This is a genomic window from Prosthecobacter sp. (assembly GCF_044232965.1).
In the GTDB taxonomy this organism is placed as follows: domain Bacteria; phylum Verrucomicrobiota; class Verrucomicrobiia; order Verrucomicrobiales; family Verrucomicrobiaceae; genus Prosthecobacter.
This window is the reverse complement of record NZ_JBIIKX010000003.1, coordinates 113,872-170,117: the sequence shown is the minus strand read 5'-3', so window position 1 is coordinate 170,117 and position 56,246 is coordinate 113,872. Positions and strand designations below refer to the sequence as shown.

54 protein-coding genes (2 of these 54 only partly in view) are annotated in these 56,246 nt (G+C 60.4%); 22 read left to right on the top strand and 32 right to left on the bottom strand.

The window, feature by feature from the left end; genetic code table 11:
- Positions 1-973 carry the 5' portion of a PVC-type heme-binding CxxCH protein gene (locus ACILSI_RS02555; protein ID WP_395720266.1) on the bottom strand. Its footprint begins 2,099 nt before the window's first position, so 973 of the gene's 3,072 nt are visible here — the first part of the coding sequence; its start codon is at positions 971-973; its stop codon lies beyond the left edge, outside the window.
- 51 nt (positions 974-1,024) lie between these two features.
- Between ACILSI_RS02555 and ACILSI_RS02550 the strand changes: the two genes are divergently transcribed.
- A complete protein-coding gene (locus tag ACILSI_RS02550) occupies positions 1,025-3,250 on the top strand; it encodes a trypsin-like peptidase domain-containing protein (protein WP_395720265.1) in 2,226 nt (741 codons plus the stop codon).
- 4 nt (positions 3,251-3,254) lie between these two features.
- On the opposite strand, the gene ACILSI_RS02545 is transcribed toward ACILSI_RS02550, so the two are convergent.
- A complete protein-coding gene (locus ACILSI_RS02545; RefSeq protein WP_395720264.1) occupies positions 3,255-4,127 on the bottom strand; it encodes a hypothetical protein in 873 nt (290 codons plus the stop codon).
- Between the two features lie 134 nt (positions 4,128-4,261).
- Here ACILSI_RS02545 and ACILSI_RS02540 point away from each other — a divergent pair, with 134 nt between their 5' ends.
- Positions 4,262-5,233 carry a L,D-transpeptidase family protein gene (locus ACILSI_RS02540; RefSeq protein ID WP_395720263.1) on the top strand — a complete coding sequence of 324 codons (972 nt, stop codon included), beginning with the start codon at positions 4,262-4,264 and terminating at the stop codon, positions 5,231-5,233.
- Between the two features lie 9 nt (positions 5,234-5,242).
- Complete coding sequence (locus tag ACILSI_RS02535) at positions 5,243-6,664, top strand: M81 family metallopeptidase (RefSeq protein ID WP_395720262.1); 1,422 nt, start codon at positions 5,243-5,245, stop codon at positions 6,662-6,664.
- A gap of 4 nt (positions 6,665-6,668) precedes the next feature.
- On the opposite strand, the gene ACILSI_RS02530 is transcribed toward ACILSI_RS02535, so the two are convergent.
- The 3 genes from ACILSI_RS02530 to thrH form a co-directional block, all read right to left on the bottom strand.
- Positions 6,669-7,778 (bottom strand): glycoside hydrolase family 3 N-terminal domain-containing protein, encoded by a 1,110-nt coding sequence (locus tag ACILSI_RS02530; protein ID WP_395720261.1) that lies wholly within the window; start codon positions 7,776-7,778, stop codon positions 6,669-6,671.
- A gap of 402 nt (positions 7,779-8,180) precedes the next feature.
- Positions 8,181-9,695: an anthranilate synthase component I gene (gene trpE, locus ACILSI_RS02525; RefSeq protein WP_395720260.1), complete on the bottom strand. Its 1,515-nt coding sequence runs from the start codon at positions 9,693-9,695 to the stop codon at positions 8,181-8,183.
- Positions 9,696-9,753: 58 nt separating this feature from the next.
- The gene (gene thrH, locus ACILSI_RS02520) at positions 9,754-10,362 is read right to left on the bottom strand and encodes a bifunctional phosphoserine phosphatase/homoserine phosphotransferase ThrH (RefSeq protein WP_395720259.1); all 609 of its coding nucleotides are present in this window, start codon (positions 10,360-10,362) and stop codon (positions 9,754-9,756) included.
- Positions 10,363-10,491: 129 nt separating this feature from the next.
- Between thrH and ACILSI_RS02515 the strand changes: the two genes are divergently transcribed.
- Positions 10,492-10,977, top strand: coding sequence for a pyridoxamine 5'-phosphate oxidase family protein (locus tag ACILSI_RS02515; protein ID WP_395720258.1), 486 nt, complete (start codon positions 10,492-10,494; stop codon positions 10,975-10,977).
- Here ACILSI_RS02515 and ACILSI_RS02510 read toward each other — a convergent pair.
- On the bottom strand, positions 10,968-11,330 hold the full coding sequence (locus tag ACILSI_RS02510) for a YkgJ family cysteine cluster protein (RefSeq protein WP_395720257.1): 363 nt from the start codon (positions 11,328-11,330) through the stop codon (positions 10,968-10,970). The two genes, ACILSI_RS02515 and ACILSI_RS02510, sit on opposite strands and share 10 nt — an antisense overlap.
- Positions 11,331-11,443: 113 nt before the next feature.
- On the opposite strand from ACILSI_RS02510, the gene ACILSI_RS02505 reads away from it, so the two are divergent.
- Complete coding sequence (locus tag ACILSI_RS02505) at positions 11,444-12,079, top strand: urease accessory UreF family protein (protein WP_395720256.1); 636 nt, start codon at positions 11,444-11,446, stop codon at positions 12,077-12,079.
- Here ACILSI_RS02505 and ACILSI_RS02500 read toward each other — a convergent pair.
- From ACILSI_RS02500 to ACILSI_RS02485, 4 genes are all read right to left on the bottom strand, one after another.
- On the bottom strand, positions 12,076-14,136 hold the full coding sequence (locus tag ACILSI_RS02500; protein ID WP_395720255.1) for a TonB-dependent receptor plug domain-containing protein: 2,061 nt from the start codon (positions 14,134-14,136) through the stop codon (positions 12,076-12,078). The two genes, ACILSI_RS02505 and ACILSI_RS02500, sit on opposite strands and share 4 nt — an antisense overlap.
- A 166-nt stretch (positions 14,137-14,302) precedes the next feature.
- Entirely contained in the window at positions 14,303-15,262 is a 960-nt protein-coding gene (locus ACILSI_RS02495) for an acetyl-CoA carboxylase carboxyltransferase subunit alpha (RefSeq protein WP_395720254.1), read from the bottom strand.
- 28 nt (positions 15,263-15,290) lie between these two features.
- On the bottom strand, positions 15,291-16,226 hold the full coding sequence (locus ACILSI_RS02490; RefSeq protein WP_395720253.1) for a LysM peptidoglycan-binding domain-containing protein: 936 nt from the start codon (positions 16,224-16,226) through the stop codon (positions 15,291-15,293).
- Between the two features lie 19 nt (positions 16,227-16,245).
- Positions 16,246-16,773: a hypothetical protein gene (locus ACILSI_RS02485; protein ID WP_395720252.1), complete on the bottom strand. Its 528-nt coding sequence runs from the start codon at positions 16,771-16,773 to the stop codon at positions 16,246-16,248.
- A gap of 116 nt (positions 16,774-16,889) precedes the next feature.
- Between ACILSI_RS02485 and ACILSI_RS02480 the strand changes: the two genes are divergently transcribed.
- From ACILSI_RS02480 to ACILSI_RS02470, 3 genes are all read left to right on the top strand, one after another.
- A complete protein-coding gene (locus ACILSI_RS02480; protein WP_395720251.1) occupies positions 16,890-17,747 on the top strand; it encodes an alpha/beta hydrolase in 858 nt (285 codons plus the stop codon).
- Between the two features lie 28 nt (positions 17,748-17,775).
- Positions 17,776-18,048, top strand: coding sequence for a hypothetical protein (locus ACILSI_RS02475; RefSeq protein WP_395720250.1), 273 nt, complete (start codon positions 17,776-17,778; stop codon positions 18,046-18,048).
- Between the two features lie 73 nt (positions 18,049-18,121).
- A complete protein-coding gene (locus ACILSI_RS02470; protein WP_395720249.1) occupies positions 18,122-19,219 on the top strand; it encodes a Gfo/Idh/MocA family protein in 1,098 nt (365 codons plus the stop codon).
- A gap of 32 nt (positions 19,220-19,251) precedes the next feature.
- Here the strand turns inward: ACILSI_RS02470 and ACILSI_RS02465 are convergent, their stop codons facing one another.
- Genes ACILSI_RS02465 through ACILSI_RS02455 form a run of 3 tightly spaced genes read right to left on the bottom strand, consistent with a single transcriptional unit; the run spans position 19,252 to position 21,687 of the window.
- Positions 19,252-19,803, bottom strand: coding sequence for an NUDIX hydrolase (locus ACILSI_RS02465; RefSeq protein WP_395720248.1), 552 nt, complete (start codon positions 19,801-19,803; stop codon positions 19,252-19,254).
- Positions 19,804-19,862: 59 nt separating this feature from the next.
- Positions 19,863-20,456, bottom strand: coding sequence for a hypothetical protein (locus tag ACILSI_RS02460; protein ID WP_395720247.1), 594 nt, complete (start codon positions 20,454-20,456; stop codon positions 19,863-19,865).
- Between the two features lie 22 nt (positions 20,457-20,478).
- Entirely contained in the window at positions 20,479-21,687 is a 1,209-nt protein-coding gene (locus tag ACILSI_RS02455; RefSeq protein WP_395720246.1) for a Tm-1-like ATP-binding domain-containing protein, read from the bottom strand.
- A 147-nt stretch (positions 21,688-21,834) separates the two neighbouring features.
- Between ACILSI_RS02455 and purL the strand changes: the two genes are divergently transcribed.
- The 4 genes from purL (at position 21,835) to ACILSI_RS02435 (ending at position 26,937) form a co-directional block, all read left to right on the top strand.
- A complete protein-coding gene (purL, locus tag ACILSI_RS02450) occupies positions 21,835-24,225 on the top strand; it encodes a phosphoribosylformylglycinamidine synthase subunit PurL (protein ID WP_395720245.1) in 2,391 nt (796 codons plus the stop codon).
- Between the two features lie 50 nt (positions 24,226-24,275).
- On the top strand, positions 24,276-24,866 hold the full coding sequence (locus tag ACILSI_RS02445) for a CC0125/CC1285 family lipoprotein (RefSeq protein ID WP_395720297.1): 591 nt from the start codon (positions 24,276-24,278) through the stop codon (positions 24,864-24,866).
- 20 nt (positions 24,867-24,886) lie between these two features.
- Entirely contained in the window at positions 24,887-25,432 is a 546-nt protein-coding gene (locus ACILSI_RS02440) for a hypothetical protein (protein ID WP_395720244.1), read from the top strand.
- A gap of 209 nt (positions 25,433-25,641) precedes the next feature.
- The gene (locus tag ACILSI_RS02435) at positions 25,642-26,937 is read left to right on the top strand and encodes a hypothetical protein (protein WP_395720243.1); all 1,296 of its coding nucleotides are present in this window, start codon (positions 25,642-25,644) and stop codon (positions 26,935-26,937) included.
- Positions 26,938-27,030: 93 nt separating this feature from the next.
- Here ACILSI_RS02435 and ACILSI_RS02430 read toward each other — a convergent pair whose 3' ends face one another.
- The 9 genes from ACILSI_RS02430 to ACILSI_RS02390 form a co-directional block, all read right to left on the bottom strand.
- On the bottom strand, positions 27,031-27,351 hold the full coding sequence (locus tag ACILSI_RS02430) for a hypothetical protein (protein WP_395720242.1): 321 nt from the start codon (positions 27,349-27,351) through the stop codon (positions 27,031-27,033).
- Positions 27,352-27,746: 395 nt separating this feature from the next.
- On the bottom strand, positions 27,747-29,723 hold the full coding sequence (locus ACILSI_RS02425; protein WP_395720241.1) for a tetratricopeptide repeat protein: 1,977 nt from the start codon (positions 29,721-29,723) through the stop codon (positions 27,747-27,749).
- 106 nt (positions 29,724-29,829) lie between these two features.
- Positions 29,830-30,147 carry a response regulator transcription factor gene (locus tag ACILSI_RS02420; protein ID WP_395720240.1) on the bottom strand — a complete coding sequence of 106 codons (318 nt, stop codon included), beginning with the start codon at positions 30,145-30,147 and terminating at the stop codon, positions 29,830-29,832.
- Between the two features lie 27 nt (positions 30,148-30,174).
- Positions 30,175-30,507 carry a response regulator transcription factor gene (locus ACILSI_RS02415; protein ID WP_395720239.1) on the bottom strand — a complete coding sequence of 111 codons (333 nt, stop codon included), beginning with the start codon at positions 30,505-30,507 and terminating at the stop codon, positions 30,175-30,177.
- Positions 30,508-30,515: 8 nt separating this feature from the next.
- Positions 30,516-31,604, bottom strand: a complete 1,089-nt coding sequence (locus ACILSI_RS02410; protein ID WP_395720238.1) for a sensor histidine kinase — start codon at positions 31,602-31,604, stop codon at positions 30,516-30,518.
- Positions 31,601-32,053: a sugar 3,4-ketoisomerase gene (locus ACILSI_RS02405; RefSeq protein ID WP_395720237.1), complete on the bottom strand. Its 453-nt coding sequence runs from the start codon at positions 32,051-32,053 to the stop codon at positions 31,601-31,603. The genes ACILSI_RS02410 and ACILSI_RS02405 overlap by 4 nt, the downstream gene beginning before the upstream one ends.
- Positions 32,050-32,970 carry a glycosyltransferase gene (locus tag ACILSI_RS02400; protein ID WP_395720236.1) on the bottom strand — a complete coding sequence of 307 codons (921 nt, stop codon included), beginning with the start codon at positions 32,968-32,970 and terminating at the stop codon, positions 32,050-32,052. Before ACILSI_RS02400 ends, ACILSI_RS02405 begins: the two co-directional genes overlap by 4 nt.
- Before the next feature lie 29 nt (positions 32,971-32,999).
- Positions 33,000-33,773, bottom strand: a complete 774-nt coding sequence (locus ACILSI_RS02395; RefSeq protein ID WP_395720235.1) for a class I SAM-dependent methyltransferase — start codon at positions 33,771-33,773, stop codon at positions 33,000-33,002.
- A complete protein-coding gene (locus ACILSI_RS02390; RefSeq protein ID WP_395720234.1) occupies positions 33,767-34,894 on the bottom strand; it encodes a DegT/DnrJ/EryC1/StrS family aminotransferase in 1,128 nt (375 codons plus the stop codon). Before ACILSI_RS02390 ends, ACILSI_RS02395 begins: the two co-directional genes overlap by 7 nt.
- 128 nt (positions 34,895-35,022) lie before the next feature.
- Here ACILSI_RS02390 and purD point away from each other — a divergent pair, with 128 nt between their 5' ends.
- On the top strand, positions 35,023-36,273 hold the full coding sequence (gene purD / locus ACILSI_RS02385) for a phosphoribosylamine--glycine ligase (protein ID WP_395720233.1): 1,251 nt from the start codon (positions 35,023-35,025) through the stop codon (positions 36,271-36,273).
- A gap of 4 nt (positions 36,274-36,277) precedes the next feature.
- On the opposite strand, the gene ACILSI_RS02380 is transcribed toward purD, so the two are convergent.
- The 3 genes from ACILSI_RS02380 to ACILSI_RS02370 form a co-directional block, all read right to left on the bottom strand.
- Positions 36,278-37,972: a cation:proton antiporter gene (locus ACILSI_RS02380; protein WP_395720232.1), complete on the bottom strand. Its 1,695-nt coding sequence runs from the start codon at positions 37,970-37,972 to the stop codon at positions 36,278-36,280.
- Between the two features lie 5 nt (positions 37,973-37,977).
- Complete coding sequence (locus tag ACILSI_RS02375; RefSeq protein WP_395720231.1) at positions 37,978-38,712, bottom strand: FkbM family methyltransferase; 735 nt, start codon at positions 38,710-38,712, stop codon at positions 37,978-37,980.
- Between the two features lie 98 nt (positions 38,713-38,810).
- Positions 38,811-39,785: a phytoene/squalene synthase family protein gene (locus ACILSI_RS02370; protein WP_395720230.1), complete on the bottom strand. Its 975-nt coding sequence runs from the start codon at positions 39,783-39,785 to the stop codon at positions 38,811-38,813.
- Positions 39,786-39,891: 106 nt separating this feature from the next.
- Here ACILSI_RS02370 and hemW point away from each other — a divergent pair, with 106 nt between their 5' ends.
- Positions 39,892-40,980 carry a radical SAM family heme chaperone HemW gene (gene hemW, locus ACILSI_RS02365; RefSeq protein WP_395720229.1) on the top strand — a complete coding sequence of 363 codons (1,089 nt, stop codon included), beginning with the start codon at positions 39,892-39,894 and terminating at the stop codon, positions 40,978-40,980.
- Here hemW and ACILSI_RS02360 read toward each other — a convergent pair.
- From ACILSI_RS02360 to ACILSI_RS02350, 3 genes are all read right to left on the bottom strand, one after another.
- Entirely contained in the window at positions 40,977-41,399 is a 423-nt protein-coding gene (locus tag ACILSI_RS02360; protein ID WP_395720228.1) for a CBS domain-containing protein, read from the bottom strand. The genes hemW and ACILSI_RS02360 overlap by 4 nt on opposite strands.
- Positions 41,400-41,486: 87 nt before the next feature.
- The gene (locus ACILSI_RS02355; RefSeq protein WP_395720227.1) at positions 41,487-42,323 is read right to left on the bottom strand and encodes a PP2C family protein-serine/threonine phosphatase; all 837 of its coding nucleotides are present in this window, start codon (positions 42,321-42,323) and stop codon (positions 41,487-41,489) included.
- Positions 42,320-42,757 (bottom strand): serine/threonine protein phosphatase, encoded by a 438-nt coding sequence (locus ACILSI_RS02350; RefSeq protein WP_395720226.1) that lies wholly within the window; start codon positions 42,755-42,757, stop codon positions 42,320-42,322. The genes ACILSI_RS02355 and ACILSI_RS02350 overlap by 4 nt, the downstream gene beginning before the upstream one ends.
- A 128-nt stretch (positions 42,758-42,885) precedes the next feature.
- On the opposite strand from ACILSI_RS02350, the gene ACILSI_RS02345 reads away from it, so the two are divergent.
- Both ACILSI_RS02345 and ACILSI_RS02340 read left to right on the top strand, forming a co-directional pair.
- Complete coding sequence (locus tag ACILSI_RS02345) at positions 42,886-43,902, top strand: glutamine synthetase beta-grasp domain-containing protein (protein ID WP_395720225.1); 1,017 nt, start codon at positions 42,886-42,888, stop codon at positions 43,900-43,902.
- 118 nt (positions 43,903-44,020) lie between these two features.
- Positions 44,021-45,058, top strand: a complete 1,038-nt coding sequence (locus ACILSI_RS02340; RefSeq protein ID WP_395720224.1) for a P-loop NTPase — start codon at positions 44,021-44,023, stop codon at positions 45,056-45,058.
- Between the two features lie 11 nt (positions 45,059-45,069).
- Here the strand turns inward: ACILSI_RS02340 and ACILSI_RS02335 are convergent, their stop codons facing one another.
- Positions 45,070-45,657: a sulfocyanin-like copper-binding protein gene (locus ACILSI_RS02335; RefSeq protein WP_395720223.1), complete on the bottom strand. Its 588-nt coding sequence runs from the start codon at positions 45,655-45,657 to the stop codon at positions 45,070-45,072.
- A gap of 67 nt (positions 45,658-45,724) precedes the next feature.
- Here ACILSI_RS02335 and ACILSI_RS02330 point away from each other — a divergent pair, with 67 nt between their 5' ends.
- The 3 genes from ACILSI_RS02330 (at position 45,725) to ACILSI_RS02320 (ending at position 49,489) form a co-directional block, all read left to right on the top strand.
- A complete protein-coding gene (locus tag ACILSI_RS02330) occupies positions 45,725-46,339 on the top strand; it encodes an RNA polymerase sigma factor (protein ID WP_395720222.1) in 615 nt (204 codons plus the stop codon).
- Between the two features lie 25 nt (positions 46,340-46,364).
- The gene (locus ACILSI_RS02325; RefSeq protein ID WP_395720221.1) at positions 46,365-48,995 is read left to right on the top strand and encodes a von Willebrand factor type A domain-containing protein; all 2,631 of its coding nucleotides are present in this window, start codon (positions 46,365-46,367) and stop codon (positions 48,993-48,995) included.
- A gap of 113 nt (positions 48,996-49,108) precedes the next feature.
- A complete protein-coding gene (locus ACILSI_RS02320; RefSeq protein WP_395720220.1) occupies positions 49,109-49,489 on the top strand; it encodes a RidA family protein in 381 nt (126 codons plus the stop codon).
- Positions 49,490-49,502: 13 nt separating this feature from the next.
- On the opposite strand, the gene ACILSI_RS02315 is transcribed toward ACILSI_RS02320, so the two are convergent.
- Positions 49,503-50,135 carry an NAD(P)H-dependent oxidoreductase gene (locus ACILSI_RS02315; protein ID WP_395720219.1) on the bottom strand — a complete coding sequence of 211 codons (633 nt, stop codon included), beginning with the start codon at positions 50,133-50,135 and terminating at the stop codon, positions 49,503-49,505.
- A 51-nt stretch (positions 50,136-50,186) separates the two neighbouring features.
- The gene (locus ACILSI_RS02310; protein WP_395720218.1) at positions 50,187-51,713 is read right to left on the bottom strand and encodes a hypothetical protein; all 1,527 of its coding nucleotides are present in this window, start codon (positions 51,711-51,713) and stop codon (positions 50,187-50,189) included.
- Positions 51,714-51,833: 120 nt separating this feature from the next.
- Here ACILSI_RS02310 and ACILSI_RS02305 point away from each other — a divergent pair, with 120 nt between their 5' ends.
- From ACILSI_RS02305 to ACILSI_RS02295, 3 genes are all read left to right on the top strand, one after another.
- Positions 51,834-52,406: a DUF4339 domain-containing protein gene (locus tag ACILSI_RS02305; RefSeq protein WP_395720217.1), complete on the top strand. Its 573-nt coding sequence runs from the start codon at positions 51,834-51,836 to the stop codon at positions 52,404-52,406.
- A gap of 121 nt (positions 52,407-52,527) precedes the next feature.
- Positions 52,528-54,687, top strand: coding sequence for a DUF1549 domain-containing protein (locus ACILSI_RS02300; RefSeq protein WP_395720216.1), 2,160 nt, complete (start codon positions 52,528-52,530; stop codon positions 54,685-54,687).
- Positions 54,688-54,729: 42 nt separating this feature from the next.
- Entirely contained in the window at positions 54,730-56,022 is a 1,293-nt protein-coding gene (locus tag ACILSI_RS02295) for a DUF1501 domain-containing protein (RefSeq protein WP_395720215.1), read from the top strand.
- Positions 56,023-56,032: 10 nt separating this feature from the next.
- On the opposite strand, the gene ACILSI_RS02290 is transcribed toward ACILSI_RS02295, so the two are convergent.
- Positions 56,033-56,246: the final stretch of a sulfatase gene (locus ACILSI_RS02290; protein WP_395720214.1), read on the bottom strand. The gene runs 1,214 nt beyond the window's last position; only the last 214 of its 1,428 coding nucleotides appear in the window; its start codon lies off the right edge, out of view; it ends in the stop codon at positions 56,033-56,035.

Here is a 56,246-nt window from a genome sequence, read left to right as displayed (position 1 = left end):
GATAGATGAGCATGCCGACGTGGGCGTGGCCGCCGCCGAGCGAGTCGGTCTTGCCGGTGACGCCGAGCTTGCGGATGTCGCTCCAGGTTTCCGCGCCGGCATCCCAGTGAAAGTGGTCGGCGGTTTGCTCGATGACTTCATAGACGTGCGGATTGAGGTGCGTGCCGAACATGCGGCGGTAGTAGGCGCCGGGAATGCCATGCCAGAGGTGGCCGATGACGGTGTTGATCCAGAAGAGCTCGCCTTCGGCATTCCAATCGTGGCCCCAGGAGTTCGTGCCGCCGTGGCAGACGACTTCAAAGACCTTCCGCGTGGGATGGTAGCGCCAGATGCCGCAGTTGATCTTCGTGCGCTTTTCCAACGGCGTGCCGGGTGCGCCGACGGCGGAGGTGTCGGTGATGCCGTGGCGGCCGTAAAGCCAGCCATCGGGGCCCCAGCGCAGGCCGTTGACGATGTTGTGGCCGATGGTCTTCACGTTGAAGCCATCGAGTAGCACCTCGGGCTCGCCATCGGGGGTATCGTCACCGTTTTTATCGGCGATGAAGCTGAGCGTGCCGTTGTGCAGCACCCACACGCCGCCGTAGCCGTTTTCCACGCTGGTGAGGTAGCTGCCGCCTTCCCAGAAGACCTTGCGGCCGTCGTGTTTGCCATCGCCGTCCTTGTCTTCGAGGATGATGACGCGGTCGCGCAGCTTCGTGTCCCAGCGGATGGGATTTTCGGCGTAGGTGTAGTTTTCCGCGACCCACAGCCGGCCTTTCGCATCCCACGCCATGGCGATGGGTTGGCGCACATCCGGCTCCGCGGCAAAGACGAGACACTTGAAGCCCGGCGGCAGTTCCATCGTGGCCGCGGCCTCCTCGGCGGACATGGGCGCGCCTTTTTCGGTGTCGTAGATCTTCGGAAAATCCTCCCCGAGGGCCGTCAGCGACGTAAAGGACAAGAATGACAGAAAGGCGGCTTGGCGTATGCTCATAAAGTGGACTCTCCCAAACGCCTGTCTCTCGCGCAATCTTCATTTCATCCCATGAAGCACTCCATCCTTCTTCTTTCCGTGTTTTCCGTGTGTTCTGTGGGCCATCTCTGCGCTGCGACAAAGTCGGCCACCAAGTCGCCGCCTCAGCCGAAGACCACCGCCGACCTCGCGGAGTCCATTGCTCCTTCGCTGGTCAAAATCACCCAACTGGGCCGCGAGGGCACGGATGGCATCGGTTCCGGCTTCATCGTGAGCACAGACGGCCTCATCGCGACGAACCTGCATGTCATCGGCGAGGCACGGCGGCTGCAGATCGAGATGCACGATGGCAAGACGTATGCGGTGACTTCCATCCACGCTTCGGACGCGCAGCGAGACCTCGCCTTGCTCAAAATTGACTCGAAAGACCTCAAGCCGCTGACGCTGGGCGATTCCTCCAAGGTGCGCCAGGGCGAGAACGTGGTGGCGATGGGAGCGCCCGAAGGTCTTGGCTTCAGCATCGTGCAGGGCGTGCTTTCCGCCACACGCGAGATCGACGGCAACGACATGCTGCAAGTCGCCATCCCCATCGAGAAAGGCAACAGCGGCGGCCCGCTGCTCGACATGCAGGGCAAGGTTCTCGGCATTCTGACGCTCAAGCACATCAAGACCGACAACCTCGGCTTCGCGATGCCGGTGAACGCGCTCAAGGAACTTGTCGAAAAGCCGAATCCGGTGCCGATGAGCCGCTGGCTAACCATCGGCGTGCTCAATCCGAAGTTGTGGAAGCTGCACCTCGGCTCGCAGTGGACGCAGCACGCGGGTGTGATTCATGCCGATCTGCCCGGCGATGGCTTCGGCGGTCGTGCGCTCTGCTTATCCTCTCAAAGCGTGCCGGAAGGCACCTTCGAGATCGCTACCACCGTGAAGCTAGATGACGAAAGTGGTGCCGCAGGCCTCGCCTTTTGCTCCGATGGCGGCGACAAGCATTACGGCTTTTATCCTTCCGGTGGCAAACTGCGCCTCACGCGTTTCGACGGACCGGATGTGTATTCGTGGACCATCCTCGCCGACGTGCCGAGCGAGGCTTACAAAGCAGGCGAGTGGAACACACTGCGGGTCCGTGTGGAGCCGGAAAAGATCACCTGCTTTGTGAATGGCAAACAAGTCATCGAGACTGACGACACCGGCCTGCGTGGCGGTGTGGCCGGTCTGTGCAAATTCCGCACCACCGTGGCCGACTTCCGCAGCTTCCGCATTGGCACCGATCTCACCGAGAAGCCGCTCAATGCCGAACTCGCTTCGAAATTCCGCAGCGAGATCGAAGCAAACCTCGCCCAGGCCTCCACCCGCGATCAAACGCTCGACAAACTTCTCGCCGACCCTGCCGCCGCCCGTCGCGTGATTAGCGAGCAGCGCAAGAAGCTCGAAGATGAGGCCACGAAGCTCCGTGAACTCGAACGTGAGCTGCACCGCCGCGCGATGACAAAGGACATCCTCGCCGAACTCGGGAAACCCGAGCCGGAGATCAATCTCCTGCGCTGCACGCTGCTGCTTTCCCGCCACGACAATCCCGAGATCGACGTGAACTCCTACCTCAACGCGTTCAAAGCGATGATCGCTGATTTGAAGGACGATCCCGAAATCAAGAAGGGCACCCTCCCGGCCGTGAAGCGCCTCAACCGCTATCTCTTTGAGGAAAACGGCTTCCACGGCAGCCGTGGCGACTATTCCAACCGCAGCAACAGCTACATGAACGAGGTGCTCGACGACCGCGAGGGCCTGCCGATCACGCTGAGCGTGCTGTATGTCGAACTCGCCTCCAAACTCGGCATCCAGGGCGTCTTCGGCGTGCCGCTGCCCGGCAAATTTATGGTCGGCTACCGCGATGGTCCCGAGGGCGAATTGCAGCTCGTGGATGTGTTTGAAAACGGCAAGCTGCTCACGGTCGAGCAGGCAGCCCTGGATCTCACGGACAGCGGCCAGTTTCCCGAAGGCTCGCTCGATCCCACCACGAAGCAGACCATCCTGCTGCGCATGCTGAGGAACCTGCTCGGCTCCAGCTTCGACGAAACCCGCTCCATTCGCGAATCAATGCCCTACCTCGATCTTGTGCTCGCGATTGATCCCACTGCGGCTGCTGAGCGCCTCACTCGTGCTCAGATGCGTCAGCGACTTGGCGAAAAAGCGGGGGCGCGTGAGGATGTGAACTGGCTCATCGAAAACTTCCCGGAAGACGGCCCGCCGGAGCTAATGCAGCAGTTGGACCGCTGGATGCAGTCGTTGCGGGAGGAGTAGGCCTTTATGGCACCGGCTCGCCTGATCCCGGATAAATCCAGCGCACGATTTTGCCCTCGCGCACCTGCGCCTGGGCTTCGGCGTCGATGGGGCCGCAGAAGGCCATGGTTTCGTAGAACACACTGACCGCCCAGGTGGGCTGGTTGTCGATGGTGCGCTGCTGCGCTGTGCCCCAGCGCTGGATTTTGTTGAGCTTGATGTCGGTGACCTGGCCGGATTTCATGCTGGCGAGCAGGAGATCGTAACTGCCGTCGGCATTGCGTTTCGGAGCGCCGGTGGGCTCCACGGCACCAGGCATGCTGACCATCGCGGCGCTGCTGGTGGGAGATGCCTGTCGTTTTTTCCAGGCTGCCTGCGCCATCTCGATGCGCCCGCGTCTCCAGCGTTCATACGATTCGCGTACCTGAACCGGCAGGTCGGTGTCATGCACGAAAATCTGGCCACGGGCCTGGGAAGACTGCGTGGGCGCGACGAGCAGGACATTCGACTGTGCGGACAAGGCGAAGGCGTCAGAGCCAGCGGGCAGCGTGGAGGTGCCTGCGGCCATGCGAAACTGCACCGGCTTGCTGAGCTTCACCTGGCGTGGAAAGGCCTGTGTCGGGATCAAGGTCCAGTTTTTCGTCAGCGTCTCCAAGGATTCGATCTGCGGCGGCACGAAGCCATCGCTGTTGGTGATCGTAGGCGTCGGGGGAGGTGAGTCCTGCGTCACTCGATGCGCAGGTGTTCTGTAAACGGACCGTGCTCCCGGTTCTGAGTCTTCCGGCAGTTCCAGGGGTGGATTTTCAAACACGACACGTTTGCCCACCGGTGTGGCGAAGCGGTCATAAAGGAGGAACGCAGTGGTGAAGATCAGGACGGTGAGAAACAGCGCTTTCATGGAGATGAGCGAGCTTGGTGAATGCCTGCCGTCCAATGGACCCCGGCAAGAGCCGCCAGATTACGCGGCGGATTCGTTTCAGGCAAGGATTCGCGACGCCTTGCTCATTGGGCGGGGTGCTCTAGCATGCGCCAATGCTGAAACACCTGCTTTTCATTGCCGCGCTTGCTTTGACGGCCCACGCCCAGGACACCGGACCAGCCAAGGACGATCCCTCGGTGCCGAAGGACCGCGACACCGTGCTGCGCATCCAAATTTTCCTCGACCGCAACCTGTTTGGCCCCGGCAAGATCGACGGAGCCATCGGCGAGTTCACTTACAAGGCGGTGGTGAACTACAATTACGCCCACGGACATCGTGACATCTACAACTGGGGCCATGCGCAGGAGGCTGCCGAGCGCGAGGTGCCGGTGCCTTACGCGGCCTACAAGATCAAAGCGGACCTGCTGGCCTATGTGAACCCGCATCTGCCGGAGGAGCCGGAGGAGCAGGCGAAGCTTCCCTTCATGGCCTATCGCAGCCTCGTGGAGCTGATCGCCGAGCGCTTTCACACGGACGAGACTTTTCTAGAACTCATCAATCCGCAGAAGAAAATGAACGCGCTGAAGGCTGGCGACATCGTGGTGGTGCCGAACGTACGCTCTTTCCGCATCGAGGAGGTGAAACCGATGCAGAGCTACAAGACCGACGCCGTGCTCAGTTCCCACACCATCGTGATCGACACCACGGAGCGCATGGCTGCCGTTTACAGCGCGAAGGAGATGATGCTGGCCGCGTTTCCGATCACACCCGGAAAGCCGCAGTTCATTCCGGTGGGCGAGTGGTCGGTGAAGACCATCATGAACACGCCCAGCTTCCGCTATGACAAGCAGTTCCTGGAAGAAGGCGTGCGTGGCGATGAAGCGCATCAGCTCCCCCCCGGCCCGAACAGCCCGGTGGGCATCATCTGGTGCGGATTGAGCAAGTCCGGCATCGGCCTGCACGGCACGGCCTTGCCTAGAACCATCGGACGCAGTCGCAGCGCCGGTTGTGTGCGCTTCGCGAATTGGGACGCCATTCGACTTCCGCAACTCATCCGGCCAGGATCGCGGGTCATTGTGCGTTAATCTCCGACCATGCCGCGCATCCTTCTCGCCAGCCTCTTCCACGAAACGCACACCTTCCTCGACGGCACCACCACGCTCGCGGATTTCCAGATTCGTCGCGGTGATGAGCTGTTCGCCTGCAAAGGCGACGCCTCCCCGCTCGGTGGAGTCATTGAGATCGCCGACGAGTTCGGCTGGCAGATCATCCCCACCGCCGACTACCGCGCCCAGCCTTCCGCGATGGTAGAGGATGAGGTCATCGAGCAATTCTGGAGCGACATCGCTCCGGCAGCCGCCAAGGCCGATTACGAGGCCATTTACCTCGTCCTGCATGGCGCGATGACCTCGCAGACCATTCTCGATGTCGAGGGCGAGATCCTCCGCCGTCTGCGCAGCATCACGCAGGTGCCGATTTTCGGTGTCTTCGATCTTCACGCCAATTTTTCGCCCGCCATGGCCGAACTGGCCGACTGCCTCGTCGCTTACCGGGAAAATCCGCACACGGATGCCCGCGAGGCCGGCCTGATCGCGGCACGGTTGCTGAATCGCTGCCTCACCACCGGCCAGAGGCCGCGCATGCAGCTCAAACAGCCCGGCCTCATCTGGCCGCCCACCGGGACTGGGACTGCGAGTGATCCGATGCTCTCGCTGGAGGCGATGGCGCGTCAGTTTGAGCGCGAGAACGACTCGCTTTGGTGCATGAGCATCGTCGCGGGCTTCAGTTTTGCCGACACGCCGGACACGGGCGTCAGTTTCGTCGTCTGCACCACGGACGATGCAGCCGCACAACTCGGATCACTGGCTCAACGAGCCCGTGAACTCACTCACCTCGGCCAGATCACTGATCCGCCTGCGGATGAGGTGCTCGCCGGCCTCAAACCGTTGCCTGAAGGTCTGACGGTGCTCGTCGAGCCCTCCGACAACATCGGCGGCGGCGCTCCGGGCGACTGCACGGGTTTGCTACGCGTCTTGATCCGCCATGGCGTTCAAAACGCCGCCATCTGCATCAACGATCCTCAAGCCGTCCGCGATTTGGAAGCGGGTATTCGTCGCATTCATCTCGGTGGCAAGGGCAGCCGACTGGATGCCGGCCCGCTTGAATTGGAGGTCGAATTGATCGCGCTTAATGACGGGCGCTTCGAGTTGGAAGACAAAAACAGCCACCTCGCCAGCATGTGCGGAGATGTGTTCGACATGGGCCGCTGCGCGGTCGTCCAACACGGTGGCCTCACGATTCTGATCTCCAGCGTGAAGACGCCGCCGTTTGACCTTGGCCAGTGGCACAGCCAGGGCATCGCGGTGGAAAAACTTTCCGTCGTTGCCGTCAAAGCCGCCGTGGCTCATCGACGCGCTTACGACAAAATCGCCGCCCGCATGCTGTGGGTGGACACGCCGGGGCCATGCAGCAGCAATCTCGCCGCATTGCCCTACCGTCACTGCCGTTTGGCCTGAGAGATCAGTACAATTCGACCGGGGAGCGTTTGCCGTCCTCGACGCTGAGGTTTTTGGCGGCTTCCTCGCCGAGCGTATCGACGCGGAGCTGCCAAATGTCGCGGTTGATGGCGGCGAAGCGGTCCAGATCGAACGTGTCCGGTGCCACGAGACGCTTTTTGGTTTTCTCGATGCGCACAAGAGCATCGTGCAAAGCGGGTTCTTCGACGCCTTCGAGATGCTGGCGAGCCAGCTCGACCATTTCGACGCGGTGGCAGATCATCACGAGGTCATTGCCAGCACGGACGGCTTCTTGAATGGCCTGCTCAAACGTCACCTCGTTCAAAATGGCCCCCATGTCGAGATCGTCGGTCATGGCGAGTCCGTCGAAGGCGTATTGATGGCGGAGCAGCTTGGTCACGATGTTGTGGCTGAGGCTGGCGGGCCAGCGGCCACGATCTGGGTCGTAGGCGGTGTAGTTGCTGTGGCAGGTCATCACGCTGTCGAGTTCTGGCAGCAGCGCGGAGTAGGGGAGCAGTTCGCTCTTTTCCATCTCCTCGCGGCTTTTGGTGATGACGGGCAGGAACTCATGCGGATCGCACTCGGCGGGGCCGTAGCCGGGGAAGTGCTTGCCACAGCTGAGGATGCCTTCCTTGCGCATGGCACGGTTGAAGATGCCCGCGTTGGTGATGACCTGCTGCGGATCTTTGCCGTAGGTGCGGCCTTTGAGCGAGTTGTCCGCCGCGTCGTCATAGCTGATGTCCAAAACCGGGCAGAGGTCGAGATTGAAACCGAAGTGACGCAGAATCTGGCCGGTGAGCTTGCCATGACGCTTGATCAACTCGGGATCGCCCTTGTCGCGCAGCGATTGCGCGTTCGGCGGCTCCTCGCCGATCAAACGCAGTCGCGAAACGCGGCCGCCTTCCTGGTCGATGGTAATGAAGGGCTCGATGTCAGAGATGTCGCGCAGGTCGTCGATGAGTTTGCGGAGCTGCTGCGGCGTCTGAATGTTCCGTCCGAACAAAATGAAACCGCCTGGCTGGAGTTTTTTGAGCCGGGCGGCGGTTTCCGGGGTGAGTTCCGGGCCGGGGACGCCCATGAGAAGAAGCTGGCCGAGGGGGGCTGAGGAGAGCATGAGATTAAGTGTTCGTAAGAATAGTAATCAAGTGAGCAGGCCGAGTGGATGACCGGAGGGGGTGTCAAGGGACGATTTGCTAAAAGTTTGAGAAAAATCGAGGTTTTAAGCTCTCAGGAATGAGACGCAGGCGTTTCTTTTTGGAAAAGAAGGGAGGGTTGGTTGACGGGGAGGGCAAAACTTTTTAACATGCTCGCGTCTGTGGGGCAACCCGCAGGCCACATTTGCAAGCTTCCTCAGCTCCGCATTTCGTGCCAATAGATCCTCCATCGTTGTTGGTTGCTGGATCGCAATGGAACCCTCCGGCTTCGCATGCCGGAGGGTTCTCTGTTTCTAGGGCGAAGCGTTGTGCCGACATTGTGAGCAACTATGTGATGAGTGTGTGAGCAACCTGCGAACAAATCACGACGCGCCGAGCTGACGCGCCCACTCAATCGCGCGCAGCATGCCGGTCGCTTTGTTGACGGTCTCCTGATACTCGCTGGCAGGAATCGAATCAGCCACCACTCCGGCGCCAGCTTGCACATAAGCTTTGCCGTCCTTCACCACGCAGGTGCGCAGTGCGATGCAGGAGTCGAGGTTGCCATCGAAGCCGAAATAGCCAACCGCGCCTGCATAAGCGCAGCGCTTGCTGTTCTCGCATTCGTTGATGATCTCCATCGCGCGCACCTTTGGCGATCCGCTGACCGTTCCAGCGGGAAAGGTGGCGCGCATCACATCGTAGGACGTTTTGTCGTCGCGCAAATGACCGTCCACGTTTGAGACGATGTGCATGACGTGGGAGTAACGCTCGATGATCATCAGGTCGCTGACTCGCACAGTGCCGTAGTCGGCCACACGTCCGACGTCATTCCGCGCGAGATCGACGAGCATGATGTGCTCGGCGCGTTCTTTGGGATCGTTGAGCAGATCTTGCGCCAGCGCGTCGTCCTCCTGCGGAGTTTTGCCTCTCCAGCGCGTGCCGGCGATGGGGCGGATGTCGATCCGGCCGTCCAGGCACTTCACATGCACCTCCGGCGAGCTGCCGACGAGCGCGAAGCCTTGCGGGAAGTCGAGGCAGAACATGTACGGGCTGGGATTCACATGCCGCAGCGCTCGGAACAGGTCCAGGGTGCTGCCGCTGTAGTCCGTCTCGAAGCGCTGGGAGGGCACGCCTTGGAAAATGTCCCCGGCGGCGATGTACTCCTTCATCTTGACCACCATGGCCTCGTATTCCTCGCGCGTGGTGTTGCTGACCGGCGCGGGAAGCGGGCTGCTGCCGGCCGGGGCGAAGGTTTGCAGTGGTTTCGCGGCCAGGGGCTGCTCCAGCTTGGAGATCACGCTCGCGATTTGCTCCCGCGCCCAATCGTAAGCCGCCTCCAAGGTGGCGTGCTCGTCGGTGTGGACGTTGGCAACGATGGACAGCCTGCGCGTGCGATGATCGAAGATCAGCACGGTGTCCGTGATCATGAAAACCATGTCCGGCAGGCCAAGCTCGTCCTTTTTCGGCGCGGGCAGCGTCGGTTCAAAGAAGCGCACCATGTCGTAGGCCAGATAGCCGACTGCTCCGCCGTGGAAGACCGGCAACGGCTGCGCTTCGAGCGGACGAAACGGTTTCATCAGCGTCTCCAGCTCGGTCAGTGGGTCTGACTTCGTGGTGAAGCTGCGCTTTTTACCGCGTTCCTCGATTTCGATTTCCTTGCCGCGTGCGGTGAAGATGATGCGCGGCGAACTGCCCAGCAGCGAGTAGCGGCCTGAGTGCTGCGTCAGCTCGGCGGACTCCAGCAGGAAGCCGCAGCGTCCGTCGTGGATCTTTTGGAAGGCTGAGAGCGGCGTTTCGTAGTCCGCGGCGAGTTCGGCCATCACCGGCACGAGATTGCCCTGCTGCGCGAGCGTTTGGAAGGTGGCGAAGTCGGGCTGAAGATGAAGTGGAGGCATGCGCGGCAGGAAACGAGCAGGTATTCTGGACGCGAATGCGTGCGGTGGCAACGGCGCTTCAAAGAGCGGCGCGGATGGCGCTCAGCAGCTCATTGTAGTCGTCGAAGGCTTTGAACTGCGGGAACTGGGCCTGAATGCTGTTGGGGGCGTGGAAGAAGAAACCGACATCGGCCTCGCCGAGCATGGTGGTGTCGTTGAAGGAGTCTCCAGCGGCGATGACGCGGTAGTTGAGCGCTTTGAAGGCGGCGACGGACTTCTGTTTCTGGTTCGGCTGGCGAAGCTTGTAGTCCGTGATGCGTCCATCGGCGGCGACTTCGAGCTGGTGGCAGAAAATCGTCGGCCACGCGAGCTGCCGCATCAATGGCTGCGCAAATTCAGCAAAGGTGTCGCTCAGGATGATGAGCTGCGTGGTTGAGCGCAGTTCGTCCAGAAAGGCCTTCGCTCCCTCCAGCGGCGCGAGGGTGCCGATGACCTGCTGGATGTCTGGCAGCTTCAAGCCGTGCTCATCGAGGATCTTCAGGCGGCCTTTCATGAGCACGTCGTAGTCCGGTTCGTCTCGCGTGGTGCGGCGCAGTTCGGGAATGCCGGTCTTTTCGGCAAAGGCGATCCAGATTTCAGGCACGAGCACGCCCTCAAGGTCGAGGGTGACGATGGTTTGGGGTTTCATTTCGTGGAGATGTCATGGCTTCAGCCTTTTGTCCAGCGGCACGACGACGCGGCATTGACCGTTTCAAATATGGTCACAGACTGGCAAGGAACGCGGAGCCCCGGCGTTTGAGCAAGCCTATCTACCTCTATGATCATCGACAACGAAATTTCCCGGACAGCGGCCCAGGTCGTCGCAGACTGCCGCAACGCGGTGCTGGCCACCGCAGATGCCAATGGAAGCCCTCATTCGGCCTGGATGACCGTCCAGGTTTCGACCGATCTCGGAGAGGTGATGTCGATCACCGCGCCTACCTCTCAAAAAATCGCCGAGTTGCGAAGCAACCCGCAGGCGGAATGGATGTTCGCCACGCCGAGCATGGAAACCATTGTGTATCTCTCTGGTCATACGCAGGTGATCGAGGGCGAGGCCGCCAAGCGCCACTGGGACCGCATGCCGGGCAAGGCGCAGGCTTATTACCGGAAATACTGCGAGACCGAGGACTACAACAAATTCACTGTCATCCGCACCGACGTGACCAAGGTGGTGCTCTGCAAGCCTTACGTTTACAAGAAGACCGTCCTGTTTGAGAAGACGACCATGACTGACACAGGAACGCGGCGGCTTCAGCCTTGAGGTGAAGAGGTGATCTCCACCGCCTCGCAGACATCCCGCCAGCCTGGGAAATTCCATGCATTGGGAAATCCCTCGCACTGCACGGGTTTCACCGGCTGGATACTGCAGACGTTCACGCCTTCGAGGAACAGGCATTCGCCGTTCGGCTTGTCGATGATGCTCAGACCGGTGCGGTTCGCGTTGAGGCGCGTGCATTGCTCGATGAACTCGATCCGGGGCATGTTCAGAAACGCGGCGATGCGGTCGGTCTCCTCTTCCGTCACGCGCACGTCGCCGGGCCAGCGGCAGCAGTTTCCACAGCGCTGGCAGGCGTAGCGTGTCGGCGGGGTGTCAAGCAGTGAGACTTCGGGCATGAAAAGTATTCTGTTCGCGCGATTCGGCGCGGGAGGCATAGTTCGTGCGATGAATCGTTTCCTGCAACGAAGGTTTGAAGTCCGCCGCCTCGAATGGCGGTGTTTGTCGTGACATGAAACTGCATCTGCTGCCATCCATCACCCTGCTACCACCGCCGCATGAAACGGCGGATGACGCGCAGATCATCGAGGACTGGGCGCGTGGCCTTGACTGGGTGAAGTGGCTGCTGGGCAGCGTGCGGGCGCGCACCGAGGTCTTGATGGTGGAAGGCGTTGCGTGGGATGAGTTTGCCGATGGCGTGCTGCGCGAGACGATTGGCCCCGCGTTGAAATCCGCCTGGCAGGCGGCACTGGCGGGTGATCTGGCGGGCCTGATCGCCGCCGATGAGCGTTTGTCAGCGCAACTGCCTCCTGAACTTGCTCAGCGCAGCATCCAGGCGGGCGCGGTGCTGCTCAAATCGACGCGGCATGCGCGTTATCAAGCGGTGCTGGGTCGTTTGCGCGAGGCGGTGGGGCAGGGGGACTGCGCCGGTCACATCGCCGTCGTCTGGGCGGCGGTGGGGCATTTTTTTCAGCTCAGTCTCACCAATGTCATCGCCGAGTACCTGCATCTGGAATGGGACATCGCCACGCGTGACTTGGAGCATCGTGAAAAACCCACCGGCAGACACAGCATCGCCGGACTCACGAGCCAGGTGATGCGCGGCACGCAGGCAGAGGAAGCGCTCAGCGTGGTGGCGCGTCGTTAAAACTTCACCGTGGCACCGAGGGTGGCTCCGAAGGCAGGCTCGTTGGAGCCGGAGCCGTGGTAGCGGTAGGTTTGGTTCAGAAGGTTGTCGAGGGAGGCGGTGAGGATGAGGTGGTCGTTCACCTTGCAGCCACCGCGCAGGCTAACCAACCAAAAGGACGGTGTGCCGTTGGGCGGAATGCGTGAAGTGTCGGCCTGGTCGGAAGTGTTCAGTCTCGCCGCCTCGCCATAAGTGAGGCAGACGAGTTCGGTCCAGAAGCGGCTGTCACGACTCTGCCAGCGCACGCCGCCAAAGGCGTTGAGCGGCGCGATTTTTCCCAGCGGCTCTCGGCGCGTCTGCGTGGTCAGGCCGATGAACTGGTCCGCCTCGCCTTCCACCCATGCGATCTGGCCGAAGACGCTCCAATTTGGATCAATCTGCCAGCGGGTGGCGAATTCGACACCCTGCATGTAGCCGTCCCCGCCGTTGGCCTTGGACACCTGGCCCGGCACGGTGGTGGTGCGACGCACGATCATGTCTTCAATCTGCGTAAAGAAGTAGGCGAAACTGGCGGTGAGGGACTCTGTCTGCGCTTTGAGGCCGACTTCGTAGGTGATGTAAGTTTCTGGATTGAGACCGGTGGCCGGGACTTCGGTGATGCCGGTGGCGGAGAAGTCATCGCGCGTCAGATCGGACAGGTTCGGCGCGCGGAAGCTTTGGGAGACGCCGCCGAAAAACTGGAAGCGGTCGCGCTCATCGAGATCGACGATGAAACGGGCGCTGGCGGAAACGTTCTGCCACTCATCGGCATAGGCGGCCACGGCACCACCCACGGGGTTGCGGAACTTGCCCGCATCCGCACGCACGTGCGTGTAACGACCGCCGAGGATGAGGTGGAAGCGGTCGCCCACGTCGATGGTGTCTTGGAGGAAGATGCCGAGCAGGTCGTAGCTGGAGTCATCGGCCACCGCGCCGGCGAAGTTGTTCGCGCCATCGGTTTCGAGCCAGTCGTGATAGTAGTCGATGCCATAGACCAGCCTGCCGACAGGTGAACTGCTCTCGAACTGAAGATCCACACCGAGTGTGGTGACATCCACATCGTTCCAACTGCGCACTCCGGCACCCGTGATGCGGTACTGATCTTCTCCGGCGGTTTGCAGGGAGATCGTGAGGCTGGCGTCATCAATGATGCCGTCGAGATCCTTGCCCGCCAGGCGCAGGTAGGAGAGACTGCGCTCCTGGTCGAACAAACGCAGGCGGTTGGTGCCGATGGTGGTGCCTTCAAACGACACACCATAGATCGTGTCATGGGTGCGCCACACGTCGTTCTGCCGTGCCTGCTGATGCACGGCGGTGAGCTGCCAGTTGTCATCGAGCGCGACATCCAGCCGCACATCGAAGGCCCACTGGTCATAGCCGGTATGGCGCTGGATGCCCTGCGGCGTGCGCACATCGGCGAACTGGCTCAAGGTGACGCCGACATGGAGACCCCAGCGTTGCCCCTGGCCGATGCTGGCCTCCATGTGCTCAATGTTGCTGCGCTCGGCGCTGGACCAGCGGTAATCCGCCTGGCCGTGGGCGAAGAAGCCGCCCTCGGCCTCGCGCAAAAAGCCGGAGTCTTTGGTGAAGGCGTTCACGGTGCCGCCGACGGCATCACTGCCATAAAGCGTGCCGCCTTGTGATGGCAGCACCTCGACGCGGTCGAGTGCGAAGGGGTCGATGGTGTTCCAGTATTGGTTCGGGCCCTCGCGGAAGGTGGAGTTGTTGAAGCGGATGCCGTCGATGAGCATCAGATTGCGAAATCCGGTGAAGCCACGGATGAAGGGCGATCCCTGGCCGTTGGAGGTCTTCTGGATCATGACGCCGGGCGTCTCTCGCAGCGCCTCGGGAAAGGTGCGCACGAGGCGCTCGGCCATCTGTTTCTTGTCGAGCGTCTTGACCACGGCGGGCACTCTGGCGGTCGAATTTTCGCTGCGTGTGGCGGTGATGACGACCTCCGGGATGTCCGCCGCCTTCTTTGGCTCGGCGGCCCAGGTGAACGTGGAAAGGAAAAGAAGCGGGAGAATGGCTAGGCGCATGGTTCGTGAGATCAAATCGTCACGAACCTAAGCAGGCAGGTTTTCCATCGTCATGTCTGGCGTGAGTGGAAGACCTCGTTTGGACAGGAAACCGCCTGCCCATGGCATTAGTGGTCAGAAAATGACCATTTTTCGAACGTGGGCACGCCACTTTTGATGAGCTGAATCAGCCTTCGGTGAACTGGCCCATGGCGCGGAATTTCTGGTAGCGCTGCTCCAGCAGTTTCGCGGTCGGGATCTGGCCCAGCTCGGCCAGTGCGGCGAGCACGGCATCTTTGAGGGACGCGGCGGCCGCGGCATGGTCGTTGTGCGCTCCGCCGAGAGGTTCGGGGATGATGCCGTCGATGATGCCGAGCTTAGATAAGTCCTGGGCGCTGAGTTTGAGCGCGGAGGCGGCTTCGGGGGCATGCTCGCGATGCTTCCAAAGAATCGCGGCGCAGCCTTCGGGGCTGATGACGGAGTAGTACGCGTTCTCCATCATGAGAACACGATCTGCGATGCCGATGCCGAGAGCCCCGCCGCTGCCGCCTTCGCCGATGACGATGGCGATGACCGGCGTGCGCAGCGTCATCATCTCACGCAGGTTGAAGGCGATGGCCTCGGCGATGTTGCGCTCCTCGGCGCCGATGCCAGGGAAGGCTCCGGGGGTGTCGATGAGGGTGACGATGGGTAGGTTGAACTTTTCCGCCATGCGCATGAGGCGGAGGGCTTTGCGGTAGCCTTCGGGATGGGCGCTGCCGAAGTTGCGCAGCAGGTTCTCCTTCGTGTCGCGGCCTTTTTGATGGCCCATGATGGCCACGCGCTGGCCGCCGATTGTGGCGAAACCGGCGGGCATGGCGTTGTCGTCGCCGATGTGGCGGTCGCCATGGATCTCGACGAACTCGTCACAGCAGTGCTTGATGTAGTCGAGCATGTAGGGCCGGGCGATGTGACGGGAGATTTGCACGCGCTGCCACGGGTTGAGATTGGAATGAGTGTCGCGCTGCAGCTTGTCGAGCTTGGCTTCCTGGTCGGCGATCTGGGCGGCGAGCTTGTCGCTGGGCTTGGCGGCGAGTTTTTTTTGCAGATCCTCGATTTCCTCGCGGAGTTTGACGATGGGCTTTTCGAATTCCAAAACTTGTTTCATGGCTGGGCGGGAAAGGGTTTGAGGGTGATCACCTCACAAGGCTCAACTTTGAGCCTTTGCGGACAAGCGCAAAGAGTTCTTCGATGTCTTCGCGGCTGAGAAAAATGCCGGTTTCAGCGGCGGCGGAGGGCGCGGGGGCTGGCATGGCGTCTGGGGAGGAGCCTTTGGCGACGGCGGCCTTGGGTTCTTCGACGGGAGTGGCTTTCGCGACCGGCGGCGTGCGAATGATGACGCCGGCCTTGGTGCCGGAGATCCATTTCTCCGCCGCAGCGTAGTTGGGATCGGTGGAAAGGATGGTTTTGCCTTCATGGGTGGCGTTTTTACCAGCCAGCTCCATTTCCACCGGCAGGCGGGTGCCCGGTGGCAGGCGGACATCCTTCGCGTCATACACTTTAAAGAGGTACTCCTTGTCGCCGACTTTGCGCAGCAGCATCACCTGTTTGCTGGAGACATCGACGCCGAGGTGAAAGTCCATCGGGATGAGCGTGAGATGATCTCCGGGCTGGAGCAGGGTGCTCATCAGGCCGTTCATGCGGATGATGGAGTCCACCGTGGTGTCGTTTTTCGTGGCGATGCCCATCAGCGTGTTGCCCGGCTGCACGATGTAATCTTTCTTGCCCGCCTTGTGATTGTGCGAGTAGAGCTGGTCCATATTGATCTCGCCGATGATGCGCATGGCCTCGGGGCAGGCGGCGGAGTCAGGGAACTGGAGACGCAGCTTGTAGAGCGCGTCACGTCCTTCGTCGATCTTGCCTTCACGGATCAAATCGACTGCGGCCTCGAAACGGCGCAGGCCGGGATCGATGCGCGGGCGGTCCTTGCCCTTCATGGCGGCGATGTCCTTCTCCACCTGGCTCTCCTTGAGCAGGACGTTCATGTAAAACCACCAGCCAACGGACAACGCGCCCGCCACCAGGCCGACGGTGATGAGGAAGACAAGGATTTTGAGCTGGGCCTTGGCCATCGCTGAAAAAGTGTCACGCTCAGCCAAGGAGGCCGCGGCGCTTGAAGTCAAAGAGGTTGATGTTCTGGGACTTTTCGATCATCTCGACGGTGAATTTGAGCAGGCAGATCTCCCAGGAATCGTCCACGCCCTGGATCACCGCTCGCATCGGGTTGCCAGAGACGCGGATGTCATCGAGAAGCTTGCCGCAGACATGGTCCATCGACTCATGGACGATCTGCTCGGTGATCTCACCCTGACGAAATTTGAAGCCGTATTTGAGGATCGCCAGCTTGTGGAGGTTTTCGCGCAGGAAGTCGCCGAAGGCCGAGGCACCGGGTCCGAATCCCTCAAAATCGAAGCTGCCGGGCAGCTCAGGCCTCAGGATGAGCGGCTTTTCCGCCTCGATGCGGCCCTCACGGACGCGCACGGCGCCCACGGTGTCCATCAGCTCGGTGACGATCTGGAACTCAAACTGCGTGCTGCCAAAGGTGTCGATTCGGCGGTCCGGCTCGTGCAGAACTTGGGTGTTCTCCAGGGCGTATTGGATGTCGAACTCTGTGGGCATGAATGATTTGGGGTCGGCGAGAGTAGGCCGGTTGGGCCGGGGGGCCAGTGATTTCTTGGGCGTGGCTGCTTGAGCGTTCTTGACGCTCGCGCCGCTCATCCTCAAGATGGCGCGCCATGACCAACCGCCTGATCCTCGCCCTTCTTTCCGCCTGCCTGCCCGCCCTGGCGGTGGATGACTACAAGCTGGGGCCGCTTTCTCAGGAAAAGCCGGACGTGCCGAAGGGAAAGGTCATCCAGATGCCCGAGCATGAGTCCAAGATCTACGCGGGCACCAAGCGCGACTGGTGGGTCTATGTGCCGACGCAATACAAACCGGAGCAACCGGCCAACCTGATGGTTTTCCAGGACGGGCATGATTATGTGGGAGTGAAAGGCGCGTGGCGTGTGCCGGTGGTGTTCGATAACCTCATTGCCAGCGGTGACATGCGACCCACGATCGCGATTTTCATCAATCCCGGCCACAGCGGCGACACGAAGCCGCCGAGCGCGTGGAAGAACAACAACCGTAGCAAGGAGTACAACACATTGGGAAGCACCTATGCCACCTTCCTGCTCGAAGAGATTATCCCGCAGGTGCGGAAGGATTACCAACTGACCGAAGATCCCGAAGGCTGGGCCATCGCTGGAACCAGCAGCGGGGCGATCTGCGCTTTCACCGTGGCCTGGGAGCGCCCCGATAAATTTCGCAAAGTCTTCTCCACCATCGGTAGTTACGTCGATCTGGCGGGCGGGCATGTGTATCCCTCCATCATCCGCCTGACGGAGCGCAAACCATTGCGCATCTACCTGCAAGACGGCAGCAGCGATCTGGACAATCCCTTCGGCAACTGGCCGCTGGCGAACCAGCAGATGGCCAGGGCGCTCGAATACCAAAAATACGACCACACCTTCGTCTTTGGCGACGGTGCGCATAACAGCAAACACGGCGCGAGCCTCTTCCCCGAGGCGATGAAATGGCTGTGGCGGAAGTGAAAAAAACCTCCGACCTGTTTCCTGGCATATGCAAAATCCTATTTCCGCCAGTTTATGGGTGAAAGCAGGGGTATTGTTTCTAGTGCCCGCTCTCTTTCTTCAGAATGTGACAGTGGCAAACCAGTCATACCGGGAAGTTCTTATTGCTGCGTTGATCCTGACGGCTGTTGCTGATGTTTGCTTTTTTCGAGCCCTTCTTCGTGGTGGAGTGGTGATGCAATGTTTCTGTGTCTTGCTTCTTCTGCCGACTTTGTTTGTTGTTGCCGACTTTATTCGCAGGGCACCGGGTGCTTTTCGTTGATGGAGCGGCTTTTTGCTGAGTTCGCAATCGACCCTTGCCTTGACGTTTATGCCTGCGCGGTGCTTCATCCCACATGACCACCAAACACTGTCGCTGGGGCATCCTGGGTGCCGCTTTCATCGCTCGAAAAAACTGGCAGGCGATTCGCGATGCTGGAAATGCTATCTTAGTTGCTGTGGCGAGCCGCGATGTGGCGCGGGCGCAGACATTCATTGATGAATGTCAGGCCAGCGCACCGCATGCGGTCGTGCCGGAGGCGATGGGCAGCTATGAGGCGCTGCTGGCGCGGCCAGACATCGACGCCGTTTACATTCCGCTGCCGACAGGCTTGCGGAAGGAGTGGGTGATCAAGGCCGCGCAGGCGGGCAAGCATGTGCTGGTGGAAAAACCGGTCGGCTGCACAGCCGACGATGTCGCGGAGATCATCGCCGTGTGTGACAAGCATCGTGTGCAGTTCATGGACGGAGTCATGTTCATGCACGGTCGGCGTTTGCAGCACCTGCGTGGTGTCGTTGACAACGAGGTCGGCCCGGTTCGCCACATCGCCACGCAGTTCAGCTTCATGAGCGATGATGAATTTCAGCGCAGCAACATCCGCGCGCATGGCAAGCTCGAACCCCTCGGCTGCCTCGGTGATCTGGGCTGGTACTGCTTGCGCTTCACCCTCTGGGCGATGAACGAAATCGCTCCCGTGCAGGTGACAGGGCGAATTCATTCCGAAACCCGGCAAACGGCCGATTCCCCGGCGGTTCCACTCGAATTCTCTGGAACACTGACCTTTGCGGACGGTGCTTCAGCGTCATTCTATTGCTCCTTCACCACCGCAAACGCGCAGTGGGCCATCGTCAGTGGGGCCAAAGCGCTGCTTCAAGTCTCTGACTTCGTTCTGCCTTTTTCCGGCACTCAGACTCAGTTCAGTCTCACACGTTCTGCGTTCAACCTCGAAGGGTGTCGTGCCGACATGCATGAGGGCTCAGAGACGGTGGTGCTCAATGAGCCGAGCAACAACGCGCCCGGTTCTCAGGAGTCAGGCTTGTTCCAGACTTTCTCCCAACTCGTGCTCTCCGGCCAGCCCGATCCTCGCTGGCCGCAGATCAGCCTGCTCACCCAGCGCGTGCTGGACGCCTGCCTGCTTTCAGCCAGGAAAGGCTCCGAAGTGGTGAGTGTGTAGTCGGCACGAAGCCACCCAAGCCAGATGGTGGCTCAAGCGGGCCGCCTGAACCTTTTTGCCAGCGCAAGAATGCCGATCACACTCAGCGCATCGTTGATTTCCTCGGCATAGACTCGGCTCTCTGCCTCATCAAAAGGCATCCACAGAAAGCGTTCGTTATCTGTGGTGTCAGCGTCTTCCAGATGATCGGCGCAAAAAATGAAGGTTAGGTTCTGATAGGTGTCCAGGTCGGGTTGAAAATTGATCACTGGCTGCGGGTTGAGGCAGCGGATGCCAGTTTCCTCGAAACATTCCCGCACAGCGGCATCTATGGGTCGCTCACCTTTTTCAACGGCACCACCGGGGATCTCTGTGGAAAGTCGATTGGCGAGGAAGCGATATTGCCGTGTGAGAAGAATCTGATCGCCTCTGATGGGAATAATCGCGGCACGTATGCCCCGCTCCATGCAATAGTATTCTTTGGTGAACCCATCGAAGTGCGCCAGTTGCCGCCGTATGACTGTGTAAGGGTCGCGGTAAACTTCCTTTGCGGGATCGATGCTGCTTGGGAAACACAAGGTTTCGTGATTGGTCTGAGGCTGCATTGGAAAATGGCGGTGAGGCAGGCGTTCTGGTGCGCTATTGCCCAGTTTGACGGCGGGCCTCAGCCGCGCGCCCGTTCAAGCAGGTTCATCATTAGGAAGGACAGCAGCAGGGCCAGTTGCTCGCCCTCTTCGGCCTGTCCTTGCTGGGTCAGTCCAAAGCGGCCCTCGAACAAGGCGGGCTGCTTGGTTAGACGCAGCACGGGAGCGTTTCCCACCACCCGGCTGGCGATGTAGCTCGGATGCAGCATGTATCCGGCAAACATGCCCACGACCGGAATCCCGCTCACCAGACCATCCAGCATTTTGACCCACGGATTTTCCTCCTGAATGGAAAAAGTCGGCGAATGCTCATGCTGCGCAAAGACATCGTAATGCGCCTTCCAAAGCGATTTCATGCCACGTCGGCCGATGGCACCGAGCACTTCGCCGGTGGGCGATTTGAAGGTGTAACGTGCCGACCAGTCGATGATGCGGTCGGCTTCAATCGTCGCCACGAGCTGCTGCATCGTGTCATCGGTGAACACCTCCACCTTCTCCCGAAAGCGAAACAGCTTCTGCTTCACATAACAGATCGTCTTGCCGGTGGCGTCCGTCACATAGATCTGCGGAGCGAGGGCGATGAGCTTGAAGCGAAACGTGATCGGGTAGTTCATGAGGCCGCCAAAGTGGCGGCAATCATCGCGCTGACAAGCTCTCAAGCAGCGCCTTCGCACACGCCGCCGCAAATTCCGGCGCGTTGATCTCGCAATCCATCTCGATGAGCGGAATGCCGGGACGCAGGTGATTCTTGATCGCGTCAAACAACGCCGTGTCTGCCGCAGCATCGTGAAACGGCTTTCCAACAGCGCTGATGATGCTGATGGCCTTCAAAGGCAGCAGCACGGTCGCAGGTCTGCTATAGGCATTCACCTTCTCCGCGAGGATGCGGCCGAGTTCGGCGCATTCGGCGGCGTTGGTGCGCATGAGCGTGACCTGCGGATTGTGGATGTAGAAGGTGCGGCCCTCGAACTTCGCCGGAACGGTGCCGCGTTCGCCGAAGTTGACCATGTCGAGGCAGCCGGGCGTCACGATGGCGGGAATGCCCGCCTTGCCTGCTGCATCGAGTCGCGTCGGTCCAGCCCCGAGGATGCCGCCGACGAGTTCATCGGCCCATTCCGTCGTCGTGACATCGAGAACGCCCGCGAACATGCCGCTTTCGATCAGCGACTCCATGATCTTGCCACCCGTGCCGGTGGCGTGGAAGACGAGCACTTCGTAACCGGCGTCTTCGAGAATCTTTTTCGCCATGTTCACGCATTCCGTCGTGTTGCCGAACATCGAGGCGGCAATGAGTGGCTTGTCATCCGCCGCAGGCACCGCCGTTTCTACCATGCCGCAGATCGCCCCTGCCGCACGGGCCAGCAGCACGCGGGAGATGCGGTTCATGCCGCTGACATCGACGATGCTCGGAAACATCACGATGTCCTTCGTGCCGACGTACGGAGCCACATTGCCCGCTGCTAGCGTGGAGACCATGACCTTCGGGAATCCGACCGGCAGGGCCCGCATCGCCGCCGTGCCAATCGCCGTGCCGCCGCCGCCTCCGAGCGAGATCACGCCCTGCACCTTGCCGCTTTCGGCCAAGGCCGACAAAAACGCCGCCGCCGCACCGGCCATCGCCGTCACCGCCTCGCCACGGTCTTTGCGGGCCATGATGCCCGCGAGATCGACATTCCCCGCCGCCGCGACCTGTTCCCGCGTCACATCCGGCTTCACCTGCGGCGCTTCACCGCTGCCGGTGTCGATGAGCAGCGTCTGATGCCCGCGTGCGCGGATGATTTCCGCCACGTAGGCGTGTTCGTGACCTTTGGTGTCGAGCGTGCCGAGAACTGCGATGGTTGCCATGGTGTCAGGATAAAAGCGGGCGCAGGAAGAACAGCAACCGTTTCACACCAGCTCCTATCCGCCGTCCACCCTCCACCGCCCATTTTCCTTCCCCTCCGGCGTTGACCGGCCCTCCCCGCTTTGCATAGACAAAGTGCCCCCACCACCATGTCCAAAGCCGTCTTCCGCTCCATCCCCCTCCGCGATCTCACCGCTGACCAGCTTCTCGACCTCTCGAAGCGCATGAAGCTTTCGCTTTCCAAGGCGGACATGCTCGCGGTGCAGAAGATTTACCAGGATGAGGGCCGCGAGCCGACGGATGTCGAGATGGAAGTCATCGCGCAGACCTGGAGCGAGCACTGCAAGCACCGCATCTTTGGCGCGAAGATTTATCACACGCTCAATGGCCAGCAGGAGGTCGTGGACGGCCTCTTCAAGACCTACATCCGCAATGTCACCGAGGAGATTTGCAAAACGAAGCCCGACTTCGTGCTCAGCGCCTTCGAGGACAACGCGGGCTTTGTGAAGCTCGACGACGACAAGGCCGTCTGCCTCAAAGTGGAGACGCACAACCACCCCAGCGCCATCGAGCCCTACGCCGGTGCCAACACCGGTCTCGGCGGCGTGATACGCGACATCCTCGGCGCGGGCAAGGGCGCGAAGCCCGTCGCCTCGCTCGATGTGTTCTGCTTTGGCCCGCCCGACATCGAGCAGGATCAAATCAAGGCCAAGGACGTCATCCATCCGCTCGGCGTCATGCGCGGCGTGGTGCGAGGCGTGCGTGACTACGGCAACCGCATGGGCATCCCCACCGTCAATGGTGCGATCCAGTTCGATGACACCTTCATCTACAACCCGCTCGTCTTCTGCGGCACCGCCGGCATCATCCCGATCAAGGACATCGCCAAGGAAGTGAAGCCCGGCCATTTGCTCATCGCCGCGGGTGGTCGCACCGGCAAAGATGGCCTCAAAGGCGCGACGTTCAGCTCCGCCGAGCTCACCACCGACTCGCATGAGGAAGACCAGACCGCCGTGCAGATCGGCAATCCCATCGAGGAGAAAAAAGTCGCCGATTGGGTGCTCGCAGCCCGTGAGAAGGACCTCATTCAATTCGTCACCGATTGCGGTGCGGGCGGTTTCAGCTCCGCCGCAGGCGAAATGCTCCGCGATACCGGCGGCGAGGTGTGGTTGGAGAATGCGCCGCTGAAAGCGCCCGATCTCGAAAGCTGGCAGGTCTTCATCAGCGAATCGCAGGAGCGCATGGTCATCGCCATCGACGAGAAAGATCTGCCCGAGCTGCAGAAGCTCGCCGACATTTATCAGACCGAGATCTTCGTCCTCGCGAAGGCCGATGGCTCGCAGCGTCTCAAAGTCATGCATCACGGCACCACCGTCTGCGATTTGCACGTCACCGCGCTGCACGAGGCCCCGCGCCGCGAGATGCGGGCGAAATGGCGCACGCCGGCCGATGTGCAGCCCGCCGTGCCCGTGCGTCCGGAATCCTGGACCGCCACGCTCAAGACCTTGCTCTCCGATTTCTCCATCGTCTCCCGCGAGCCAATCATCCGCGAATACGACCACGAAGTGCAGGGCAACACCGTCCTCAAACCGCTCGCCGGTGCCGCTGGCGATTGCCCGCAGGATGGCAGCGTCATCCGCGTCGATGGCAGCTCGCAGCTCGTCTCCCTCGCCTGCGCCTTGCTGCCGGAGTGGGGCAAGACCGACCCGCATCTCATGGGCCGCGCCGTCGTCGATGAGTGCGTGCGTCAGCTCGTCGCCATGGGATCGAATCCCGACCGCATCGCCATCCTCGACAACTTCTGCATGGGCAATCCCGACAACGAGCGCGAACTCGGCGCCCTCGTCGAATGCACCAAGGGCATGGCCAAGAGCGCCATCGCGTATGGTGCGCCCTTCGTCAGCGGCAAGGACAGCTTCTACAACTACTTCGTCACCGACGAAGGCCCCGTCTCCATCCCCGTCACCCTCCTGCTCAGCGGCTTCGGCATCGTCGAGGACGCCAGCCACGTCGTCGGAGCCTCCCTGCGCCGCGTCGGCAGCAAGATCGCCGTCTTGGGCAAAGTCAGCGCCGGACTGCGTGGCAGCATCGTCGCCAAATACACCCGTGGCATCGGCCTCGACGCCGGCCCGTCCTTCGACGAAGCCGAAAGCATGGCCGCCTACCGCCGCTACTTCGACCTCGTGAAGCAAGGCGCCGTCCTCAGCGCCCACGACATCGGTGAAGGCGGTCTCGCCGTCGCCCTCGCCGAAATGGCCTTCAGCGGCAAAGCCGGCCTCCGCATCGCCACCGACAAGATGCCCGTCGCCGCCAGCGGCCTCACCACCGCCGAACTCCTCTTCGGCGAAACGCCCGGCCGCCTCCTCGTCGAAATCGCCCCCGAACACGTCGCCGCCGCCGAAAAAGCCGGCCTCACCATCATCGGCGAAGCCACCCGCGATCCGTATCTCTACATCTCCCACAACGGCACCACCTTGATCGATTCACCCATCGATCAGCTCAAGCCGCTGTGGAAGGATGGGCTAACGAAGTATTATTGAAAATCACCCGCATGAACTGATACCCCCAGCTTTTTCCTTTATTTCGGTTTATTCTGAGCATGGCGGCAGGATTCACTCTTGCCTCCTGCGCAACTGGCTACCACAAAACTGGTTTTACTGGCGGTCATTCTGAGACACAGCTGGCCCCAGATATTTTTCGCGTGAGCTTTTCTGGCAACGGCTTCTCCAGTAACCAGCGAGCTCAAGATCTTGTGCTGCTACGAGCTGCTGAATTGACGCTCAATCACGGATACTCCTATTTCATAGTCGGAGGGGAGTCTGATACCAGCGTGAATCAAACCGCTTATATGCCGGGGCATAGTTACACATCAGGATCGTTGAGCATGGTTGGAAGGTCGGCGATCTACTCTACCCAGACCACATATTTTCCCGGTATGAACATCGACATTTATAAGCCTGGCCAAGAGTTGCTGATTCAATGTTTAAGCCGCCGTCCTGACTCTGGAATGGTCTTTGATGCCTCATTTCTGTATTCGTCTTTGACGCAGAAGTATGGGGTTAAGTCCAAGCAAGGACCTATTGAACATAAGAAAACAAACGTGCGCCAACAAACAGTCGGTAGAGAGGCAAGTAGCTCAAAAGTTCAAAGCGCAGGTGGAACGCTGTATCTCGTCGAGTAACCCCGCTATTATCCTAAAGTATGACACATCAACTTAACATCCGAAGGATAAAACTGTCCCTGCGTCTTTTTCGACAAGGCATCATTATCAGCCTTCTAACACTATTTTCGGCTGGGTGTGTTGCTCCGCAAGCCACAAGGCCGACAACCGCGGAAATCCTTGCGCGGGCACCTAAAAAGCCGTCACAGGTGGAATTAGAGGCTTTTGATTGTGGCACAAAACCATCCTCGCCGTTACAAGGCATTCGACGGATACAGGAGAACCGTCTTCTCGATCCCTACAGTGCCCACATCGACGTTCTAACTGTAAGTCGCGGAGCGTGGCGCGAAGAAGATGTTCTGATAGATCCTTTGTCTCTTCCTGAAGACGCTAGGCGCATTCCTTTCGTGCTAGGCTGGGAGGTGGCCTATCGAATCAGAGCTAAAAATGCCTTTGGTGCCTATACCGGACCGACCTATCACTTGGCTTTCTTTCGCGGTGAGAAAATCATAGCGGATGACTCAAGAAGCAATGATGCGATCAATTCCATGATTCAATCTGCTGGCCACAACATCAGAGTTAATTAGAAGGTCGCCACGTCTTCATGTGTCCGCTAGGCATCCTTCAGAATGAAATTCCAGAGCATATAATCATTCATGAACTCGGTCACCTTGTTGTAGCTCACGAGCTGGGTGTTTTGATCAGCAGAATTGAGTTTATATGCGCCCCTCCAAATTACGCAGTTTCCCACTACACCCACAGCAATCAGCTTATTCCATCTTCGCCCCCCTAAATTATGCAATTTGACGGACTCGAAGCGATTTTTGTTAACGCAGTGCTGGTGTTCAAAGGGAATAAGGGGGCGTCTGATACCCCCAAACCTCCCCTGCTCAAAGCTGCCGAAACTCTCGGAATAAGCGCCGCTAAAGCCGAACAACTCGAAACGGCCAGTGTTGCACAATCTGGGTTCTCAAAGCTATGCAGTGTAGCAGAGTCCAAAACATGTTTAATCGTTGCCGCGTCTTTGATATTTGATTCTGGTGCCGCCAGTGAGGATTGCATGCTCAGGCTGCTAGAGCTTCGGAGGTTCCTTGAAATTGATTTTGCTGCGCTGGATGATGCGTTGCGACTGGTCCTCGGGAAAAGGCAGACCATTGAGGAATCCACTCAGGCCATTACGACCACAGCCGAACCCCTCACCGCTGGTCCATCAGCCCCATTCAAGACAATAACCATCGAATTTGCCGAAACAAAAGCTGGGTCGTTTCACGGCGCAATTTCCAAGGCCAAGAAAATTGGCGAGTTGCGCACTTTTAGGCGTGATAACCGCAACTGGTTCTCTGTGTCAGTTCCGCAACCGCGTCTGATTGATGTGATTCCCCTGGCAAATGAGATTGTTCTACTAAAGGCCAAGGTTCTACTCCTCGACGGAAATGAAATAGACTGGAATGAGTTTTTCCGTTTCGCAGGTTGTGCAACAACTCGCAAACGTGCATTCCGCAAGGTTGAGTACTGCTTTGGCAAAGGAGACCATCATCTAAATCCATGGGGATGCGTCTGGTCTGGCATGGGATGGAGTTCACATGGCGAAGACTGGATGCGCTTCGGCAGGTGGATCCATGGGCATAAAAATCCAGTTTGGGAGTTCGACAAAGCACAAATTCGGGAATTGCTGCTTCAGCGAATCTACCCAGCTCGGTTTTGTCCTCATTTGAACCTGCAATACATCGATGCGTTTTTTCGTGCGATTCCAGATCGCGTCGAGATCTACCAAGGAGGTGACTGGGAGTTTCAAATGGCCGACGATGCTGATCCAGATGCCCTGCACATTCGGCACACAATCGGGGTCGGCAAAGGTAAGTACACGACAGATATTTCAGTGAAAGGTGTCCGACCCGTGAGTCAGCGTCTATTAATGAGCTTGATTGAGCAAGCGTCCAAGGAGGTTGGAATGCCTGTGCCACAAGCCCATTTGGCTTTGCAACGTGGGGATCTGCCCAAACATTCACCAGGCGAAAAAAATAGCCTTCCCGAGTCCACGGGGCGGGTGACCGCTAGCATTTTCGGAGACCCACCTTTAACTCAAGAGTGACTTGCTCTTCCACCTTCGGCACGGGAAAAGTGTCTGTCCCTCTATCGCGTTTTCAGCAGTCGCACACTTTGCCATTCACATGCAAATGGGAGATCACTCAATCGCCTCAATGTTTGTCCACACCTCAATCGTTTCGCCACGCGGTCTGATTTTTACAAGCCCGAGCGAAGACTTCACCTCGACCACTTCCACTTTAAGCCCAGCCTTGAGGATAAAGACGAGGCCGGTTGCCAAAAGCTTTTTCAAAGCCTCTTCATCATCTTGCGCCCTGTACAATGCTGCCTTCTCAAAAAGTTCAAGTGACGTGGCTGCCAAGTAGCCTTTTACGGTAGTTTTTGGCGCGGCAATAATCTCTGTCGAAATTCCAAACAACAAAACTAGAGAGAGTAGTATGGTAAAACTGGAGCGGTTCATGGTGTGCAATTTTAGTCGTTTTTGATTCAATTTGGCAAGATGTAACTGCTGAAAACAGCGTCTTGAGGACGACGTCAGGTCATCAAATTGACAATCCCCACTCCTCGGATGCTGTGGCTGAATCTCTGGCACCTCCAGAGCCATGCAGACCGCCGAGACCGTGGCATCTCCCTTTCATCTCGGCGGCTTGCTCGCATCTGACGGCATCCAACCGACCCGTCCTCAACGCGGAGTCCTTCCACGCGACTGAACACATCCGTGGGGTTCGTCATAAGTGTCCATTCGTGTTGGTGCGAGATGACGGCGGTCCGCGTGTCCTGCGGGCCGATCACCTTGCCCAGCTCTCCCATTCCTTCCCTGAGAACCAAGTGGCGCGGAGGCATGATTTGGGTGCCTCAATAGCTCATCATTCTTGCGCCGCGCTTTTGGGCCATGGCTGCCTCGGCCGCCTGGATGAGCGTCGTCAGGTGCTGGTCGGAGGGCTGAACCCTGGCGGCTTTCTGGTAGTGGTCGAGGGCGCGGTGAGGCAGGCCGCTCTGATAATACACGAGGCCGAGCGCCTTGTGGGTCTGAGGGTCGTTGGGCATGGCTTTGAGGATTTCCCGGAACACGCCGACGGCTTCATCATACCGGCCCACGCCTGCGAATCCCAGGCCGAGGGTGAAGGCTACGGTCGGCTTGGTGGCGGCGGTGTTGTCCATTTGAATCAACTGCAGGGTGGTGTCCAGGGACTCCTTGGGCCGGTTGAGGCGCAGGAGTGAGTTGGAGAGGTTGAGGATGCCGTTTTGGAAGCGGGGCTCGATTTTGAGCGCGGCGCGGTAGCATTCCACGGCCTTGTCGTCCTTGCCGTTGTTGGAGTAGGCGGCCCCCAAGTTCCCCCAAGTGCGGAATTTACCGGGGCTTTTGGCCACGGTGTCCTTCCACAGGATCTCGGCGGTGCTCCAGAGGGTGTTGCGATCGACGGTCCGCCAGGCGAGCAGCGTGGTGGCGATGAGGACAAGGGCGACCGGCACGGCATGGCGCAGCCAGACCGCCCGCGCGGGCAGCACGCCGCGCAGGCAGTCCAGCAGGCAACACACCAACACAAAAATGCCGACGGAAGGCAGGTAGGAGCGATGTTCGGCCATCATGTCCGGCAGTGGCACGAGGCCGGAGGATGCGGCGATGGTGACAAAGTACCAGAGCGTGAACACAAAGCCCATGGCGAGACGCACATCGCCACGAAAACGCCGGTACAACCAACCGGACGCCGCCACCAGTCCCAGCAGCACTCCCAGCGACATCAAGACCGGTCCCTGCCAGAGGGATTCGTACTTCGGCCACTGCGGGTCGAGGTTCAGGCCAAACGGCCAGAACATGAGCCGCAGATAGTGGGCGAGCACGGTGAACTGGGTGAGGATGTAGTGCCAGTGATTGATCGCGGAGTCGCGTGAGTTGACGATGTTGACCGAGGCGCCCCAGTCAAAAGAGCCGCCGTTCTGGGCGGTTGCGGTGAGAATGACCAACACGGGGATGAGCGGTGCGCAGAGCAGCAGCGGCAGCGATCGGAACAGCGCGGAACGAAGGCGTGAGCGCAGCACCAGCCAGTCAATGAGCACCGCCATGAAGGGCACGGCGAAACTGCATTCTTTGGTCTGCATGGCGAGGAGCAAGGCCAGGACGGCTCCGCCGCGAAGCGCCCACACGGCGGCGCGAGAACCTGCCGACAGGGAAACAAACCACAGCCAGAGGCAGAGCAAGGAGAAGAAGGCCGCCAGCGAGGTGAAGCGCTGGATGACGTAGGTCACAGACTCGATGGCCAGAGGATGCGCGGCAAAAAGCAGCGCGGCGGAGGCGGAGATGAACACCGCTGATCCGCTCCTGAGGGTGGATGCAAAGCGGCTGAGCAGTGTGTGCAGCAGTGCGTAAACCAGGACGCTGTTCAGCGCATGAATGATGATGTTGAAGACACGGTACCAGCGCGGATTGAAGCCGTCGAGCGCGTGGTTCAGAGCAAAGCTGGCGTAGGCGACGGGACGCAGGATGAAATTGACGGCGTAGTCGGGATCAGATCCCATGCGCGCCGGGCGATTGGCGAACTCCTCGAAGTTTGAGAGATAGCTGAACTTGTTGGGATCCTGGAAGATGGGGTTGTCGATCAGATAGGTGTAATCGTCAAAAACCAGGGGGAAGTCCTTGGTCCAGGCGTACATGCCCGTGCAGAGCGAAAGCAGCACGGCGACGATGGCGGCATGTGTCCAGCCTGATGTTTTCCAGGTGGCTGGCGCGGCCGGCAGGTCAGGCTCCTTGTCGGCTTCAGACGGAGCGGTCATGACGGCCATGGTTTGTGCGACAGACTGAGGCTTGGAGGTCTTGCGGTGGCGTTTTGACATGATATGGCGTTGATTATTTTGCCATTGTGTCTGAAACGCCGTGCTTTGGGCAAATGACAAGCCCTGTCATGACGAGCGCCACACCCATGCCTTCAGAGCAGCGGCATCAGGCACCATGATCCCGCACCCACTGCCCGGCACGGAGGTACAACTCCGCCGCACTGCGCAGTTGGAGCTTCTCCTTGATGCGGGCGCGGTAGGTCTCCACCGTTGATTCACCGAGGGCGAGGGCCTGGGCGATCTCGCGCGTGCTTTTGCCGCGTCCGAGCATTTGGAAGACTTCCAGCTCGCGGTCCGCCAGTGTTTCCATGCCTGTGATTTCGGGCGAGGAGCGCTTTTGCGTCATGCGTTCCAGCAGCCTGGCGGTCATCTGCTTGCTGGCATAAACATCGCCGTTCATGACGCAGCGGATGGCTTTTGCCACCTCGGCTGAGGCCTCGTTTTTGGTGATTTAGCCCTTGGCCCCGGCGCGCAGCGCACGCTCGGCATAGAGCTCCTCGTCATGCATGGAGAGAACGAGCACGCTCACCTCCAGCCCCTGGGCCTTGATGTCCTTGATGAGCTCCAGGCCGCTGGAGCCGCGCAAGGTGATGTCCACGATGGCGATGTCCGGGTGTGTTTCATGGATCAGCCGCATGGCGTCGCGGATGTTGTCGGCCTCTCCGCAGACGGACATGCCGAGTTCGCGGTTGATCAACTGTCCCAGGTGCTCGCGGAACATGGGATGATCCTCAACGAGGAGGATTTTGCAGGCGCTGCCGGGTTTGAGGGCATTCTTATTCATGGCGGTGTTCATGGGGATGGTGGGGGCACAGGAAGAAGGCAGGTCACCGAAGTGCCGCCTCCCGCACGGGGTTGGATTTTCAGATGGGCACTCAGAATCTGGGCGCGGTAACGCATGGTTCGCAGACCCATGCCCCCGCCGTTTTTCTTTTTGGCTTCAAGCATGCCGACGCCATCATCATCGATTCGCAGTTCCAGGTTTTCTGGCGTGAGATTCAGCGTGATGACGATCTCCCTGGCCTGGCCATGCCGCACCGCGTTGGCCACCGCCTCCTGGGCGATGCGGTAGAGATGCATGGACGACTCGGGATTGTCCAGATGGACCTCCGATGACTCCTCGAAGCGGATGTTCACACCCGTCAGACGACTGGTCATCCGTGCTAGGTCGGAAAGTGCCGTGGAGAGGCCGTTGCGGTCCACATGCACAGGGAAAATGCCGTGCGCCAGATTGCGCGCCTCCAGCACCGCCTGCTGGATGGACTCCTCGATCATGACGGCGTCCTGCTCCGCCGGCTGGCCTTGCGCTCTTAAATCATCCGCCAGCACACGGGCCGCACAGCCGATGGCGGCCAGATGCTGGCACAGGCCGTCATGCAGGTCTCGCCCGATGCGCTGCTGTTCGCGCTCGCTGACGCTGACGATGTCCTCCTCCAACTGACGTTGCTCCTCCAGCATGCGGATGCGCGCGTCATCCGCCTCCTGCTTGTTGCGCACCGCCATCACGGCGAACACCACGACGCCAAAGTAGAACTCACGGTTCACCAGCGCCCACAAGTAACCCAGCATCGTGATGTAGGGGTGAGTGTCCAGATTGGCAAACCACCAGGCCACGCCGGCCAGGGCGGTGATGAAAAGTCCGGATTTGATGCCGATCCACCAGACGGCCATGACGATCGGCACTGCATAAAAGATGAACAGGCTGACCTCCCAGCCGGTCACGTCGTCCAGCCAGCCCATGAGCAGGGTCAGCAGGGTTGGCGGTATCAGGGCCAGCCACCACGGCTGGTTGCGCATGACCTGGGTCACCAGGTTCAAGGCGCTCCGCTGCCTGGGCTCGGTGTCTGTCCGGGTCAGCACATCTGGGGTTTCAATCGTCATTTTCTGGCTCCTCCTGCGCCCACCATAGTCAAAAACTCACGGTAATCCCGGATGTAATCCTCCGGCTCATACGGGCGCGAGGCCAGCACCAGCAGCACGGAGTCGGCGGAATGCAGATGCTCCGTGGCCCACACCATCGGCGGCACCAGCACACCGAAGGTCGGGCGGTTCAGGCAGAACTCCTCGCGGTTTTCACCGTCATCGACGCGCAGATGGCACTCGCCATGCACGCAGATGAGAAACTGGGCGCACCGGTGGTGCGCGTGCTCACCGCGTGTCTGCTCGTTTGGGATCGCGTAGGTCAGAAAGTAGCGCTGCGGTGTGAACGGCAGGTCGTCTGCGAATTCTCCCGCCGTCAGATGGCCGCGGATGTGATCCACCACATGACGCATCTCGTACAGTCGCACGCCGCGCACGGAGCAGGTCTCGCAGTGAGTCTCACGGATCATGCCGGCCTCCCTTCATGCTGAATGACCGTGCGCACCAAGGACTGCGGCTTTCCAGAGACAGTTAAAAACGCGCGCCCCACATACTCGCCGATGATGCCAAGCATCAGCAGTTGAGCCCCGCTGAACACGGCCAGCGCTCCCATCAGGGAGCCCCAGCCGATTTGCCGCTGGCCCACCCAAAATGTCTCCACCAGCACCTCGGCCAGAATCACCGCCCCGAGGGCGCACAGGACCAGGCCCAGCACGCTCGCCAGCCGCAGCGGCATGACGCTGAAATCAAACAGCAGGCTCATGGCCAGACGTGCCAGCTTGCGCGGCGTGTAACCGCTCCTGCCGTGCGTCCGCTCCGCGTGCGCCACCTCCAGCCGGGAGATGCGGTTCGTCGCGCCGAGGATCAGCCCGTCAATGTAAGGGTAGGGGCCGCGATGGGCGGTGATGCGCTCGATCAGCTCGCGCCGCAGCGCCCGGAAGCTGGAAAGGTAAAGGTCGCGCGGCTTGCCCAGCAGAAAGGTGGCGCACAGGTTGGCCAGACGGCTGCACAGGTTGCGCGGCCAGGAGTGTTTTTTTTCCGCATAATACGAGTACACCACCTCCGCCTCCGATTCGCGCAGATGGGCCAGCAGTTTGAGCGCCTCGGCCACCGGATTTTGCAGATCATCGTCCAGGTTCACCACGAACCGGCCGCGTGAGCGGCGGTAGGCCTCCAGCACTGCCGCGTGCTCGCCAAAATTTCGCGCCAGCTCCACCAAAATCACCGGCACGGGAAAGTCGGACAGCACGCGCTTCGCCGCTGCGAACGTCCCGTCCATACTGCCATCGTCCACCAGCACCAGTTCCCATGTCTCCGTCAGTTTCAGGGTGCGGAAGGCGTCCAGCAGCAGGTACAAAGCCTCGCCAGTGTTGTGCAGCGGCACCACAAAACTCACGTCAATGGCAGCGTCATCGCTCACAGGACAGCTCCTTCCGCCTGAATGGGTTTTCGGGCCATCGCAAACACCGAGGAGCCCCAAGGAATCCGCAGCAGGCGGCACAGCCACGCATCAAGATTTCCGACCACGGTCAGAACGTGGTTGAGCCAGACCGGCGAAAGAATCAGGTCTGAAGTGGCGGCTGACAACTCAGTCTCCGGCAGGCGGCGGCTCATGCGGCGCCATGCCAGCAGCGGCAGAAAAAGCCAGGCGTTCCAGTAGTGTGTCATCACGTCATTGAGGCTATGACGGTGGAGCATTTGGCGCACATGACATGCCTTGTAGCGTCTAGTGCCACAAACCGCCACATCATGGGCTCCGCGCAGGCATTCAAAGGCCGGTAGATTGAGCACTAGCAGACCGCCCGGCCGCAGCACCCGGCGCATTTCAGTCAGCGCCCGCGTCTCCTCGACGTTCGTGTGATACAGCACATCCAGACTCAGTACGACATCAAAGGTGTCGCTGGCATAGGGTAGATCATGCACCGAGGCTTGCCGCACCTGGCTCAAGCCGCGTGCCAGGCAATGACGCACGGCCAGTTCCGAGGCATCCACACCCTCCAAATCAAAGTGGGGGTGCTTTTCGCGTAGAAACGCCAGCATACCGCCAGTGCCGCAGCCTGCGTCCAGCAGATGTGCCCTCGGGGGCAGGGAGGCACATGTCAGCGCGCTCATCACCTGACGGCGCAGCACCGCATGCCACCAGTGGCGGTCCTCGACGTGGCGCAGAATGTTGTACTCGGCGGCTAACATGAGGGCGGCAGGGTTTCGATCACCTCGCACACGGCGTTCACGGCTTCTTCGCTGAGGTGCGGGTGCAGGGGCAGGGACAGGACGGTTTCAGCGGCTGCTTCAGCCGTCGGAAACGTGGAGTTGGCCCCGAAGGCAGGCTGCTGGTGCAGTGGCACGGGATAATGTACTGCCACCGGGATGCCCGCGTTTTCCAGATGTCGCAGCAGCGTGTCCCGTCGCTCACAACGCACGACGTATTGATGAAACGCATGCTCGCAGCCACCACGCACGGGCGGCGTGGTCAGCCGGCGGTTGGAGCCCAGACGTGCGTCGTAAAGGGCGGCCAGTCTGCGCCGCTGGTTCACACTTTCTCGCAGCCAGGGCAGTTTCGCCCGTAGCAATGCCGCCTGCAGCTCATCGAGCCGGCTGTTGACGCCGTGAATCGCGCTCACCTGCCGCTCACGCCATCCATACTGGCGGATCAGGCGCAGTCGCTCTGCCAGTTCGCGGTCATCCGTCGCCACCGCGCCCGCATCTCCGCAGGCGGCCAGGTTTTTCGTGGGGTAGAAGCTGAACGCCGCCATTTTTCCCAGCGTGCCGGTCATGCGCCCGTGCCACTTCGCGCCATGCGCCTGGGCGCAGTCCTCCAGCAGCGTGATGCCATGCTCGTTGGCCACGCGTTGCAGGTTCAGCCAGTCCGCCGGATGCCCGTAGAGATGCACCACCAGCGCCGCTTTCACACCACGCCCTACAGGTGAGCGCAGCAGGTTGTCCAGCGAGTCTGGACAAAGTGTGAACGTGTCTTTATCGATGTCCGCAAACACCACTTCCGCCCCGCTGCGCATCACACCGGACGCCACCGCTGAAGGCGCGAACGCCGGCACCACCACGCGGCTTCCAGGCCCGATGCCTAGCGCCCGCAGCATCACCTCAATCGCGTCCGTGCCGCTGCCCACGCCCACGACGTGTTTCACGCCGAGAAAGGTGGCAAACTCGCTCTCAAACGCCGAAACCTCGGCTCCCAGGATTAGCCTGCCGCTGTCGAACACCCGCTGCATCGCCTCGTGCAACCGCGCCTGATGATGAAGCTGATCCGCGTGAGGGAAGGCGGGAAAAAGAGGGCTGGCAGGGTGGTGGGTCAAAACACCGCCATTTTCCCCGGCCACCAGTCCTGTCGCAAATAACGCCACATGTGGCGCGGCCCGCCACAGGTCTGCCGTTCTCTGCGGGTGCTTGCGCCGGTGGCGGTGTCTGCTAAGCATCCGCCCCCATGAAAATTCTCGTCACAGGCAAAGGCGGCCGCGAGCACGCCCTCATCACGGCTCTCAGCGAATCGCCCCAGAAGCACGAACTCTTTGCCTATCCCGGCAGTGATGCCATCGCCTCACTTGCGACGCGTGTGGACGTGCCAGGGTTGCCTGAACTCATCGCCTGGATGCAGAAAAACGGCATCGACCTCTGTGTGGCGGGCGAGGAGGCCTGGTTGGTCAAGGATCGCGGCCTGGCCAATCTATGCGCCGAGGCGGGCATCCCGTGCTGGGGGCCGCTGAAGGAGATCGCGCAGTTGGAAGCCTCCAAAACCTTCGCGAAGAAGTTTTTGCAGCGTCACGGCATCCCCACGGCCGGTTTCACCATCTGCACCAACGCCGCCGAGGCCAAGGCCGCCCTCACTGAGACGCCCATCGTGCTGAAATTCGACGGACTGGCTGCCGGCAAAGGCGTGGCCGTTTGCACGAGCCAGGAGGAGGCGGAACTCTTCATCGACGACGTCATGGAAAAGCGCTGCTTCGGCCCCGGCGACCTGCTGGTCGAAAAATGCCTCACCGGTCCGGAAATTTCCGTGTTCGCGTCGGTTTGCGACGAGTCCTATCAAATCCTCATGCCCGCCCGCGACTACAAACGCATTCGCGACAACGACCAGGGTCCCAACACCGGCGGCATGGGCGCCGTGGCCTCGCTGGAGCTTGCGGAACCGGCGTTGATGCAGCGCATCGAGCGCGAGATCGTGCAGCCCACCGTGCAGGGCATTCTCAAAGACGGCCTCAAGTATCGAGGCTTCCTCTATTTTGGCCTCATGCTCACGCCCACCGGACCGCAGGTCATCGAGTACAACTGCCGCTTTGGCGATCCCGAGGCCGAGGCCGTGCTGCCCATGCTGCGCGGTGATTTCGCGACCTATGCGTTGGAGGCCGCGAAGGGAAACTTGCAGCCCGATCTGATCCAGTTCGCCCCCGGTTGGAGCATTTGCCTGATCTCTGCCAGCGCCGGTTATCCCGCCTCATCGCGCAACGGCGATGTGATCAGCGGCCTGGAGTCCGTCAGCGGTGCGCGTGTGTATCACTGCGGAACGAAGCGCAATGCGAGCGGTCAGTTTGAGACCAACGGTGGCCGCGTTCTCGCCATCGTGGCGCAGGGATCCACGCGGGTCGAAGCGCGCGACAAGGCGTATGCCGAAAGCGCGAAAGTGACGTTCGACGGCATGCAGCGCCGTTCAGACATCGGCAGGATGCACTTCGAGTAACCAATCACTCGCCTTGCAGCGTCCGTGCCTGCTCCACGATGGAGTTTGCCGCTTCCGTTTCATCATTCACGACCTGGGTCGCGCCAAGGCGCTTCAGACGGTCCACATCCGAGCTGAAACGCGCTCGGGCCAGCACCGGAACATCCGGACGCTGCTCGCGCACGACGGCCAGCGCCTGGGCGTTGACCGTGGCGTCTGGAAAGGTGAGTGCCACGAGCCTGGCATGCTTCAGGCGTGTCAGTTCCCACGTTTCCTCATGGGAGGCGTCGGCGAAGAGCACCGGCTGCCCCTGCCGCTGGAGACTGTGCACGGTTTCGGCATTCAACTCGACCACGAGCGTCTGCACACCGGCGTCGAGCAGCGCCTTGTTGAGTTTTTCACCCACAGGGCCATGCCCGCAGATGATGGCATGGCCTGACATGCCCGCCACGCGCTGTCGCAGGCTGCCACCGTCAAATTTGACCGGCTTTCCACGGCCCCAGCCGCGCTTGACCAGCCAGTCTCCGAGCGGCTGACCGAGTTTGAGCAGAGCAGGGAGCAGGCCCATCGAAAAGGCGCTGGCCACGAGCAGCGTCTGCTGCGTTTCGACGCTCCATAGCTGTGCGGCACCGGCCTGCTGGAGCAGCACCAGCGAAAACTCCCCCGCGCTGCACAAACCGATGCCCGCCATCAACGACTGGCGATGCACCAGCCCGAGGCGGCGCGCGATGAGCGTGATCACACCGGCCTTGAGGAGCATTAGCACCGCAGTCAGGCCGCAAATCGGCAGCCAGAGCTGCATGGCGGCCTTCAGGTCGATCATGAGGCCCACCGAGACAAAGAACAGTGTGAGAAACAAATCCTTCAACGGCATAACGTCCGCGAGGATGCGATGTTTGAAGATGGACTCGCTCACCGCCAGTCCTGCCACAAACGCGCCGAGCGCCAGCCCCAGGCCGAGCAAGCCGCCGACGAAGGCCAGGCCGACGCAACTGCCGATGACCGAGAGTGTGAACAGCTCGCGGCTGCGTGTTCGTGTCACCGCATTCAGCACCCAGGGGATGCCCCAGCGTGCCGCCACCCCGGACAGAACGACAAACGCTCCGCCCCGCAAGGCCAGCGAGCCAAGGCGTGGCAGCAGCGCGGTGTCCTCGCCCGGCTGCGGCAGCAGCAAGGGCATGAACAGGAAAAACACGATGATGAACAGGTCCTGGAAAATCGCCACGGCCAGCGCCATGCGTGCGCCTGGACTGGCTTCGAGGCCGAGATCTTGAAAACTCTTCAAACTCACGGCCGTGGAACTCATCGCCAGCGCCACGGACAGGATGACCGCCGCCTGCCACGGCAGGTGCATCAGTGTCGAGGCGACTCCGGCGAGCAGCATGCACAGCCCCATCTGCCAGCCGCCGCCCACAAAGGCCAGTCGGCGCAGGAAACGCAGCTCCCCGAGTGAAAACTCCAGCCCCAGCGTGAACATCAGCAGCACCACGCCGAACTCCGCCATCTGCGAGACTTGCTCATGCGATTCACCGCCGCCCAGCAGGCCCAGCACGCCCGAATTGGCAATCAAAATGCCGCAGATGAAATAGCCCGCCAGCATCGACTGCCGCAAGCGCAGCAGCAGCAGCGACACCAGCACCACGCCCGCCAGCATCAGCGCCAGCAGCGCGAACAGCGGCGGGATCGCGTCTGATGCGGCTAGCACAGGCGAAAGTTGCATGAGTTTCAGCCGGCTGCCTTCACATAGAGGCCGTTGGACCACAGGCTCTCGCCCGAAGCCGTGGAGGCCGTCTCATAGCAGCCCACGAGCGTGTAGCCGAGCTGGCCGAGGAAATCATGCAACTCGGTGAAGCCGCCCTGGCCCTGGTAGAGCTGTTTGAAGTTCATTTCGGTGAAGATCAGATGAATTTTGCCCTCTTTGAGCAGCTTGCTGCCGCCTTTGAGAATCGCCAGGTCGTAGCCCTCGGCGTTGATCTTGAGCACATGCACATCGCTCCAGCCCTGGCGTGGCACATAATCATCCAGGCACTGCATTTCCACGTCGATGAATGAATCGGGCGAAGAGCCGGCCTCCGGCTCCTCCAATTGAAGGAAGGAGTTGGTCTCGTGGTGGGCGCGCAGAAAGAACCGTGCCATTTTTTTCTCCGGGCCAAAGGCCAGCGCGTGCGCCTTGGCATGCGGGAATTTTTCCAGGTTCCTCTGCAGCACCTCGCAGCTCGCGGGTGTCGGCTCATAGCAGTGAACCTCGGCCTGCGGGAAGCCCCGCGCCAGACGCTTGCTCGTCTGGCCTCGGTTCGCGCCGACGTCCATGATGATGCGCGGTGTGATGCCGCGTGCTTTCAGGATGTCCGCAGCGTCATCAATCCAGTCCAGACCGAAGACCGCGCGGTACTTGCTCTTTTTGCAGATCTGCACGCCTGTGGGGCGCAGCAGCTTGTTGAGGAGTTGGATGAAGGTCACAGTGCGAGGATGATGGGCGTTAAAAGTGGGGATGAGGCGCGGCCATCCATGCATGCAATCTCTGGCGGCTCAAACTCAAACCCCGCCCGTGGACGATTTTAAGCCGCCAGCTTGCGATACAGCTTCTCCATGGCCTCAGGACTTCTGCACGCGATGGCGGCTTGGGCGAGGATGCTCGCGACATCGAGACGCGAGATTTTGATGCCTTGCTGAACTTTGTCCCAAGAGGCAGAGCGCATTTTGGCGACGGTTTGAATGCCGAGCAGCAGCGGCAAGGCGGTGGCGTAGCGCAGTTTGCCGTGAGCGACGTGTTGAACATAGCGCAGGCCGCATTCGAGGTGCTCCGTGCAGATTTTCAGCCACTTGCGCCACTCGGTTTGAATCTCGTCGGGCTGGCAGGGCAGGTAGCAACGGCCATCGCGGGTGTCTTCGCCGATGTCGCGCAGGATGTTGATGAGCTGGAGGCCTTTGCCCATGCGCGCACCCCATGACTGCATCTGCGCGGTGGTGACGGCGGGATCGAGCGATGAAGGCAGCTCGGTGGCACAGAGCTGGGTCCAGAATTCGCCGACACAACCGGCGACGAGCCAGGTGTATTGATCGAGTTCTTCAGCGCTAGCGAGTGAGCGAAGCTGGCCGTCGGACGGGAAGCGGCGGATGTCGAGCTTCTGGCCGTCGATGATGTGCTCCAGCACACTTTGGATGGCCGCCAGGGGCGCTGGCTGCATCGTGCGCAGCCAGCCAATGCCATCCGCGAATTTTTCCATGAGGCGGCGCTCGGCGTCATCCTTCTGCTTGGGGCAAAACTGCTCGCGCAATGTGCTGGCGAGCGATTCGACGACGGAATCGCCCCGCACGAGAGCGCGGTAACGTTCCAGGCAGTCCAGCCGCACTTCGGCGCTGACGCTGGCGGTGTCGGCGATGGTATCGGCGGTGCGGGCAAGCAGGTAGGCGAGGGAAATCGGCTCGCGCAACTCCTTGGGCAGCGCTTTGAGCGTGAGGTAGAACGAGCGCGACACCGCCGCCAGCAACTGGCCGCCGAGTTCGCGTTCGTGGTGGGATTCGTCAGACATCTGTAGGTCAGTAGGACAGTGGGACTGTGGGACGGTCAAGCGAGCGTGCTTTCGTTTGCAGACTGCTCTGAACTGACCCACTGACCTTCCGTCCGACTGACGCACCGTGAATCACCTTTACGTCCACATCCCGTTCTGCCACCGCATCTGCCCGTATTGCAGCTTTCACAAGCACACGCCGGGCGGTACGGACATGGTGGCTTTTGTGGAAGCGTTGCTGAAGGAGGCCGAAAAACAGCCGCTGAAGCCGCGCACGATCTTTTTCGGCGGTGGAACGCCGACGATGCTCAGTGAGGTGCATCTGGAGCGCCTGCTGCGCGGTTTGCGCGAGCGCCAGGACATGTCGGAAGTGGCGGAATACACGATGGAGGCCAATCCACGCACGATCACCGCCTCCAAAGCCGCGATGATGCGTGAACTGGGTGTCACGCGTGTCTCGCTGGGCATCCAGGCCTGGGATGAAGCCACGCTGAAGACACTGGGGCGTGATCATTCACCCGCAGAGGCCGAAGAAACATGGCAGGTGCTCAAGGCGGTCGATTTTCCGAGTTTGAACCTCGATCTGATGTTCTCCATCCCCGGCCAGAGCCTTGAAACGTGGCGTGAAACGCTGGAGCATTCGCTCTCGCTGAACCCCGACCACATTTCGGCCTACAACCTCAACTATGAGGAGGACACGGACTTTTTCCGCCGCCTCAAAGCGGGTGAGTTTCGTGAGGACGAGGGCCGCGACGCGGACTTTTTCAATCTGGGCATCGACCTGCTCGAAGCAGGCGGTTTTGAGCACTATGAGATCTCCAACTACGCCAAGTCGGGGCATCGCAGCGTCCACAACGAGTCCTACTGGCTCGGTGAGGATTATCTCGGCATCGGTCCCGGTGCTTTTTCGACCGTAGGCGGCAAACGCTGGCACAATGTGAAGGACACGCCGCGCTACATGGAGATGACGTTGGCTGGAGAAAATACAGCGGTGGAAGTCGAGGAACTCACGCCGGATCAGCGGCGCACGGAGCGCTTCGGACTGGAACTGCGCACGGCGCGTGGTTTGCCGCTGCAAATGATCGCCCCTGAGTCACGCCGCATGCTCGACACGCTGCGTGACCAGGGGCTGTTGGACTTTGATGATCAGTTTGTCCGGCTGAGTCGCAGTGGCAAACCACTGGTTGATCCGATTGCCGTGGCGCTGATGGGTTAAAACTGTTCGACCAGATAGCGGATCAAGTCGGTGGAGGTGACCATGCCGACGAGTTTGCTAGTGCCGGAGACAATAGGCAGGGAGTGGAAGTCACTCTTGGCGAGGATTTCGGCGGCTTCTCGCACGGTGCCGGTTTCGGCGAGCGTGACGGGATTCGTTTTCATCACCTGCTCCAAGGAGAGTGTGTGGTCGAGCGTGGCATCGACTGTGCGTTCATCGGTGTTGAACGCATCGCCAAAGCTGACGCGGAGAATGTCGCTCCAGGCGATAATGCCGACGATTTTGTCACCGTTCACGACTGGGATGTGATGCACGCCATGTTCGCGCACAAGGGCACGGACTTTGGAGATGGGATCGCCGTGGTGGACGGTGATCACGTTGCGGGTCATGAGGTGGGAGATGGGATCGTTGCGTTTCATGGTTGGGTTGGTAATGCAACATTGTCGAGGGCCTGCGGCACCGCTCCGCTTGGCTTGGGCATGCTTGAACGGATGTTGCGTGGGGACTCAGACGAGTTCCACCACGACGGCGCTGGCGTTGTCTCGACCGGACTCAGCCACGGCATACTCGACGAACCACTGCGCGCGGGTTTTGTCTGCTGGCGGTTGATCCTCGGCGAGCATGTCGGCCAGGCGGTGATCCCAGATGCCATCGATGACACCGTCGGTGCAAAAAAGGAAGCGGTCGCCGATCTCGCAGCCGACGGAGCCGACCTGAGGGTCGAGGGACTGGCTGCCGGCGCCGAGCACCTGCATGAGGATGCTTTTGCGCGGGTGCATGCGTGCCTGGCGCTCGTTGAGCTGGCCGTGGCGCTGCATCCAGCCGACCTGTGAGTGGTCGTCGGTGAGCTGTTTCATTTTACCGCCTTTGGGCAGCCAGTAGATGCGGCTGTCGCCCACATGGGCGAAGTGCAACCAGCCGGGCGTGAACCATCCCAGGCTCAGTGTTGCGCCCATGCCACGGCATTCCTCGTAGTAGCGGCCGAGTTTCAACAGTTCTGCATGAATGCGGTGAAACAATTCCTCCAGAACTTCGCCATGGCCGGCGGCGATTTGCTGCGCGGACTGTTTGAAGCTCTTTGGCAGCAGTTGGGTGATTTTTTCCGCAGCGATCTTGCTGGCAAACTCGCCGGACTTCGCGCCGCCCATGCCATCGCTCACGGCGAAGACGAAGTCGCCGGTGGTGAGGCTGGATTCGCCGAATTTGCCGAGGTAGCGCAGCTCGCGGGCGTCGAAGTTCAGGCAGAGGAAAGTGTCCTCGTTGTTCTGACGCACGCGTCCTGGGTGGGTCAGGCCGGACCAGCGGAGTTGGTTGGGTGGTTGGGGGGGGCTGGAATCGCTCATGGAGCGGGCTTTGGAGGCGGTGGGTCGAGGATGGTGGCGAGTTCGAAGTCGATGAGGCAGAAGCGGCCGTCGCTGTGGCGGTAAGTGACGTTGCGGGTGAAGGGGTCATCGTGGCGGACGCCGTAGTCGCGCTCCAAGGTTCCGAAAAGATCCTTCAGCTTCGCCTCGCTGATGCGTTCGACGAGGGAGCCGCAGTTTGTGGTGACGAGGTAGAGCTGGTCTTCGTGGGCTTCCAGGACGCGGGGCACATAATCGCAGCCCCGCTCCTCCAGCAACCGGAGCACCTTCACCTCGTTGGCGAAGCGCTCGGCGGCGTTGCTGCCGCGAAAATGTTTATGCACGCGGCCGTCGTAGCCGATGCGGACGAGGGCTCGCTGGGTGTTTTTGGCTTCTTGCATGGGGTTTTCCGGCGGGGTGCCGGACTTTTCCAGCATGCGGTGGTCCTGGCAAGCGGACAAAAATACATCTCGCGTCTGGCACGCGGCATGCTTACATGCGCTTTGCTGAACTTGGAGGCGCTCATTTTCTCCTCCCGGAAAGGCAAAAACACACACACTCAACCATGGCCAAATACAAACTCGAATACATCTGGCTGGACGGCTATCAGCCGGTCCGCAACCTCCGCAGCAAAACACAGCTCAAAGACTTTGCCAGCTTCCCGAAGCTGGAAGAACTGCCAGATTGGGGCTTTGACGGCTCCTCCACCCAGCAGGCCCCCGGCGGCTCTTCCGACTGCGTGCTGAAGCCTGTGGCCGTGTTCCCTGACAGCACCCGCATCAACGGCGTGCTCGTCATGTGCGAAGTCTATAACGCCGACGGCACCCCCCACGCCTCCAACGACCGCGCCACCATCCTCGACGATCCGGACGCCTGGTTCGGCTTTGAGCAGGAATACTTCCTTTACCAGGACGGCCGCCCCCTCGGTTTCCCCGAGAACGGCTATCCCGCCCCGCAGGGCCCCTACTACACCGGCGTCGGTTACAAGAACGTCGGCGACATCGCCCGTCAGATCGTTGAGGAGCACCTCGACATCTGCCTTGCCGCCGGCATCAACCACGAAGGCATCAACGCCGAAGTGGCCAAGGGTCAGTGGGAATTCCAGATCTTCGGCAAAGGCTCCAAGACCTGCGCCGACCAGGTGTGGGTGGCTCGTTACATCCTGAACCGCCTTTGCGAGAAGTATTGCGTGGACGTTGAGTACCACTGCAAGCCGCTCGGCGCCACTGACTGGAACGGTTCCGGCATGCACGCCAACTTCTCTACGAAGTTCATGCGTGAAACCGGCGGCGAGCCCTACTTCCTCGCCCTCATGGCCCAATTCGAGAAGAACTGCATGGAGCACATCGCCGTGTATGGTCCGGACAATCACATGCGCCTCACCGGCCTGCATGAGACCCAGAGCATCGACAAGTTCTCCTGGGGTATCGCTGACCGTGGCGCGTCCATCCGCGTCCCGCACAGCTTCAAGAAAAATGGCTGGAAAGGCTACCTCGAAGACCGTCGTCCGAACAGCCAGGGCAATCCTTACCAGATCGCCTCGCGCATTCTCAAGACCATCTCCGAAGTGCCGCAGAAGTAATTCTTCCGTCGGACTCCTTCCCACGAACGCCGCCTGGAAACAGGCGGCGTTTTTTTGCTTTGGAGCCGGGGTTTGCAAATCTGCGCCTGCCTGCTAGGTGAATTCGTATCCCAACCCCATGCCCACCGAACAAGACATCCGCACCGCCCTCGGCAACGTCCGCTACCCCGGCTTCAGCCGTGACATCCTGTCCTTTGGGCTTGTGAAGGGCATTCAGATCGAAGGAGCGAATGTCACGGTCGAAATCTCCGTCGCCACGCGTGATCCCAATATCCCGCGCCTCATTCATGAGCAGGCGATGGACGTGCTGAAAAAGGTGTCCGGCGTCGGCGAAGTGAAGCTGAACTTTGACATCAAGGAGCCGCCGGGCGCCGGAACCACAGGTTCCGAAAAACTTGGCAAATCGAGCATACCTGGTGTGAAGAAGGTGATTGCCATCGCTTCGGGCAAGGGTGGCGTGGGCAAGAGCACCGTCGCTTCAAATCTTGCGGTTGCTTTGAGCCAAAGCGGACTGCGTGTCGGCCTCTGTGACTGCGATTTATACGGTCCCAGCATCGCGCACATGTTTGGCACGGACGAGCGCCCGTATCAGAACGACGAGCAGCAGATCGTTCCGATTGAGAAATACGGTTTGCAGCTCATGTCGATGGGCTTCCTGCTCGAAGACGCCTCGCCGGTGATCGTGCGCGGCCCTATCGCCACACGTTACACGCAGCAGTTTCTGCGTCAGTGCGCCTGGAATGATCTCGACGTGCTCGTGCTCGATCTGCCGCCGGGCACGGGAGACATCCAGCTTACCATCGTGCAAACTGTGTCGCTCGACGGTGCGGTGATCGTCACCACGCCGCAGGAGGTCGCCTTGATCGACGCCCGCAAGGCCGTGGGCATGTTCCAGAAGGTCAATGTGCCGATCCTCGGCATCATTGAGAACATGAGCTACTTCCTCTGCCCGAGCGACGGCAAGGTGTATCACATCTTCGGCAAAGGTGGCGGCGAGCATGAGGCGAAACGTCTCGGCGTGCCGCTGCTGGGCCAGATTCCCATCGAAATGGACGTGCGTGAGAGCGGTGACGAAGGCCATCCCATCGCCCTCGAAGATCCGACGAAGTCCGCGTCGTCGAAGGTGTTCCGCGAGATCGCGGCGCAGTTGAAGTAGCTCGGAACTTCTTACTTCGCCTCCACCGCCGGTTTGTCGCCGAGCTGAAGCGTGGGAGCCTTGGCCGTGTCGCTGATGTTCAGCGCCAGCCAGTGGCCGTTGATCGCGTGCGCAGGAAAACCGCACGCGAGGGCAAACTCGCCGGTTTCATCCGCCACAAAGGAAAACTCCGCCTTGGTGAGCGATAATCCGACTTCCGGCTTCGGCACACCCGCGCCCTCAAAGTAGGGCTCGCCCATTTGCAGCTTCTTGGTCGTGTCTTTTTCCACCACGACGGCGCTGTGCGGAATCGGGCTGGGGTTGATGAAAGTCACCTCAATGGTCCAGTCCTTGGGAACCGTGAAGATGGCCTTGCCGTGCGAGTAGCCGTTGAAGTTCATGCCGTAGTTCGCGGCGCTGTAGGTGGCCACGAGGGTGATCTTCACGGTCTTCGACTTGTCGCCGAGCTTCAGGAAATCCGCCTCGGTGATGCCGGCGAAGAGTTCCTTCTTCAATCCGGGGATCTCCACCGCATGAGCATGATCCGCAGGGGCTGCGGGCTGTTGGGCCTGGGTGAGTGTGGTGGCGAGAAGCGAGACGAGGAAAAGGCGGCTGATCATGGTGGGGCGGATGGAAGCAGGGTTGCCAGAACGTGCAATGGACGATCAAACTGTCGGGCATGGAACGATGAATCTCGCCTTCCGCAAAAATAATCCCCAAGATACCCGCCACGTTCCCGTGATGCCCGGCGAATACGACCCCATGAGCGAAACGCACGATCTTTTCCTGGAAACCCTGCGGCGCTACGAGCGGCCCCTCATCCGCTACGCGCACGGTTACACGGGCGACCTGGAAGACGCGCGTGACATCGTGCAGGACGTGTTTGTGAAGCTCAGCCAGCACCTTGCCACGCTCGACCACGAACGGTTGGCCCCCTGGCTCTTCACCGTCTGCCGCAATCGTGCTCTTGATCATCATCGCAAACATCAACGCCTCATCGTCATGGAAACGGAAACCCTCGATCTCGAAGCCTCCGCCGATCCCGCGCCCAATGACGCGATGGAGAAGCGCGAAACCGCCACCGCCCTGCGTGAACTCATCGAAACCCTGCCCGTGCGCCAGCGCGAGGCTGTGCGGCTGAAGTTCATCGCCGGACTCGACTACCAGCAGATCAGCGCCGCCATGCAGACCAGCATCGGCAACGTCGGCTACCTCATCCACCACGGCGTGGCCGCCTTGAAGACCAAATGGCAGGCCCACGACGAGCCACCGCCCGCGAAACTGAAACACGCGATGGCCTGAAACCCTCCAACCACCTTTTTTGACCATGAAACCGGAACAAATCACCGCCTGGGCGCTCGAAGAAGCCAGCGCCGAAGAACTCCAGCAGCTTGAGGCGGAGCTGCATGAGAATCCGCAGGCGAAACAAAACGCCGAGGCAACCAAAGAATTCTGCCACTTCCTGCTCGCCGAATTGCGTGATGAATCGCTCGCGCTGACGGATAGGCAGCGGGAGCGCTTGCAGGCGCAGCCCGTGGGGCAATCGTCTCGATTGCCTGGAACGCCAGCCGCACCACGACCTCAATGGCGCACCGGCTTGGTGCGCTTCGCGCTCGCGGCGTGCGTGGTTCTGGGGGGCTTTTGGACGTGGCATGCTTATGATTCACGACAAAGCGTGGAGATTGCCTTTGAGGTGGAACATCGAATCCAGCCAGGACGCCGAGGCACCGAAATGGCTCCAGGAAATCCCGCGTCGGAAGCTCGCCTTCTCGCGGAGAAACCGATCCATGCATTGGATCCGCTTGCAGGCATTGTTGCGGATAAACAACTGGCGGCAGCCCCGGCGGCGGCCTATCCGAGCCCGGAGATTCCGCGCATGCTGACAATGAACGCCGGTCAGTCCACGATGACGCCAGGCGATGTTGAGGAATTGAAGAAAATCCAGGACCAAGCGGCCTATGGATTGAATTTTGATAACACCTCAAGATCAACGGTGAATGCCCAGCCTGGACTGATCGCCGCCGCTGGTGGGAGCAGCCCGATGACGATGGGTGATTTACAGACTCCCGCTCAGATGAGCAATTTGGCTGGCACGGGCGGCATGAACAAGACCGCTGATGGTGCGCTCATGGAGTCAAATGGCAGCACGTTCACTGGAGGAAAGACGGTGTCGGCGGGCAACCTCACTCTCAATGGTGGAACGACCACGTCTTCCACTGCTAGTGGAATCGTGGCGGGCACATCTTTGACCAAGTCTGGATCTGGCACGGTGATGCTGACCGGGACGAACACTTATACCGGAACGACGACGGTGAGCGGCGGCATTGTACAGTTCAGTAGCACAACTGCTGCACCGGCGACCACGCCTGCCTCTCCGCCGGTGGTGATGAGTCCGCAGCCGGATGCGTATTACTTTGCCGCAGTCGCAGGCAAAGATTCAGACGGTTTGCAACGTGAGCGTTGGGTGAAAGAGGAAACGGCGACCGAACTTCGCCGCAAATCCGGCGTGGAAGGCGAATCTTACACCCGCATCCTCGAAAACGAGCTGAAGGACGTGGCGCGGGAGCCGCTTTCAACATTCTCGATCGATGTCGATACCGCAGCGTATGCGAATGTGCGCCGGTTTTTGAACCAGAACACGATTCCGCCTGCCGATGCGGTGCGCATCGAGGAGTTGGTCAATTATTTCCCCACGGCGGAGGAAGGACCGGCTCCGCAGGCGAAGGAACCTTTCGGTGTGCGAGTCGAACTGGCTCCGTGCCCATGGCAGCCGACTCACAGACTCGCCCGCATCGCGATCAAGGGCCGCGAACTCGGCAATGAGCGTAAGGCGAGTAATCTGGTCTTCCTCGTCGATGTCTCCGGTTCGATGAACGAGCCGAGCAAGCTGCCGCTGGTGCAGCAGTCTCTGCGCATGCTCACCGAACAGCTCGGGGAAGGGGACCGCGTGACGATGGTGGTCTATGCGGGCAGCAGTGGTCTCGTGCTGCCGCCGACGAATGGCGAGAAGAAGGCCGACATCCTCGCTGCCATCGAAAAACTCAAAGCTGGTGGCAGCACACATGGCAGTGCGGGCATTCAACTGGCTTACGAGCAGGCCGTGGCCGGTTTCATCAAAGAAGGCGTGAATCGCGTGATCCTCTGCACCGATGGCGATTTCAATGTCGGCGTCAGTTCACCTGAGGAGCTGGAAAAATTGATCACCAAGCAGGCCAAGAGCGGCGTCTTCCTCAGCGTGCTGGGCTTTGGCAGCGGCAACCTGAAGGATCGCACGATGGAAACACTGGCTGACAAGGGCAACGGCAACTACGCCTACATCGACAGTCTCAGCGAGGCACGCAAAGTGCTCGTGGAGCAGATGAGCGGCACGCTGGTGACCATCGCGAAGGATGTGAAGATTCAGGTCGAGTTCAATCCGGCTGCGGTGCGCAGCTACCGCCTCATCGGTTATGAAAACCGCCTGCTGGCGAAGGAAGACTTCAATGATGACACGAAGGACGCGGGTGAAATCGGCGCGGGTCACAGCGTGGTGGCCTTGTATGAAGTCGTGCCCGCCAATCTGCCGCCCGGAGCCGAGTCTCGGCCTGCGGTGGACAGTTTGAAGTATCAAACGCCAACCATTGCGCCTGAACGTCTAGCGGAAGCAGCCAAGAGCGGCGAACTGATGACCGTGAAGCTGCGCTACAAGGAGCCGGAAGGCAGCACGAGCCGCTTGATCGAAGTTCCCGCTAAAGACGAGGGCAAAACCCTCACGGCGAGCAGCGAGGAGTTCAAGTTCAGCGCAGCTGTGGCCGGATTCGGCCTGCTGCTGCGTGATTCGGCCTACAAAGGCACGCTGAGCTGGGAAACGGTGCGCAAACTCGCGCTTGATGGCAAAGGCGCGGACAAACTCGGCTATCGCGGCGAGTTCCTGCAGCTCATCGACAAGGCGCGAGGTCTGAAGGAAACGCGGCCGTGATGCATGGTTTTGTAGTTCCGCCTTCAGGCGGTTCTGAGCCGGCTAAAGCCGGGACTACAATACAGATTCGCATCCAAGGTTGAATCGCCTTCGAGTCACGTTATGAAACCCGCATGGAACTCATCAACAACATTGCCCAGGTGCCTACGGCGGTCGGACCTTATTCCCAGGCGGTGAAGCAGGGCGGCTTGCTCTTCTGCTCCGGCCAGATCCCGATTGATCCGGCGGCAGGCAAGATCGTGGCGACGGATGTGGAAGGGCAGGCGAACCAGGTGCTGGCCAACATCCGCGCGTTGCTGACCGCACAGGGTCTCAAAATGAGCGATGTCATCAAGGCGACGGTCTTTCTGACCTCCATGGCCGATTTTCCGAAGATCAATCCGCTCTATGAAGCCGCCTTTGAAGGCCACAAACCGGCGCGTTCGACCGTGGCGGTGGCAGGACTGCCGCTCGGTGCGCTGATTGAGATCGAGGTGATCGCAGCGCTGGGCTGAGTCGTTGGTTTGCTCAGCGGTGTTCGATCACATCGCTGTTTTGGAAGCGGATCTTCGGCAGGGACGCGTAGCGGTCATCCGCGTGACGATATCCGGCGGGGCAGAGGACGGCGGTGGTGAGACCCTGGGCCTCCAGGCCGAGGAGTTCGTCGTATTTACCTGCAACGAAGCCTTCCATCGGACAAGTGTCGATGCCGAGCAGCGCACAGGCCGCCATGAACTGGCCGAGGGCGATGTAGGCCTGCATTTTGGCCCAGTCCTGGGTCATGTAGCCTTGGGCCTGTGTGCCAGCGACCATCTTGCGGAATCCGGCCAGCGCATCGGCGCTGCCGCCGCGCACCTCGACCATGCGGGCGATGAAGGCATCCAGATCGTCGAGGCTGTAGGCTTTTTTCACGGTCATGACGACGAGATGCGAGCAATCGGCCACCTGGCGCTGCCGCCACGAGTGCGCGACGAGCTTTTCCCGCAGCTCCTGATCCTGGATGATGAAAAACTTCCACGGCTGCAAGCCAAAGCTCGATGGTGTGAGCACCAGCGATTCTTCCAGCGCGGCCCAGGTGTCGGCGGGGATTTTCTTCGAGGGGTCGAAGACCTTGGTGGCGTAACGCCAGTTTAGGGCGGTGAGGAGTTCTGAGGTATCCATGGCAGGCCGCTGCTTTGGCATGGCACCGCCGCTTCTGCAAACCCAGAACCGCTATTCCAGCTCCGGCGGCACGTTGCCATACATCCACGGCTTGCCGGCAAAGGGCGGAATTTTGGGGTGCTCCGGCTTTGGCTCGGCCTTCATCTGATTGGCGAGTTCGATGCCTTTGTTCGCCATTTGAGTGCCGGCGGTGATCTCGAGATTCGAGTACGCGGTGAGGCGCGTCTCGTAACCGCCGCCGTTCGGGCCAAAGGCCTCCTCGGTGGGCACATAGCCGACGATGCCGTTGGAAAGCTCGCACGGGAAGGTGAAGGCGTGCTGGCTGCCTTTTTTGATGTCGAGGCCGTATTGCACGAAGTACTCAGCGGGATTGGAAACAAAACACGCGGGGCCGATTTTCACGCACTGCACCTCACAATCGACCAACGGGACGGTTTGGTTGAGGTGGTCGAGCATGACGATCTCCTTCGCGAAAATCCATTCCGTGGGCTCAACAGTGTTCTTGGGCTTCTGCATGATTTCGAGGCTCTTGGCGACGCGCTGCGGCGAAGGCGGGCGGCGTTTGACCTTCAGAACTTCCTGGCGTGTCTCGACAGGTGCCGTGGTGGTCTTCGGCATCGCCAGCAGCGTGCGGATGGCCTCCGCACCAATGCGGCTGCCGACGTACTGCGACCATTCCTCCGATTTCGGGCGCTGATTGGGACTGAGATTGTCCACCTGCGTCACGTCACCGCACGCGCCTTGCATGAAGACGATGGGAGCGTGTGTGCCGAGGCCGCCCTGGATGGTTTTTTCGAGGTATTGGATCCAGTTGGCTGAAATGCCGCCGGGATTCGTCGTGGCGTGGCAGGCGTAGTTCACCACCACGCCCACAAGCTGCCCCTGCATGTCCCAGGCTCCGATCACACCGACCTGCGGGTCGATGGGGCCGGCATATTCGAGGATGTCGGGATTGCCCGCGCCAGGATGACTCCAGCTCTGGCCGTTCTTCATGCGCAGACGGCGGTTGAAGGCCACTTTGTCCTCGTGGCCGAACCCAAAGCCGAGCTGCACCGGAACTTTGCCGCGATCCGCCGCCACGACACCGGCGACGATCTCGCTCGTCACCCGCAGCAGGTAGCCCGCGTCGGCGCAGGAGGACTCTTCATAGGCCAGCTTCTTCACGAGATCGGAGGCGGTGTCGTACTCGCCCGGCATGACCATGCCGACCGGGCCGGAGCTGTGCGAATGCGAGGCGCAAATCAGCACGGCATCGCCCGTGATGCCGGTGGCTTTTTCAATCTGCGCCCGGGCATCCAGCACGATCTGCCTTGGCAACACGAGCGCGTCGAGTCCGATCACCGCGGCCCGTTTCTTGCCATCGTCAAACAAGGCCACGCGCACCTTGCAGGCGTCGTGGAAGCTTTTGTGGAAACCTTTGCTGTAACCGCCCGGCTGCTCCATGCCGATGCCGGGGGTGATGTCCCGCTCGGCGAAGCCTGCCTTGATGTTTGAGGTTGGGACGGGTGTTTGGGCGTGCAGGCCAACAGAGCAGAGGCCAACAGAGCAGAGGCCGACAAGGAGCAGGGGGAGGCGCATGAATCATGAACGCGGGTGTGGCGGCCTCTTTTTTGAGAAAAAACTTACAATCTTTCTTGGCGTGAAGATTGCATCCCTACCCCGGACTGAATTATTATTTAATCTGTCACTCTCCCGACCGTGCACGCCCTGTATTACATCGCCAAAGGCCAGAAGACCCTCGGTCCCTGCTCCAAAGACGACCTGCGCAATTTCCTCGCGTACGGGTCCATCCGGGACAGCGACTTGGTGAAGCGCGGTGACGAGGAGCAGTGGCGGCCGGTTTCCACCCTGCTGGAACTGCATGCCTCGGGCGAGGTGCTGGCCGACGGACTCACGGTGAAGCCGGTGCGGCGACGAGTCGCGCGTTACCGTGACTATGACCGCGTGCCCAATGAGCAGCGTGGCGGTGTGGTGCTGCGTCGGATGTTCTTTGGTTTTCTGATCATGCCGCCACTGCTGTGGTGGGCGGCGGTGTCGATCTACTCGGATCACATTTTTCGCCGGAAGAAGGACGAAAACGGTTACCTGCGCATTTGGGGGCGCTGGGTGGAGGTGCTGGTGACGCTGATGATCATCGTGAACGCCCTGGCTTGGTGGGCGGGCATCACCTATGCCTCGTGGATTCTGGGGCCAGGACTGGCGGAGCTTTCCAAGGGCATGGGCGAGGCCATGGAGGTCATCCGTGGGCTTTGGAGAGACATTCGTGGTTAAAAGCCGCTCGTCTGGCCGTAGTCGCCGGGCTGGCAAGACGCTGATTGTCATTCCCTGTGCAGGATTTGGCATCCTGGGCCTGGGCTGACACGCGGTCACTTTTCTTCGCGTTGGTTGCGGCATGAAAGCCATGCTGCTCATCCCGATCATCGCTGTCGCCACCAGTCTTCAGGCCGCTCAACCGAACGCAGCCGACGCCTCGAAGCAAATCGACGCCCTGCTGGCCCAGAGCTGGCAGAAACACAAGCTCAAGCCCAACGCGCTGGTGGATGATGCCACCTTCCTCCGCCGTGCTTATCTCACCGTCGTGGGCCGCATCCCGACACTGGATGAAGCGAAGGCATTTCATGCCTGTCAGGCTCCTGACAAACGAACCAAGCTCATCGACTGCCTGCTCGCCAGTGATGGCTATGTGCAGCATTCCTTCAACTACTGGGCCGATGTGCTGCGTGCGCAGAGCCTGGGCGTCGGTGGCAGCACCACGGCGCAGCAGTACCTGAACTTCATCCGCGAATCACTGCGCACGAACAAGCCATGGGACCAGATGGCCCGTGAGTTGGTCTCCAGCGAGGGCACCTGCTTCGACACCGGTGCCATCGGCTATTACATGCGCGACCGCGGCATGCCGCTCGACAATTTGTCCAACACCACCCGCATCTTCCTCGGCACCCGCATGGAGTGCGCGCAGTGTCACGACCATCCCTTCGACAAATGGACGCAGAAGCAGTTCTTCGAGATGGCGGCCTTCACTCACAACATGAGCGCCACCAGCTACCGCTCGAAGGGCAACGACGAGGTGCAGAAAATGATCCGCCAGGACAAGGCGCTGGACAAGGAAACACAGGATTTGATGCGTCAGGCGCTCAACGAGGCATTCCGCCCGCTGCGTGACACGCTTGTCGTGCAAAACAAAGGAGCGCTCCGTCTGCCGCATGACTACAAATACACCGACGCGAAACCGAAGGATGTCGTGCAGGCTTCCGTGATGTTTGGCAAGCCGGTGACGATGACGAAGGACTCGAACACGATCGGTGAGTTCGGCCAATGGCTTACTTCGGCCGAAAATCCGCGCTTCACCACGATCATCGCCAACCGCCTGTGGAAGCGCGTCTTCGGCGCGGGCATCTATGAGCAGGTCGATGAGATGGTGGACAACAGCGTGGCCTCGAATCCCGAGCTGATGCGCTTTTTGGAGAAGCAGATGGTCGCGCTGAAGTATGACATGAAGGCCTACTTGCGCATGCTGCTGAACACGCAGCTCTTCGCTCGTGAAAGCACGAAGGAAATCAGCCCCGGCGTGCCCTACTACTTCCAGGGGCCGGTTTTCCGCCGCATGACTGCCGAGCAGGTGTGGGACTCGCTCGTCACGCTCGTCAGTCCTGATCCTGATCAGCCGAACTGGAGCGCTCGCGAGCGTGAGCGCCGTGATCTCGAAAACCGCCACCGTCTGTCCCAGATTCTCGACAAAACGGAAGCTCCGCTGCTGTTTGAAGCCTCCAAGGCCGTCGCCGATGCTATGCGCGAGCAGAACAAGGAGTTCGACGGCCTGCGCAAGGAACTCGATGAGGCCCGGGCCAAGGACGACAAAGAAAAGGCCAAGGACATCCAACGCCGTCTCGGCCAGAGCCAGCGCGTCCTGCGCGAAAACGTCTCCAAACATTTCTACGCAGCCGCGAAGAAGTCCGGCAACCAGGCGATCCAGGCCGAACTGGCCGCCGTGAGCGGCGGCGGACCAATGGACATGGCGATGATGAGCCTGATGGAGGACACCCGTGTCGATGCCAAAGACATGCCGCTTGATCCCAAACTCATGACCCGTATCAAGGCTGACGAACAAGTTCTGGGTATCAAAGACCCAAAGAGCGCCAAGAGTTACGAAACCTACCAGAAGACGCTGCACCAGACCTGGAGCCGCGCCGCAGAACAGCCTTCGCCAGCACCACGCGGCCACTTCCTGCGTGAGTTCGGCCAGAGCGATCGTGAGATCATCGAAAACGCCAGCGACGAGGCCAGTGTGCCGCAGGCTCTCACCATGATGAATGGTTCACTCTTGGGCCAGATCACCGGCGCGTGGTCCACCCTCAGCATCAACCTGCGCAAAGCCGCGACCAACGAGGAAAAGATACACACCTTCTTCCTCAGCCTCTACTCCCGTCCGCCTTCGGCGAAGGAAAAGGCACAGATGCTGCAAACCCTCGAATCCTACGCCTCCAACAAAAATCTCTGGGAGGATCTCACGCTCGCAGCCCTGATCACACAACGCTTCATCTTCGTCGAGTAACCGCGCTTGCTTGAAACTTTAAACCACAAACTTGAAACGATCATGAACTCCGAACTCACCCGCCGCTCCGTGATGACCCGCATGGCCCAAGGCTGCCTTGGTGTCGGCCTGCTGCCTTCGATGGAGCATCTGTTCTCCGGCAAAGCTCTCGCCGTGGGCGAAGGGGCCGCCCTGGCCAAACAAGCCGCCACCGCGCGCAACGTCATTTTCCTCTACATGACCGGCGGTCAGAGCCATCTGGACACTTGGGATCCCAAACCCGACAACAAGGAGGTTGCTGGGCCGGTGAAGGCCATCAAGACCAGCGCCGACGGCGTGCAGATCAGCGAATACCTGCCGCGCACGGCCAAGCAGATGCATCACGCCTGCGTGATCAACTCCATGGCCACCAACACGGCCGCGCACGAGCAGGCGAACTACTTCATGCACACCAGTTTCGGCCTGCGCAGCACGATCAAGCATCCTGGCATGGGCGCGTGGCTGAGTTTCTACCAAGGAAGCGGTAATCCGGCGCTGCCGGCCTATGTCTATGTCGGCAATGACAGCCGTCATCCTGGCGCGGGCTTCTTCGCGAAAAAGCATGGCCCGCTCATGGTCAACAATCCCGAAGCTGGCTTGCAAAACGTGCGCCCGCAAAAAGGCGTGACGGATGAACGCTTCGCCATGCGGCGTGAAATGGCCGGGGCGCTCGATGCCGAGTTCCAGTCCAAATGGGAAACGCGTGGTGTGAAGGCTTATGCCGACATGTATGACGACGCTGTGAAGCTCATGAAAAGCGAAGACCTTGTGGCCTTCGACCTGACCAAGGAGCCGGAAGAGCTTCGAACAGCCTATGGCAAAGACACCTTCGGCCAGGGTTGTTTGCTTGCCCGTCGTCTCGTCGAGCACGGCGTACGCTTCATTGAGGTCAGTTTCGGCAGTTGGGACACGCATGTGGCGAATTTCATCAACACCCCGCGTCTCTGCGACACGCTCGACACCGCGCTTTCGGCGCTTGTCACTGATCTGGAGCGTCGCGGCATGCTCGACAGCACCATGATCGTCGTCAGCTCCGAGTTTGGCCGCACGCCGAAGATTAATCAGAACCAGGGCCGTGACCACTACCCGATCTTCAGCTCCGTCATCATCGGCGGCGGGATCAAAGGCGGCATTAAATACGGTGCCACCACACCAGACGGCGCTGGCATCGCCGCTGACAAGGTCGGTCCGCCTGATCTCAATGCCACCATCGGGTATGCGCTCGGTCTGCCGCTGGATCAGGTGATCTTCAGCCCAAGCAAGCGCCCCTTCACCGTCGCCGACAAAGGCCAGCCGCTCACGCATCTGTTTGCGTGAGCCAGGTGGGCTACTTCCCGGCCTCGCGCGTGCCGCTGCCCTTGGGCAGTTTCATGAGGCTGTCGCCGAGTTCGGCGCGGATGGCTTCGGCGTGCTGCTGGAGTTTGGCGACTTGGTCGGGGAACTGGCTGGCGAGGTTCTTGGACTCGCTGAGGTCGGTGTAGAGATCGTAAAGCTCGGGCTGCTCGATCTTCTGTTGTTTATAGAGCACGGGGATGCCGCCG

Excerpts from the sequence above, each read along its gene's own strand:
- ACILSI_RS02550 (WP_395720265.1), top strand. The coding sequence starts at position 1,025 with ATGAAGCACTCCATCCTTCTTCTTTCCGTGTTTTCCGTGTGTTCTGTG.
- ACILSI_RS02545 (WP_395720264.1), bottom strand. The coding sequence starts at position 4,127 with ATGAAAGCGCTGTTTCTCACCGTCCTGATCTTCACCACTGCGTTCCTC.
- ACILSI_RS02540 (WP_395720263.1), top strand. The coding sequence starts at position 4,262 with ATGCTGAAACACCTGCTTTTCATTGCCGCGCTTGCTTTGACGGCCCAC.
- ACILSI_RS02535 (WP_395720262.1), top strand. The coding sequence starts at position 5,243 with ATGCCGCGCATCCTTCTCGCCAGCCTCTTCCACGAAACGCACACCTTC.
- ACILSI_RS02530 (WP_395720261.1), bottom strand. The coding sequence starts at position 7,778 with ATGCTCTCCTCAGCCCCCCTCGGCCAGCTTCTTCTCATGGGCGTCCCC.
- trpE (WP_395720260.1), bottom strand. The coding sequence starts at position 9,695 with ATGCCTCCACTTCATCTTCAGCCCGACTTCGCCACCTTCCAAACGCTC.
- thrH (WP_395720259.1), bottom strand. The coding sequence starts at position 10,362 with ATGAAACCCCAAACCATCGTCACCCTCGACCTTGAGGGCGTGCTCGTG.
- ACILSI_RS02515 (WP_395720258.1), top strand. The coding sequence starts at position 10,492 with ATGATCATCGACAACGAAATTTCCCGGACAGCGGCCCAGGTCGTCGCA.
- ACILSI_RS02510 (WP_395720257.1), bottom strand. The coding sequence starts at position 11,330 with ATGCCCGAAGTCTCACTGCTTGACACCCCGCCGACACGCTACGCCTGC.
- ACILSI_RS02505 (WP_395720256.1), top strand. The coding sequence starts at position 11,444 with ATGAAACTGCATCTGCTGCCATCCATCACCCTGCTACCACCGCCGCAT.
- ACILSI_RS02500 (WP_395720255.1), bottom strand. The coding sequence starts at position 14,136 with ATGCGCCTAGCCATTCTCCCGCTTCTTTTCCTTTCCACGTTCACCTGG.
- ACILSI_RS02495 (WP_395720254.1), bottom strand. The coding sequence starts at position 15,262 with ATGAAACAAGTTTTGGAATTCGAAAAGCCCATCGTCAAACTCCGCGAG.
- ACILSI_RS02490 (WP_395720253.1), bottom strand. The coding sequence starts at position 16,226 with ATGGCCAAGGCCCAGCTCAAAATCCTTGTCTTCCTCATCACCGTCGGC.
- ACILSI_RS02485 (WP_395720252.1), bottom strand. The coding sequence starts at position 16,773 with ATGCCCACAGAGTTCGACATCCAATACGCCCTGGAGAACACCCAAGTT.
- ACILSI_RS02480 (WP_395720251.1), top strand. The coding sequence starts at position 16,890 with ATGACCAACCGCCTGATCCTCGCCCTTCTTTCCGCCTGCCTGCCCGCC.
- ACILSI_RS02475 (WP_395720250.1), top strand. The coding sequence starts at position 17,776 with ATGCAAAATCCTATTTCCGCCAGTTTATGGGTGAAAGCAGGGGTATTG.
- ACILSI_RS02470 (WP_395720249.1), top strand. The coding sequence starts at position 18,122 with ATGACCACCAAACACTGTCGCTGGGGCATCCTGGGTGCCGCTTTCATC.
- ACILSI_RS02465 (WP_395720248.1), bottom strand. The coding sequence starts at position 19,803 with ATGCAGCCTCAGACCAATCACGAAACCTTGTGTTTCCCAAGCAGCATC.
- ACILSI_RS02460 (WP_395720247.1), bottom strand. The coding sequence starts at position 20,456 with ATGAACTACCCGATCACGTTTCGCTTCAAGCTCATCGCCCTCGCTCCG.
- ACILSI_RS02455 (WP_395720246.1), bottom strand. The coding sequence starts at position 21,687 with ATGGCAACCATCGCAGTTCTCGGCACGCTCGACACCAAAGGTCACGAA.
- purL (WP_395720245.1), top strand. The coding sequence starts at position 21,835 with ATGTCCAAAGCCGTCTTCCGCTCCATCCCCCTCCGCGATCTCACCGCT.
- ACILSI_RS02440 (WP_395720244.1), top strand. The coding sequence starts at position 24,887 with ATGACACATCAACTTAACATCCGAAGGATAAAACTGTCCCTGCGTCTT.
- ACILSI_RS02435 (WP_395720243.1), top strand. The coding sequence starts at position 25,642 with ATGCAATTTGACGGACTCGAAGCGATTTTTGTTAACGCAGTGCTGGTG.
- ACILSI_RS02430 (WP_395720242.1), bottom strand. The coding sequence starts at position 27,351 with ATGAACCGCTCCAGTTTTACCATACTACTCTCTCTAGTTTTGTTGTTT.
- ACILSI_RS02425 (WP_395720241.1), bottom strand. The coding sequence starts at position 29,723 with ATGTCAAAACGCCACCGCAAGACCTCCAAGCCTCAGTCTGTCGCACAA.
- ACILSI_RS02415 (WP_395720239.1), bottom strand. The coding sequence starts at position 30,507 with ATGAATAAGAATGCCCTCAAACCCGGCAGCGCCTGCAAAATCCTCCTC.
- ACILSI_RS02410 (WP_395720238.1), bottom strand. The coding sequence starts at position 31,604 with ATGACGATTGAAACCCCAGATGTGCTGACCCGGACAGACACCGAGCCC.
- ACILSI_RS02405 (WP_395720237.1), bottom strand. The coding sequence starts at position 32,053 with ATGATCCGTGAGACTCACTGCGAGACCTGCTCCGTGCGCGGCGTGCGA.
- ACILSI_RS02395 (WP_395720235.1), bottom strand. The coding sequence starts at position 33,773 with ATGTTAGCCGCCGAGTACAACATTCTGCGCCACGTCGAGGACCGCCAC.
- purD (WP_395720233.1), top strand. The coding sequence starts at position 35,023 with ATGAAAATTCTCGTCACAGGCAAAGGCGGCCGCGAGCACGCCCTCATC.
- ACILSI_RS02380 (WP_395720232.1), bottom strand. The coding sequence starts at position 37,972 with ATGCAACTTTCGCCTGTGCTAGCCGCATCAGACGCGATCCCGCCGCTG.
- ACILSI_RS02370 (WP_395720230.1), bottom strand. The coding sequence starts at position 39,785 with ATGTCTGACGAATCCCACCACGAACGCGAACTCGGCGGCCAGTTGCTG.
- ACILSI_RS02360 (WP_395720228.1), bottom strand. The coding sequence starts at position 41,399 with ATGAAACGCAACGATCCCATCTCCCACCTCATGACCCGCAACGTGATC.
- ACILSI_RS02355 (WP_395720227.1), bottom strand. The coding sequence starts at position 42,323 with ATGAGCGATTCCAGCCCCCCCCAACCACCCAACCAACTCCGCTGGTCC.
- ACILSI_RS02350 (WP_395720226.1), bottom strand. The coding sequence starts at position 42,757 with ATGCTGGAAAAGTCCGGCACCCCGCCGGAAAACCCCATGCAAGAAGCC.
- ACILSI_RS02345 (WP_395720225.1), top strand. The coding sequence starts at position 42,886 with ATGGCCAAATACAAACTCGAATACATCTGGCTGGACGGCTATCAGCCG.
- ACILSI_RS02340 (WP_395720224.1), top strand. The coding sequence starts at position 44,021 with ATGCCCACCGAACAAGACATCCGCACCGCCCTCGGCAACGTCCGCTAC.
- ACILSI_RS02335 (WP_395720223.1), bottom strand. The coding sequence starts at position 45,657 with ATGATCAGCCGCCTTTTCCTCGTCTCGCTTCTCGCCACCACACTCACC.
- ACILSI_RS02330 (WP_395720222.1), top strand. The coding sequence starts at position 45,725 with ATGAATCTCGCCTTCCGCAAAAATAATCCCCAAGATACCCGCCACGTT.
- ACILSI_RS02325 (WP_395720221.1), top strand. The coding sequence starts at position 46,365 with ATGAAACCGGAACAAATCACCGCCTGGGCGCTCGAAGAAGCCAGCGCC.
- ACILSI_RS02320 (WP_395720220.1), top strand. The coding sequence starts at position 49,109 with ATGGAACTCATCAACAACATTGCCCAGGTGCCTACGGCGGTCGGACCT.
- ACILSI_RS02315 (WP_395720219.1), bottom strand. The coding sequence starts at position 50,135 with ATGGATACCTCAGAACTCCTCACCGCCCTAAACTGGCGTTACGCCACC.
- ACILSI_RS02310 (WP_395720218.1), bottom strand. The coding sequence starts at position 51,713 with ATGCGCCTCCCCCTGCTCCTTGTCGGCCTCTGCTCTGTTGGCCTCTGC.
- ACILSI_RS02300 (WP_395720216.1), top strand. The coding sequence starts at position 52,528 with ATGAAAGCCATGCTGCTCATCCCGATCATCGCTGTCGCCACCAGTCTT.
- ACILSI_RS02295 (WP_395720215.1), top strand. The coding sequence starts at position 54,730 with ATGAACTCCGAACTCACCCGCCGCTCCGTGATGACCCGCATGGCCCAA.